The 57,671-nt window shown below is 49.6% G+C and carries 49 protein-coding genes and 1 tRNA gene (1 of these 50 running past the window's edge); 28 read left to right on the top strand and 22 right to left on the bottom strand.

Annotated elements, in window-relative coordinates; all coding sequences use genetic code 11:
- From BWI97_RS03665 to BWI97_RS03650, 4 genes are all read right to left on the bottom strand, one after another.
- On the bottom strand, window positions 1-42 hold the beginning of the coding sequence (locus BWI97_RS03665; protein ID WP_102200074.1) for an HD domain-containing protein. The gene continues 498 nt to the left of window position 1, outside the view; the window shows 42 of its 540 coding nt (coding positions 1-42); the start codon lies at window positions 40-42; its stop codon lies beyond the left edge, outside the window.
- 313 nt (window positions 43-355) lie between these two features.
- Window positions 356-937 (bottom strand): helix-turn-helix domain-containing protein, encoded by a 582-nt coding sequence (locus BWI97_RS03660; protein ID WP_094808211.1) that lies wholly within the window; start codon window positions 935-937, stop codon window positions 356-358.
- A gap of 50 nt (window positions 938-987) precedes the next feature.
- Window positions 988-2,169 (bottom strand): DUF5690 family protein, encoded by a 1,182-nt coding sequence (locus BWI97_RS03655; protein ID WP_146010864.1) that lies wholly within the window; start codon window positions 2,167-2,169, stop codon window positions 988-990.
- A gap of 421 nt (window positions 2,170-2,590) precedes the next feature.
- Window positions 2,591-3,817, bottom strand: coding sequence for an FtsX-like permease family protein (locus tag BWI97_RS03650; protein ID WP_102200072.1), 1,227 nt, complete (start codon window positions 3,815-3,817; stop codon window positions 2,591-2,593).
- A gap of 176 nt (window positions 3,818-3,993) precedes the next feature.
- Between BWI97_RS03650 and BWI97_RS03645 the strand changes: the two genes are divergently transcribed.
- The 5 genes from BWI97_RS03645 (at window position 3,994) to BWI97_RS03625 (ending at window position 12,517) form a co-directional block, all read left to right on the top strand.
- Window positions 3,994-5,178 (top strand): exo-beta-N-acetylmuramidase NamZ domain-containing protein, encoded by a 1,185-nt coding sequence (locus BWI97_RS03645; protein ID WP_102200071.1) that lies wholly within the window; start codon window positions 3,994-3,996, stop codon window positions 5,176-5,178.
- Window positions 5,179-5,336: 158 nt separating this feature from the next.
- A complete protein-coding gene (gene guaA, locus BWI97_RS03640; protein ID WP_102200070.1) occupies window positions 5,337-6,869 on the top strand; it encodes a glutamine-hydrolyzing GMP synthase in 1,533 nt (510 codons plus the stop codon).
- A 182-nt stretch (window positions 6,870-7,051) separates the two neighbouring features.
- Window positions 7,052-7,732, top strand: coding sequence for a hypothetical protein (locus BWI97_RS03635; protein ID WP_102200069.1), 681 nt, complete (start codon window positions 7,052-7,054; stop codon window positions 7,730-7,732).
- Window positions 7,719-9,410: a S8 family serine peptidase gene (locus tag BWI97_RS03630; protein WP_102200068.1), complete on the top strand. Its 1,692-nt coding sequence runs from the start codon at window positions 7,719-7,721 to the stop codon at window positions 9,408-9,410. Before BWI97_RS03635 ends, BWI97_RS03630 begins: the two co-directional genes overlap by 14 nt.
- Before the next feature lie 263 nt (window positions 9,411-9,673).
- Window positions 9,674-12,517 (top strand): prolyl oligopeptidase family serine peptidase, encoded by a 2,844-nt coding sequence (locus tag BWI97_RS03625; protein ID WP_102200067.1) that lies wholly within the window; start codon window positions 9,674-9,676, stop codon window positions 12,515-12,517.
- A 63-nt stretch (window positions 12,518-12,580) separates the two neighbouring features.
- Here BWI97_RS03625 and BWI97_RS03620 read toward each other — a convergent pair whose 3' ends face one another.
- Window positions 12,581-13,024, bottom strand: a complete 444-nt coding sequence (locus tag BWI97_RS03620) for a peptidylprolyl isomerase (protein WP_094808220.1) — start codon at window positions 13,022-13,024, stop codon at window positions 12,581-12,583.
- Window positions 13,025-13,497: 473 nt separating this feature from the next.
- Here BWI97_RS03620 and BWI97_RS03615 point away from each other — a divergent pair, with 473 nt between their 5' ends.
- Together BWI97_RS03615 and BWI97_RS03610 are read left to right on the top strand one after the other, a co-directional pair.
- Window positions 13,498-13,908: a hypothetical protein gene (locus tag BWI97_RS03615; protein WP_146010863.1), complete on the top strand. Its 411-nt coding sequence runs from the start codon at window positions 13,498-13,500 to the stop codon at window positions 13,906-13,908.
- A gap of 203 nt (window positions 13,909-14,111) precedes the next feature.
- A complete protein-coding gene (locus tag BWI97_RS03610; protein WP_094808222.1) occupies window positions 14,112-14,387 on the top strand; it encodes a hypothetical protein in 276 nt (91 codons plus the stop codon).
- Between the two features lie 125 nt (window positions 14,388-14,512).
- Here BWI97_RS03610 and BWI97_RS03605 read toward each other — a convergent pair whose 3' ends face one another.
- The 6 genes from BWI97_RS03605 to galE form a co-directional block, all read right to left on the bottom strand.
- Window positions 14,513-15,676 carry an acyltransferase family protein gene (locus tag BWI97_RS03605; RefSeq protein ID WP_102200065.1) on the bottom strand — a complete coding sequence of 388 codons (1,164 nt, stop codon included), beginning with the start codon at window positions 15,674-15,676 and terminating at the stop codon, window positions 14,513-14,515.
- A 637-nt stretch (window positions 15,677-16,313) separates the two neighbouring features.
- The gene (locus BWI97_RS03600; protein WP_233207746.1) at window positions 16,314-17,480 is read right to left on the bottom strand and encodes an acyltransferase family protein; all 1,167 of its coding nucleotides are present in this window, start codon (window positions 17,478-17,480) and stop codon (window positions 16,314-16,316) included.
- A gap of 61 nt (window positions 17,481-17,541) precedes the next feature.
- Window positions 17,542-18,726: a helix-turn-helix domain-containing protein gene (locus tag BWI97_RS03595; protein WP_233207745.1), complete on the bottom strand. Its 1,185-nt coding sequence runs from the start codon at window positions 18,724-18,726 to the stop codon at window positions 17,542-17,544.
- Window positions 18,727-18,776: 50 nt separating this feature from the next.
- Entirely contained in the window at window positions 18,777-19,637 is an 861-nt protein-coding gene (gene rfbA, locus BWI97_RS03590; RefSeq protein ID WP_102200063.1) for a glucose-1-phosphate thymidylyltransferase RfbA, read from the bottom strand.
- A 158-nt stretch (window positions 19,638-19,795) separates the two neighbouring features.
- Window positions 19,796-20,854: a dTDP-glucose 4,6-dehydratase gene (rfbB, locus tag BWI97_RS03585; protein WP_094808225.1), complete on the bottom strand. Its 1,059-nt coding sequence runs from the start codon at window positions 20,852-20,854 to the stop codon at window positions 19,796-19,798.
- A gap of 34 nt (window positions 20,855-20,888) precedes the next feature.
- Window positions 20,889-21,899 carry a UDP-glucose 4-epimerase GalE gene (gene galE / locus BWI97_RS03580; protein ID WP_102200062.1) on the bottom strand — a complete coding sequence of 337 codons (1,011 nt, stop codon included), beginning with the start codon at window positions 21,897-21,899 and terminating at the stop codon, window positions 20,889-20,891.
- 256 nt (window positions 21,900-22,155) lie between these two features.
- Here galE and BWI97_RS03575 point away from each other — a divergent pair, with 256 nt between their 5' ends.
- Window positions 22,156-23,019: a transglutaminase-like domain-containing protein gene (locus tag BWI97_RS03575; protein WP_094808227.1), complete on the top strand. Its 864-nt coding sequence runs from the start codon at window positions 22,156-22,158 to the stop codon at window positions 23,017-23,019.
- Window positions 23,020-23,568: 549 nt separating this feature from the next.
- Here BWI97_RS03575 and BWI97_RS03570 read toward each other — a convergent pair.
- Window positions 23,569-24,162, bottom strand: a complete 594-nt coding sequence (locus BWI97_RS03570) for a 4'-phosphopantetheinyl transferase superfamily protein (protein ID WP_102200061.1) — start codon at window positions 24,160-24,162, stop codon at window positions 23,569-23,571.
- A 106-nt stretch (window positions 24,163-24,268) separates the two neighbouring features.
- Here BWI97_RS03570 and BWI97_RS29170 point away from each other — a divergent pair, with 106 nt between their 5' ends.
- The 7 genes from BWI97_RS29170 to BWI97_RS03540 all read left to right on the top strand — a co-directional run bounded on the left by BWI97_RS29170 (window position 24,269) and on the right by BWI97_RS03540 (window position 27,867).
- Complete coding sequence (locus tag BWI97_RS29170; protein ID WP_369826532.1) at window positions 24,269-24,457, top strand: hypothetical protein; 189 nt, start codon at window positions 24,269-24,271, stop codon at window positions 24,455-24,457.
- 2 nt (window positions 24,458-24,459) lie between these two features.
- Window positions 24,460-25,182 carry a WD40 repeat domain-containing protein gene (locus tag BWI97_RS03565; RefSeq protein WP_369826531.1) on the top strand — a complete coding sequence of 241 codons (723 nt, stop codon included), beginning with the start codon at window positions 24,460-24,462 and terminating at the stop codon, window positions 25,180-25,182.
- A gap of 130 nt (window positions 25,183-25,312) precedes the next feature.
- Complete coding sequence (locus BWI97_RS03560; RefSeq protein WP_094816875.1) at window positions 25,313-26,053, top strand: DivIVA domain-containing protein; 741 nt, start codon at window positions 25,313-25,315, stop codon at window positions 26,051-26,053.
- 35 nt (window positions 26,054-26,088) lie between these two features.
- A complete protein-coding gene (gene folB / locus BWI97_RS03555) occupies window positions 26,089-26,439 on the top strand; it encodes a dihydroneopterin aldolase (RefSeq protein ID WP_094816880.1) in 351 nt (116 codons plus the stop codon).
- 52 nt (window positions 26,440-26,491) lie between these two features.
- Complete coding sequence (locus tag BWI97_RS03550) at window positions 26,492-26,695, top strand: hypothetical protein (protein WP_094816874.1); 204 nt, start codon at window positions 26,492-26,494, stop codon at window positions 26,693-26,695.
- Between the two features lie 94 nt (window positions 26,696-26,789).
- Window positions 26,790-27,152, top strand: a complete 363-nt coding sequence (locus tag BWI97_RS03545; RefSeq protein ID WP_102200060.1) for a hypothetical protein — start codon at window positions 26,790-26,792, stop codon at window positions 27,150-27,152.
- A 130-nt stretch (window positions 27,153-27,282) separates the two neighbouring features.
- The gene (locus BWI97_RS03540; protein ID WP_102200059.1) at window positions 27,283-27,867 is read left to right on the top strand and encodes an N-(5'-phosphoribosyl)anthranilate isomerase; all 585 of its coding nucleotides are present in this window, start codon (window positions 27,283-27,285) and stop codon (window positions 27,865-27,867) included.
- Window positions 27,868-27,911: 44 nt separating this feature from the next.
- Here the strand turns inward: BWI97_RS03540 and BWI97_RS03535 are convergent, their stop codons facing one another.
- Entirely contained in the window at window positions 27,912-29,147 is a 1,236-nt protein-coding gene (locus tag BWI97_RS03535) for a nucleoside recognition domain-containing protein (protein ID WP_094816879.1), read from the bottom strand.
- Between the two features lie 133 nt (window positions 29,148-29,280).
- On the opposite strand from BWI97_RS03535, the gene BWI97_RS03530 reads away from it, so the two are divergent.
- The gene (locus BWI97_RS03530; RefSeq protein ID WP_102200129.1) at window positions 29,281-29,967 is read left to right on the top strand and encodes a M15 family metallopeptidase; all 687 of its coding nucleotides are present in this window, start codon (window positions 29,281-29,283) and stop codon (window positions 29,965-29,967) included.
- A gap of 128 nt (window positions 29,968-30,095) precedes the next feature.
- Window positions 30,096-30,170 (top strand) — tRNA-Val (locus tag BWI97_RS03525).
- 40 nt (window positions 30,171-30,210) lie between these two features.
- Here BWI97_RS03525 and BWI97_RS03520 read toward each other — a convergent pair.
- Genes BWI97_RS03520 through BWI97_RS03510 form a run of 3 tightly spaced genes read right to left on the bottom strand, consistent with a single transcriptional unit; the run spans window position 30,211 to window position 33,168 of the window.
- Window positions 30,211-31,092 (bottom strand): glycosyltransferase family 2 protein, encoded by an 882-nt coding sequence (locus BWI97_RS03520; protein WP_102200058.1) that lies wholly within the window; start codon window positions 31,090-31,092, stop codon window positions 30,211-30,213.
- Between the two features lie 12 nt (window positions 31,093-31,104).
- Window positions 31,105-32,049 (bottom strand): glycosyltransferase, encoded by a 945-nt coding sequence (locus BWI97_RS03515; RefSeq protein ID WP_102200057.1) that lies wholly within the window; start codon window positions 32,047-32,049, stop codon window positions 31,105-31,107.
- 45 nt (window positions 32,050-32,094) lie between these two features.
- On the bottom strand, window positions 32,095-33,168 hold the full coding sequence (locus tag BWI97_RS03510; protein WP_102200056.1) for an AI-2E family transporter: 1,074 nt from the start codon (window positions 33,166-33,168) through the stop codon (window positions 32,095-32,097).
- A gap of 209 nt (window positions 33,169-33,377) precedes the next feature.
- On the opposite strand from BWI97_RS03510, the gene BWI97_RS03505 reads away from it, so the two are divergent.
- Entirely contained in the window at window positions 33,378-34,460 is a 1,083-nt protein-coding gene (locus tag BWI97_RS03505) for a catalase family protein (RefSeq protein WP_102200055.1), read from the top strand.
- Between the two features lie 2 nt (window positions 34,461-34,462).
- Here BWI97_RS03505 and BWI97_RS03500 read toward each other — a convergent pair whose 3' ends face one another.
- Window positions 34,463-35,053 (bottom strand): alpha-ketoglutarate-dependent dioxygenase AlkB, encoded by a 591-nt coding sequence (locus BWI97_RS03500; RefSeq protein WP_102200054.1) that lies wholly within the window; start codon window positions 35,051-35,053, stop codon window positions 34,463-34,465.
- An 82-nt stretch (window positions 35,054-35,135) separates the two neighbouring features.
- Here BWI97_RS03500 and BWI97_RS03495 point away from each other — a divergent pair, with 82 nt between their 5' ends.
- The 7 genes from BWI97_RS03495 (at window position 35,136) to BWI97_RS03465 (ending at window position 42,523) form a co-directional block, all read left to right on the top strand.
- On the top strand, window positions 35,136-36,131 hold the full coding sequence (locus BWI97_RS03495; protein ID WP_094816866.1) for an SMP-30/gluconolactonase/LRE family protein: 996 nt from the start codon (window positions 35,136-35,138) through the stop codon (window positions 36,129-36,131).
- 426 nt (window positions 36,132-36,557) lie between these two features.
- On the top strand, window positions 36,558-37,169 hold the full coding sequence (locus BWI97_RS03490) for a trans-aconitate 2-methyltransferase (protein WP_094816865.1): 612 nt from the start codon (window positions 36,558-36,560) through the stop codon (window positions 37,167-37,169).
- Window positions 37,170-37,624: 455 nt separating this feature from the next.
- Entirely contained in the window at window positions 37,625-37,993 is a 369-nt protein-coding gene (locus BWI97_RS03485; protein ID WP_094816864.1) for an FdtA/QdtA family cupin domain-containing protein, read from the top strand.
- Window positions 37,990-39,099: a DegT/DnrJ/EryC1/StrS aminotransferase family protein gene (locus BWI97_RS03480; protein ID WP_102200053.1), complete on the top strand. Its 1,110-nt coding sequence runs from the start codon at window positions 37,990-37,992 to the stop codon at window positions 39,097-39,099. The genes BWI97_RS03485 and BWI97_RS03480 overlap by 4 nt, the downstream gene beginning before the upstream one ends.
- Window positions 39,100-39,253: 154 nt before the next feature.
- Window positions 39,254-40,183: a glycosyltransferase family 2 protein gene (locus tag BWI97_RS03475; protein WP_102200052.1), complete on the top strand. Its 930-nt coding sequence runs from the start codon at window positions 39,254-39,256 to the stop codon at window positions 40,181-40,183.
- The gene (locus BWI97_RS03470; protein ID WP_102200051.1) at window positions 40,180-40,950 is read left to right on the top strand and encodes a class I SAM-dependent methyltransferase; all 771 of its coding nucleotides are present in this window, start codon (window positions 40,180-40,182) and stop codon (window positions 40,948-40,950) included. Before BWI97_RS03475 ends, BWI97_RS03470 begins: the two co-directional genes overlap by 4 nt.
- Window positions 40,943-42,523 carry a hypothetical protein gene (locus BWI97_RS03465; RefSeq protein ID WP_102200050.1) on the top strand — a complete coding sequence of 527 codons (1,581 nt, stop codon included), beginning with the start codon at window positions 40,943-40,945 and terminating at the stop codon, window positions 42,521-42,523. The genes BWI97_RS03470 and BWI97_RS03465 overlap by 8 nt, the downstream gene beginning before the upstream one ends.
- Window positions 42,524-42,725: 202 nt before the next feature.
- Here the strand turns inward: BWI97_RS03465 and BWI97_RS03460 are convergent, their stop codons facing one another.
- The 5 genes from BWI97_RS03460 to BWI97_RS03440 all read right to left on the bottom strand — a co-directional run bounded on the left by BWI97_RS03460 (window position 42,726) and on the right by BWI97_RS03440 (window position 52,661).
- Window positions 42,726-44,399 (bottom strand): RagB/SusD family nutrient uptake outer membrane protein, encoded by a 1,674-nt coding sequence (locus tag BWI97_RS03460; RefSeq protein WP_102200049.1) that lies wholly within the window; start codon window positions 44,397-44,399, stop codon window positions 42,726-42,728.
- 10 nt (window positions 44,400-44,409) lie between these two features.
- A complete protein-coding gene (locus BWI97_RS03455; RefSeq protein ID WP_158242674.1) occupies window positions 44,410-47,745 on the bottom strand; it encodes a TonB-dependent receptor in 3,336 nt (1,111 codons plus the stop codon).
- A gap of 293 nt (window positions 47,746-48,038) precedes the next feature.
- Window positions 48,039-49,097, bottom strand: a complete 1,059-nt coding sequence (locus BWI97_RS03450) for a FecR family protein (protein WP_102200048.1) — start codon at window positions 49,095-49,097, stop codon at window positions 48,039-48,041.
- 85 nt (window positions 49,098-49,182) lie between these two features.
- Window positions 49,183-49,803: an RNA polymerase sigma factor gene (locus BWI97_RS03445; RefSeq protein ID WP_102200047.1), complete on the bottom strand. Its 621-nt coding sequence runs from the start codon at window positions 49,801-49,803 to the stop codon at window positions 49,183-49,185.
- Between the two features lie 398 nt (window positions 49,804-50,201).
- Window positions 50,202-52,661, bottom strand: a complete 2,460-nt coding sequence (locus tag BWI97_RS03440) for a TonB-dependent siderophore receptor (protein ID WP_102200046.1) — start codon at window positions 52,659-52,661, stop codon at window positions 50,202-50,204.
- 186 nt (window positions 52,662-52,847) lie between these two features.
- Between BWI97_RS03440 and BWI97_RS03435 the strand changes: the two genes are divergently transcribed.
- The 3 genes from BWI97_RS03435 (at window position 52,848) to aspS (ending at window position 57,620) form a co-directional block, all read left to right on the top strand.
- Window positions 52,848-53,819, top strand: a complete 972-nt coding sequence (locus tag BWI97_RS03435; RefSeq protein ID WP_102200045.1) for an AraC family transcriptional regulator — start codon at window positions 52,848-52,850, stop codon at window positions 53,817-53,819.
- A 135-nt stretch (window positions 53,820-53,954) separates the two neighbouring features.
- Window positions 53,955-55,574, top strand: a complete 1,620-nt coding sequence (locus tag BWI97_RS03430) for a hypothetical protein (protein WP_102200044.1) — start codon at window positions 53,955-53,957, stop codon at window positions 55,572-55,574.
- Window positions 55,575-55,856: 282 nt separating this feature from the next.
- Window positions 55,857-57,620, top strand: a complete 1,764-nt coding sequence (gene aspS, locus BWI97_RS03425) for an aspartate--tRNA ligase (RefSeq protein WP_102200043.1) — start codon at window positions 55,857-55,859, stop codon at window positions 57,618-57,620.
- The last annotated feature ends 51 nt before the right edge of the window (window positions 57,621-57,671 follow it).

Here is a 57,671-nt window from a genome sequence, read left to right as displayed (position 1 = left end):
TAGCAGAGCATCAACGGTTGCCTGCATTTCAAAATTTTTCATCGGACCAGAGGAGTTAAGCTATCTTTTATCAGGCGTAGCGGCTTATCCAAATACACAAAAAGCGGCAGTACAAGGTTCTGCCGCTTTTCTTCAATCGTTTCATTCACTTAACCATTAATACGTTTCGGGCTGGATAAATCGCTCTTGTCTGGAACAAACTTACACCGCCAGCATTACGTCAGTTTTAAGTAGCCGTGAACAAATTGATAGCTTTCCATTCATTAAGCTCTACTTGTACCCTGAGGCCTGAACCCCTTTGTCCATTCGGGACAACCCTATGCTGAAAATAGTTTTATCCCGAATGATCTCTGACTTATACTTTTTCAACGAAAAAATAGACGATTAAAATCACACTATCGTCCTCAACCAAATTAGACGCTTTGTGCGGGATTCGCCCATCAAAAAACAGGGAATCGCCCTCTTTTAACACGTGCGTTTCTTCGCCAATCACACACTCTATTTCTCCTTTGATAACGTATTTAAATTCGTACGCATCGCTCGTAGTAGTCGTACTTTGCCGGGCCTGGGGTTTTACCTCCGCCAGTACGATATCGACGGCCAAAGCTGCGATCGTTTTTGTTAGAATGCGACGATAGGTAAAATCCGGAGCATCCTCTTTGTAGAAGGTCTGATACTCCTCTTTACGTCGGACAGAAAGCTTTCCGTTTCCTGAACCCTGTACCAATTCTTCAAAAAATACGTTCAAATCTATTCCCAGCGAACGAATCAAATTGATTAATACGAGCAGAGAAGGAATCGTACGATTGTTCTCAATTTGGGAAATTAATGCCTTACTTACCTGAGCCCGATTCGCAAGTTCCTGTAAAGTAATACCCTGACTTTTCCGCTTTCCTTTAAGTTGGCTACTGATTTGAATTAAAATCTCTTCGTTCATGCGGTTGACAACACTTCAAAGCGAGCAGCGTTGTTTTGGTTATTGATAATTTAAAAAATTGAGGATTTTTTGAGCTTTCTGGCAAAATAAATGGCGGATATTACCAGTAAAAGCCCTGCAATTAGCGGAAGAAGGTAGGTAATGCTGAGATAAAACTTTAGCCAGGAGATATCCGTATGACCGAAGTTTTTAATTATTAAAATGCCCACGCTTCCCAGATAACCAGCGAAATCAGCCGAATAAAAGAGAAAGCCTACATTCGCTTTTTCACCACGAATGGCAATGAGGCGTTCAAAAAGCATTCCATTAAAGGGAACGTATACCAGATAAATACCTAGTCCTACGCCAATCATCCATTCCAGCGGCTGAATTCGCCCCTGAAGGTATAACCAGGAAGCAAGCGGAATCAGAATTATACCTAGAGCGATAAAGACCAGATTGGCCCAAAATGCCTTTCGATTGCTGGAAATGATAAACAAAACACCCACCAGTAACGTCACAATTACCCCTACCCAACTTTCGGTTACGGAAAAAATACGGGGCGTGCGGATGCCCAGTTCCTGCCAGATTTCGACGGCAAAATTGTCGCGGATATCCCGCAGCATGGAGATAATAACGTAGATCAGGATCAGTGAAACCAGACCCGGAGCCAGTGCTTTGAAAAAACGTCGCCGGTCCTCAGCAGTCATGGGCAGGCGGGGCTTTCGGGCGGCAATGTCGGCTGCTGTAGGGGGCGGAGCAACCTGTAACATCCAGACAAAGAGGAGCAACAGAGGCGAAAAAGCCAACCCTACTACCGCGGGCATCCAGTACTCGGATACCCCCCAGTTGAGCACCCAAACGCCCACGGATTTTACTACACCGGAGGCAACAATAAAACTTAAACAGAGGCCTGCTCCAAGCAGATCGGTCAGTCGGCGGCCTTCCAGAAAGCCAAAGACCAGTCCGTATACCAATCCCAACGCGAGACCGTTAAAAAACAGTAAAAACCAGTTGTACGGAGGGGGTAGCAAGCCAAATAGGACGAGAGCTAGTTCGGCCACTCCGATTACCAGCAGAATTCGGAGCGATCGCTGCTCCGGGCGGGTTTCGGAGATGATTTTTATACCAATCCCTTTGGCGGCGGCGTAACCCAGAATTTGAGTAACGACGAGGATGATTTTATAATCAATCCCTCCCAGTTGCATCGATTCGAAAGTGCCTGCTGTAAATGGTTTCCGAAAAGCAAACATGCAGAAGTACGTACCAAAAGCACCAATGGTTAACCAAAGGGTTAATAAAAAAGGATTGGTAATTTTTAATGGCACTGTGAAAAAATCTCTAATACCCATAAATCAATCCCCATGATTAGCGAACATAGCTTCGCACTATTGTTTCAGTATAACTAAAACAATTTAAGTAAAACTGAATATTAAGGTGTTCGTTGGGACTTAAATAATTCCGGCGGGGTAATGGAGCAGGACTTTTATAGCTCTTTTTCAAAGCTAATTAACTTAACTCAATAATAAATCAACTTGTTTTTTAAAACAGATCAATTTATTCATGAAAACTGGTTTCATTTTATCCATAAAATCAGCTCTACTCGAGAAAATTCTCTTCAAATGCCTGACCAGATAGCGTATATTTCCAATGAGTAGTTTTAGAAGACTACCTCTATTTCGAGAAACGGATGGCTTCCACGGGTCGCATTCGGGTAATAATGAAGGTAGGTAACAGCAGTACAAGGGTGACCAGGCCGAGTACAGCCAGGTTGAGAGCCAGTACTACGCCCCAATTCATTTCAATGGGGACGTAACTCATGTAGTAGTTTTCCGGGTCAAGGGGGAAGAGACGGTAACGTTGCTGAATCAGACACAAGCCGATACCCAAGCCATTGCCAATCAGAAGACCTTTCAGAATCATCGAGATTCCCTGCCACAGAAAAACCTTGCGAATCTGCCAGCTAGGGCTACCCAGGGCTTTTAGCAAGCCAATCATGGGAATCCGCTCCATGATGAGGACCAACAGTACCGATACCATATTAAAGCTGGCCACGAAAAGAATCAGGGTCAGAAATACACTGAGGTTACGATCCAGCAGGCTCAGCCAGTCGAACAGGGGCCGGTATTCATCGACTACACTCCGCAGATCCTGTTCGGGTTCGAGTAACTTGGCAATTTGGGCTTCCGCCGTCGGTAACTGCGTAAAATCCTTTACAAACACTTCATACCCCCCTACCGTATCGGGCCCCCAGCGATTGAGCTTCTGTACCAGACGTATGTCACCCAGAATGAGTTGTTTATCCAATTCCTCCAGCCCCGTTTCATAGATTCCCGTAACCGTAAGTTTACGGGGCCGGGGCGGATTTTGAAGGAAATAAATGATTACGCCATCACCGGGTTTGAGTTGTAACTGTTTGGCAATCGTCCGGCTGATCATCACCTGTTTCGAATCAGAAGTATCTTTCTGAAATGCAGGTAAGGCACCTTCCACCAGATTCTGCCGAAAAACATTCCAGTCATAATCAGACCCTACACCTTTAAACAGTACCCCCTGAAGATCATCCGGCGTTTTCAGTATCCCCGCTTTGTGAGCCACCATTTGCAGGTGGCGTACGGCCGACAGGCTTTTGTACTGTTCACTGATCCGGGAGTTACGGGGCATCGCCGTTTCTTCGTACGACTGATTTAGCGTATACCGGGTAACTTTCAGGTGAGCCGACAGACTAAAGAGTTTTTCCTGAATGGTGCCTTTAAAACCAAACAGTACCGCAAAAGCCAGAATCATCACCGCCAGCCCAATCGCGATACTGGCAATGCCAATACGGGTTACCGTCGCCGAAAACAAGCGTTGTTCGGTACGGCGGCGTAAACGGGCAGCGAGAAAACGTGGAAAGTTCAACGAAAAATAGTATTAGTTACCGGATGCCTATCCGGGTTTGTTCAAAACCAATGAAAACCGGGTTTACGATTCTGATTTGATCGTTTTTCCCTTTTTTCCTAATTACAAAAGTAGCGGTTCCCGTGCTTTTCCAAAGTTAGCGTTGGTTTTTCCGCTCTTTCCCCCGAAATTTGCACATGGTTTCTTTCCGTACCCCCTGTTTACTGGCTCTTTTCCTGCTTGTGGTCGCCTGTTCGCGGCCCGTTTTACACGCCCAGTCTGCTTCCAAGGTGACGCTCGGCATCGAGCGAACGAACGAGTACCTGCCCTTGCTGAAAGGAAAAAAGGTAGGACTGGTGGTCAATCATACGTCCATATTTCCTGATCAAACGCATCTGGCTGATTCTTTACTGAATCTGGGCGTACAGATTAAGACCATTTTTGGTCCCGAACACGGCTTTCGCGGCAAGGCCGATGCGGGCGAGCACGTCTCGAGCGGCGTAGACCAGAAAACCGGCTTACCCGTCGTATCCCTCTATGGCTCGAATAAGAAACCCACACCCGAGCAAATCAAAGATCTCGATATTCTTCTGTTTGACATTCAGGATGTAGGAGCCCGTTTTTATACGTATACGTCTACCATGCACTATATCATGGAAGCGGCGGCGGAACAGGGCAAAACGGTACTGATTCTGGACCGGCCGAATCCCAACGGTCACGTAGTGGATGGCCCCGTGCTGGACCGCAAGTTTGCTTCTTTCGTCGGACTTAATCCCGTACCTATTTCCCATGGTTGTACAGTCGTTGAACTGGCCGAGATGATCAATCAGGAAGGCTGGCTGAAAAACGGAGCAAAATGCAAGCTTGTGACAGTTCTCTGTCAGAATTACACCCATCAAACGCCCTATACCCTACCCGTCGCTCCTTCGCCCAATTTGCCCAACCAGCAAAGCATTCTGTTATACCCTTCCATCTGTTTGTTTGAGGGTACGGAGATCAGTTTAGGTCGGGGGACGGATACGCAATTTCAGGTCATTGGCGGTCCTTCGCCGAAGTATGGTACATACGAATTCACCCCGGTAGATAAACCCGGAGCCATGAACCCACCCAACGAAGGCGTGCGTTGCTACGGCCTGGACCTGCGGAAAATCGATGCCTGGAAAGAAGGGTTTACGCTAAAATACGTACTGGACTTTTACGCAAAAGCTCCGGATAAAAGCAAATTCATCAACCGTCCGAAAGCCTTTGATCAGTTGGCGGGTACCGACCAGTTGCGAAAACAAATGGAAGCGGGCCTGAGCGAATCCGACATCCGGAAGAGCTGGGAGCCAGCGTTAAGTCAATACAAAACCCTTCGAAAGAAGTATTTACGATACCCTTGATAGTCGTTTGAGGAAGGTTTGAGGTTTAATGTTTGATAGGGTTTGCAGGTTGAGCTAAACTTTAAACCTCAAACCTGAAACTTCCAACCTATAAACCTCCCTCAAACGCAGAACTCTTTTTTTTATCGATTCCTTACTGACCAATTGTCGGTACACACATGACTGAAAAAATTCTTATTCTCGATTTTGGCTCGCAGTATACGCAGCTCATCGCCCGCCGGGTTCGCGAGTTAAACGTGTATTGTGAAATTCATCCGTATAATCATTTTCCCGAACTCGACGCTTCTGTGAAAGGGGTCATCCTTTCCGGTAGTCCCTGTTCGGTACGCGACGCCGACTCTCCACATCCGGACTTGTCGCAATTCCGGGGTCAGTTGCCTTTGCTGGGGGTTTGCTACGGAGCCCAGTTGCTGGCTCAAACTTCAGGCGGCGAAGTAGCCCCTTCTAAAATCCGGGAATACGGACGTGCCATGCTGCATTCGGATGATGCCAACCGTTCGGTACTGTTGCAAAACCTGACGCCCGAGTCGCAGGTATGGATGTCCCACGGGGATACCATCGTAACGATTCCCGACAACTTTACGATCATTGGCTCCACGGAAACCGTACGCGTAGCCGCTTTTAAAATTGAAGGCGAAGAAACCTACGGCATTCAGTTTCACCCCGAAGTGACCCACTCGCTGGAAGGCAAGGAAGTACTGAAAAACTTCCTGGTGGACATCTGCGGTTGCAAGCAGGAATGGACGCCCGCCAACTTCGTCGATGAAGTAGTTGAGCAACTTAAGGAAAAACTGGGCGATGACAAAGTAGTTATGGCTCTTTCCGGTGGGGTCGATTCTACAGTAGCCGCCATGCTGATTCACCGGGCCATCGGACCGAACCTGTACTGTATTTTCGTAGATAACGGTCTGCTGCGGAAAGACGAATTCGAGCAGGTACTGCACTCCTACCAGGATATGGGCCTGAACATCAAAGGCGTAAACGCCAAAGATCAGTTCTACTCGGCTCTGTCTGGTTTGACGGATCCCGAAGATAAACGCAAAGCCATTGGCCGGTCTTTCATCGAAGTATTCGATCAGGAAGCTCACCTGCTAACCGACGTTAGCTGGTTGGGACAGGGTACAATATATCCCGACGTGATTGAATCGGTATCCGTGAAAGGTCCTTCCGCAACGATCAAATCGCACCACAACGTAGGTGGTCTGCCCGATTTCATGAAACTTCAGGTCATCGAACCGTTACGTACCTTGTTCAAAGATGAAGTACGTCGCGTGGGCCGTGAATTGGGTATTGTGGAATCCATTCTGGGTCGCCACCCCTTCCCCGGACCGGGTCTGGCCATTCGGATTTTAGGCGATATTACGGCTGAAAAAGTAGCCATTCTTCAGGAAGTAGACGCCATTTTCATTGGTAAACTCCGCGAAAAAGGCCTCTACAATCAGGTATGGCAGGCCGGAGCGATTCTGCTTCCCATCCAGTCCGTTGGCGTCATGGGCGATGAGCGTACTTACGAACGCGTCGTGGCTCTGCGGGCCGTGGCCTCCGTAGACGGGATGACTGCCGACTGGGTACACCTACCTTACGAGTTTCTGGCGGAAGTTTCCAACGAAATCATCAACCGGGTGAAAGGCGTAAACCGCGTCGTCTACGACATTTCGTCGAAACCCCCGGCCACCATCGAGTGGGAATAATCATAGCACGAAAGCCGGAGGCTTTACTCCGGCTTTTCGTTTTTGTTAAAAAGTTTGAAAGGTGTAATTCGTATACATACTTTCAAACTTTTTTAACGTTACAAGAAAACAGTACCTTTAATCTTCATTTTAACGATCGTTCAATACCCACCTAATTACTTTATCTCCATCCCTCTGTTTGTATGAAAAAGGTATACGCTGTTTTGTTCCTTGCGTTGAGTGTGTGGTCCTGTAAGCCCGCTGATACCGAACCGGCATCGGATTACGATTACTTCCCGCTCGAAAAAGGCAATTTTGTTATTTACGATGTCACCCAAACCCAGTATGCTCTGGCTCAGGATTCTGTCCAGTCACAGTATCAGATTAAAGAACTGGTAGCGGACGCCTTTACGGGACTGGATGGCGAATCCTCCTTCCGGCTCGAACGCTACCGCCGCAATAGTCAGCAGCAGGCCTGGGCCATTGACTCGGTCTGGACGGCTCGTCGGACGCTGAATCAGGCCATCCGTACGGAGAATAATGTACCCTACGTGAAACTCTGGTTTCCGGTCTACCCTAAACAAACCTGGAATGGTAACGTTTTGAATAGTAATGATCCGGATGAATACGAGGTAACCCAAAAGGACCAGCCGCTGAAAATCGGATCAAACGATTTTTCTAAAACGTTGACGGTCGTACAGGAAAACAAAGTATCAGCCATTGATTTAGTCAATCGCAAAGAAATATACGCCAAAGGAGTCGGACTGATTTACCGGGAACGCACAGAGCTGTATTACTGTCAGTCAGCCGCCTGTTTTGGTCAGAATAAAATTGATTTTGGAACTCGCTTCATTCAGCAAATATCTAGTTATGGTAAAGAATAGAGGGCTTCGGGCTGGTTTGTCGGCACTGTTAGCGTGTGCATTTTTCTCGGTTCAGGCCCAAACGACGGCCAAGTATCTGGTCGTATTCAAGGACAAAACCAATTCACCCTACGACGTCAATCGCCCGCAAGAGTTTCTCTCCAAACGTTCCATTGAACGTCGCTTCAAACAAAACCTGGTCGTCTCTGAACGCGACCTGCCCCCTAACCCAACCTACATCCAGGCCGTTCGGGAAAAAGGAGCGAAAGTCTGGTACAAAACCCGCTGGGCCAATGGCGTACTCGTGGAGTGTACCCCTCAGCAACTGGAAGAGATCAAAACCCTGCCTTTCGTGGCCGGTAATGATGGTAACGTTCCTTTGAGTGCAGTACCCGTCACCACGACGCCGGGTATTCGTAGCGGTAGCAAAGCCTGGTCGGGTGACCTGCAACCGCTGGAGGCGTCGCCAGCTACTTCTACCCCAAAAAATCCTAAAGCCCTGGATTATGGGTATTCCCAAACGCAGATTGGTCAGATGCGAGTGGACTCAATGCACGCCCGAGGTTTCCACGGCGAAGGCATGTGGGTGGGTGTGATCGATAATGGCTTTCTGAGCGTCAATACGCAGGCGGCGTTCAAACACCTGTTTGACGAAAACCGGATTCTGGGCACCTACGATTTTGTAGCGAATAATGCCAACGTATACGATCAGGGTACGCACGGCAACAGTGTACTTTCGCTCATGGCGGCTTACCTGCCGGGTCAGTTGATTGGTACCGCCTATAAAGCCTCGTATCTGTTGCTTCACACGGAAGACAATTCGGGCGAAAAACGGCAGGAAGAAGCTTTTTGGCTAGCCGCTGCCGAGTACGCTGATAGCGTGGGGGTAGATGTGATCAACTCTTCTTTAGGCTATTCGACGTTCGACAATCCGGCTACCAGCTATACCTATCAGGATCTGAACGGCCAGAAGGCTCTTTCGACCCGGGCCGCTAAATGGGCCGCTGAGACGGGCATTTTGGTGGTGGTTGCGGCGGGTAACGAAGGCAGCGATGCCTGGCGTTACATCACCGTACCCGCGGATGCGGATTCCATCATTACCGTAGGAGCCGTTGACTCACGTATGGCTCGGGCCAACTTTAGTTCCATCGGACCAACGGCGGATGGACGCATGAAACCCGATTTATCGGCCATGGGCTCTGGTAACGTAGTGATCAATGCCCTCAACGGACAGTTGGCTTCGGGTGGTGGAACTTCGTATGCCTCGCCCCTGCTGGCGGGTATGGCGACCAGTTTCTGGCAGGCGTATCCGTACCTGACCAACATGGAAGTGATTTCCTTACTGAAGCAATCGGCTCACAAGAACGAGGAACCGGACAACTTTCTGGGCTACGGCGTACCCAACTACCTGCGAGCAGAACAGGCTATACAGGCATTTCGTAAAAAGGAAGGCGTACGCATTGTACCTAATCCCACGAGTGGTTCCCGCAATCCGATCGCTGAGTTGCCATTTAACGAGCAAAACCGTACGTACGCCGTAACGCTACTCGATACGCAGGGACGCATTTTCTGGGAAGGACAAGTTTCGGGTCGCCGGGCTGAACTCGCCATTGGATCGCTTCCGATGCCTTCGGGTATGTATATGTTGCGATTCTCGCGGGATGCGGAAAACTACACGGCCCGCTGGCTGAAATGGTAGGACATCCAGCATCTATCTCTCGTACACCCAGAAGCCGTAAAAGCATGACTTTTACGGCTTCTTTCATGAATAAGCAACTGGCAATGATTATACATCGATTATTCGACTTACTTCATTATTCAAGTATAAAGTAGTACCCTTTCCAGATTGAGAAACGCCCCCTACAGCTTTGGTCTTGAGATTTGCCTGAAAAGTCGCTGACTTGAACGTTCACGGCGGGCTTTGGTGTATCTTCATTGCAAAGAAATCGTTTCATTCTCACTATGAAAAAACTCTTACTCTTCCCTTTGCTGGTGCTTACCAGCATGGCCTACGGCCAGAAAAAAGGGAAGAAACCGACTCCTCCGCCCCTACCTAAAAAAGCCCTCACGCATAGCGTGTACGACGGCTGGAAATCGATTACGTACCGTACGCTCTCCAACGATGGCGACTGGGCCATCTACACCGCCAACCCCCAGGAAGGCGATGGTAACGCGATTTTTTACGGGCTGAAAAAAAGCAAAATTGACTCCGTTCAGCGAGCCGCCGACATTCGGGTCAGCTACGACTCGGAAGTAGCTGTCTTCAAGATTAAGCCCCAAGCGGCAGTCGTACGCGATGCCAAGCGGAAGAAGAAAAAGCGGGAAGACATGCCCAAAGATTCGCTGGGTATCTATTCGCTGAAAACGAGTCAACTTACCAAAATCCCGAAGGTCTCTTCCTTTGCTCTCCCCGAAAAAGCGGGTGGATTCGTAGCCTATCAACTGGAAACACCCGCCGCAAAACGCGATACGACGGCCCGCCGTACCAATCGGAAACCCGCTAAAAAGGAATCCGAAGAAAACGGGTATCAGCTTGTCCTGAAAAATCTGAAATCAGGCACGCAGACTTCCTATTCCTTTGTGACGGATTATGCCTTTAGCAAAAACGGCAAACGGCTGGCTTACGTCACTACGGGTAACGACAGCACGGTAAAACTACCCGGTGTTTACGTCGTGGATCTGGCCAACGGTTCTTCGCAGAAAGTATTCGAAGCGAAGGGTAAAACCAAGAAACTCAGTTTCGACGAAGCCGGCGACCAACTGGCCTTCGTAACCGATCCCGATACCAACGCCAAATCGCTGGTGCATTACCATCAGTTGTACTACTGGAAATCCGGTCAGGCTCAGGCTCTCAAAGTAGCGGATCAGGCCAATCAACCCGGTCCGAAAGGCTGGCTGGTGAGTGGTGATGCTCCGCTGGCTTTCGCCAAAAACGGCTCAAAACTATTTTTCGGTACGGCTCCTGTTCCTGCGGTAGCTGATACAACGATGTTACCCGAAGAAGTGGTAAACGTAGAAGTATGGGGACCGAAAGACCGTACCCTGCAACCGCAGCAGAAAGTAACCGCCGAACGCGATAAGAAACGTTCGTACACGGCGGTATACGATCCGGCTACGAACGCCTTACGGCAACTGGCTACGACGGAAATGGACGAAATTCTGCCCGTCGCTGATGGCAATGCTGATTATGTAGTGGCCCTTTCGGATTTGAAATACTCGCACGAACACTGGGACTGGAATAGTCGTAACGATGCGTACGTAGTTTCCACGAAAGATGGTTCAAAGAAACTGATCGGTGAAAACATTCGGGGTAACATCCGCATGTCACCCGAGGGTAAATATGCGTACTGGTTCTCGCTGTCGGATACGGCCTGGTTTGCTCACGGAATTGCCACGGGCAAGACCGTTCAGTTGACCAAAGACCGGAAGTTCGCGGACGAAGACGACGATCATCCGGATTTCCCCCGGGGATACGGCTCGACGGGCTGGACGAAAGGCGATGCCCTGCTGTATATCTACGACAAATACGACGTCTGGACGGTAGATCCGGCGAATCCCGCTAGTCTGACGCGACTGACCAAGGGTCGGGAAGTAAAGAAAACCTACCGTTTCATTAACCTTGATCCCGAAGATCGCGGTCTGGTTGATCCTTCCAAACCGCAATTGGTTCACCTTTTCGATCACACGACGAAAGCGAGTGGTTATGCTCAATGGTCGGGTTCAACGCTGACGGTACTGCATCAAGGCGATTTCGCGGCCAGTCCGATGGTAACGAAGGCCAAGAATACAAATGATCTGCTTTTCACGAAAACCACGTTCCGCGAGTATCCGGATCTGATGGCAACGGATCTGTCCTTCAAAAATATTCGGAAGATCTCCAACCTGGGCGAGCAGACGAAATCGTATCGCTGGGGTACGGTGGAAATGGTGAGCTGGGTATCAGGCGATGGTGTAACGCTACAGGGATTGCTCTACAAACCCGATGATTTCGATTCGACGAAGAAGTACCCCATGATTACGTATTTCTACGAAAAGGAATCGGATAACATCCACAACTTCGTAACGCCCGCTCCGACCGCGAGTGCCCGTAACAACTACGCGTACTCGGTTTCCAACGGGTATATCGTATTCGTACCAGACATCGTGTATCAGGATGGTTATCCCGGTCCAAGTGCTTACAGCTGTATCATTCCGGGGGTACTGAAGTTACTGGAAAATCCCTGGGTGGATCGTACGCGGCTGGGCATTGTAGGCCATAGCTGGGGCGGCTACCAGACGGCGTATCTGATTACGAAAACGAATCTGTTCAAGACGGCCGTACCGGGTGCTCCCGTCGCCAACATGACGAGTGCTTACGGAGGTATTCGCTGGGGAACGGGCTTAAGTCGTCAGGCTCAGTACGAACATACGCAGAGCCGCATTGGCGGTACGCTTTGGGAAAAACCGCAGCAGTACTTCGATAACTCGCCGCTGTTCTATTTACCCAACGTACAAACGCCGGCTCTGATCCTGCACAACGATGAAGACGACGCAGTACCCTGGTACCAGGGCATTGAGCTGTACGTGGGCCTGAAACGTCTGGGTAAACCCGCCTGGATGCTCAACTACAACACCGAGAAGCACGGCCTTCGCGTGCGTAAAAACCAGAAAGACTGGACCATCCGCATGTGGCAATACCTGGATCACTACCTGAAGGATGCTCCAGCTCCGCAATGGATGACCGAAGGGTTACCCATGATTGAAAAAGGGGTCAATCAGCGACTGGAACCCGCAGCGGCTCTGCCTTCCGGAAAGGCGATGCGTTAAAAAAGAAAAGACCGAATGGCTTCACACCATTCGGTCTTTTGCTTTTAGGTAGTGTGCTACGCCTTACGCGTCGTCACGAACGATTTTTACGGACTGAATCGTATCTCCCTGACGGATGTCATCCACGATGTCCAATCCTTCAATCACCTGACCAAAAGCCGTGTGTACGCCATCGAGGTGAGCCGTATTTGAACGGTTGTGGCAGATGAAGAACTGGCTACCACCCGTATTGGGGCCCCGGTGAGCCATCGACAAAACGCCACGATCGTGACGCTGACGTTCGGCTTTCGTTTCGCAGGGAATCGTATAACCCGGACCACCCGCACCGGTACCGGTAGGATCGCCACCCTGAACCATGAAATTAGGGATTACGCGGTGGAATTTTACACCGTTGTAGAATCCTTTTTCTGATAAATCGATAAAGTTTTTTACCGTAATGGGCGTTTCTTTTTCGAAGAGTTCAATCACCATTGTACCCTTATCGGTAAGCATTTCGGCTTTTACCATTGCTTCGTACTGATTAGTTGAGGCTGCGAAGTTAGGCAATTAAGTTTTCCAAAACTTCGCAAACCTTGCTGCAAATCGTAGAATTTTCAGCCCGCCTTCCGGGACATATTTCCTCATTATCAGCTCGTTACAGATTAGAAAGTGGTTAGAATTGTATTAGAATTCACTAAAACTTAAATCAGAATTAAATTTTTTAAATCTCTTTGCAAAAGGATTTGTGAAACTTGGTTTTTACGAAAATTTCATTTTTCGCGTAAAATCAGTTCAAAATTGAAGTTCCAACGAACAAAATCCAAAGTAAATCCTTGTAATGCGTACAAAAACGAACGTTTCTTTTTCATGGTATAATCCTATATTTTCTGGAAATTACTGTGAAAAATCTAATTAATTTACTATCTTTGTTTAGAGGCCATCCTCGAAAATGGTACATCTTTTTTTCAGTACCATTGAATTAGTATTAACTGCAACAAGTCATGAAACGCTATATAATGACCGCTATTCTGGCCGGACTGGTCAGCGTAGCTTTTGCCCAGACCAAACCCCGCTTAGACCACGGATATTCCACGCATAACTACAAGCACGCCAATAAAGCAGCCGTAGCCAGGCAAATACAGAATGCCGAGTCAGGGGTAACCATCCAACGGGATGGTTCAGTACGTGAGAACATCGGATTACAATCGACGGCAAACTATAAAGTTCAGCGTCCTTATAATACCAACGGTAAACTGAATATTCCGGCTCCGCCGGTTACAGGATATGCTACTACAGATCCCAGTCAGTCACCAAGGAACTACAAAATGGGACGCCCCTCGATTGTTAATCCGAACGATCAGCTTAGTCGAAGTAAGAAAGATACCAACGATATCAACGTTGGAAATGAATAATCAGAGGCCGGGGATAAACCCCGGCCTTTTTTCTGTGGGATTTATAGCAATTCTTCGTACGCCTTGAGGTTACTTCTCTACAGGTCTATCTTTTCTCAACTACACAATCCAGATAACTATTTGTTTATCAATGACTTACTAACTTCTCTATTCTCTGGCACGATGGTTTAACCTACTATAGCTCATACTAACGAAAATGCCTTATGGACAAACTGGCAAAGTTTGAATTAATGGAGAAGATCGTTCGTGAGTTAGACGACCTTCGCAATAGCCAAACGGCTGTACTCAAAAAGATCGGTCAAATTGAAGTTGAAAATATAGAGTTGAACGATAAAACGCTGGAAAACGGCGTGTCGGATCTGTTTACGAAAATGTCCGAAACATTGGACTCTGTAACGGCCGTTCATACTGAGTTTTCAGATCGAACGGATCAGTTCAGAAAAGACAATAATCTGGTACCCGCAGAGGATGCTGTATAATCGGGTAATTTAGAATAAACAAAAAGGAGAGCTTTCACAGGCTCTCCTTTTTGTTTATGGTCGTTGCCCTAGTCCAGGCCTCAATTTTCTCTTCAAAAAGACAGGCTTCCAGCATTCAGACCCCGTTACGGCGTAAGACTCTCCAGCGGTGAAGCCACACGGACAGCTTTTGGTTTTAATCCGAACAACAGTCGAGTCCAGGCCAGGTGCCGAATCAGGAAGTGATATAAAACCCAGCAAGTCAGAAAAGTACTGACTACCAGCAGGATAAACTTCATCGGCCAGTTCATTTGAAGGGGAGCCAGCCAATAGCCTACCACCACGATAATGAGCTGGTGAAGAATGTAAAAAGGACATACAGCCTCGTTGGCATAGGAAAGGAAGCGGCTATTGAAGTTTAGATAGTAATGGGCATTTCCGAATAAAGTCAATAAGCAAACCCAGGTATGGAAGGTTCGCAGCAATGTATATACTGCCAAAACCCAGCCCGTCAGTTCAGGCCGATCAACCCAGAAAAACGTATAAAGTAGCGTCGTGGAGACGACCATCAGGGCCAGTGTCAGGAAGCGGTAGTGTACGACCGTGTCCCAGAACTTTCGCTGGGCACAGACGAAATAGCCCATCAGGAAGAAACTCAAGTAATACCAATGCCGCTGCCCGTAACTGCATAAAGCATTGAGGTTCAGAAATTCTTCCTGCCATAAAAAATCGGCTAATGCATACCAAACGGTTGGTACCAGTATCAACCAGCCAGGATGGGCACAAAACCTGGCCCATGCTGCCGTGAATCGCTCGTTTACAGGCTTACGTACGGCCCCCAGTAGTGGGATACTCACCAGATTATAGCTGAATAAATACGCCAGAAACCATAGATGATGCCAACCAAAGTTTCCCTTCGGATAGCTCTGAAAGTGAAACACGGTTCTGTAAAATTCGAGGTAGGAGAACGTAGCTCCATCGGTGAGCCGTTCGACGTAGATCTGCGGGGGTACAATGACAAACATCCCAAAAATCAGCGGCAGCAGAATGCGTCGCGTTCGTTCACTCAGGAATTCCAGAACCGAACGCTGGCCCAGCGACAACCATACGCCCATGCCTGCAATCATAAATAGTAAGGCCATTCGCCAGGCACCGACAAACTGCATGGGATACTCGATCAGGTAGTTTTGAACATTGTTTTTGACGTGCCAATCCCAATAGTTAAAGAACATTCCCGTGTGAAAAAGAATCAGTAAGCCAAAGGCGAGTACGCGAAGCCAATCCAAATCGTAACGGCGGAGGATTTTCATAAAGTATACGTTTAAAGACGGTGGGGGTAATCAACTTTTAGCTACAGACTGACCAGAAAGGCCCCTGTGTAGCCGGTAAGCAACGGAGGTTTAGCTAGAATGACACTAGGAACTACGCCTGACTGGACAGGAATAGGGTTGTAGTTGCTGCAATCTATTGGCGAATAGATGCAAAGGAATGGATTCCGGGCTGATCCTGGGGGATTGCTGTTTGGTCAGAAGTGACCCAAAGCTATATCCTGGCCAATAGCCATGCATGCTACCGAGCGGAAGCATGGAGCAATTCTTACACGAGTTAAGGTGGGGCATACAAGAGCCCGCCTGGCGGGGCGGGCTGCTAAAATACGAAAAGCTGTGTCACTTCATGACGTTGAGGAGCCACTTGCAGTAACTATTCTCCAGGAACAGCTGATTCAACGAAGCTTCTGAAAACGAAACCTATTCTTCAATTCTGGTTTTCAATGAGTTATTCGAATAAAACACTACAAACTTTTCGTCTCTTCGAGAAGAATTTTCGCTTGATTCCAACGCCTCGCCTGTACGGATCCGGAAAGCAATTTCTTTAGGCTAAAGGTTGCTGTTTCCTACTGGTTTTCAACTCCCTTCTGAACGAATCTACTCGCAGAGATCGCTCCATTTATGGAATGAGACTCGCACGCGGCGATGGTACACGGGCAGCTTTCGGTTTTAGCCCAAACACCAGTCGGGTAAAGCTAAAATGTCGAATAACGAAGTGGTATAAAATCCAGCAACCGAAGAATGTAATCGCGGCCAGCAGTATAAACTTAACGGGCCAGTCTATAGGCAGTGGAGCCAGGTAATAACCAGCGGCAATCGTGATGGTCTGATGCAAAATGTAGAAGGGATAAACCGCTTCATTGGCGTAGGTCAGAAAGCGATTGTTGAAGTTGAGGTAGCGATAGCCATTGCCAAAAATGGTCAACAGGCACGTCCAGGCATTAAAGGTTCTGAAAAGGGCATAAGCTTCGTAATTCCAGCCTTCCAGCTCAGGCTGATCAATCCAGAAAAAGGCGTATAACGTAGTTGTACACCCCAGCATTAACCCCAGCGTTAGGAAACGGTACCGAGCCAGCGTATCCCAGAATTGCTGCTGCGTACAAAATACATAACCTGTCAGAAAAAGCGTGAAGTAGTGCCAGTGTTGCCGCCAGTCGTCCACCAGTGCATTCGTCGTGGGAAAACGTGCTTCCAGTAAAAAATCCGCCAGCCAGTGCCAGACGGCAGGCAGTACCAACAACCAGACCGGATTACTGAAAAACGAAGCCAGCCTAGCCGTTACCCGTTGTCCCGCAGGTTTACGCAGGTATAGCAGAATGGGCAGCCCAATGATCGAGTACGCGAACAGATAGATCAGATACCAGAGGTGATGCCAGCTCAGGCTACCCCCTTCCGGATAGGGCTTAAAATTGAAAACGGTTTTATAAAATTCCCAATATGAAAAGCTGGCTCCCTGCTGAAGTCGCTCAAAGAAAATCTGCGGAGGTACGATGACGAACATGCCAAAGACCAGCGGCAGAAAGATACGTTTGGTTCGTTCACCCAGGAACTCCCCGGCGGACCGCCTTCCCAGAGCCCAGTACACACCCATACCGGAGATCATGAATAATAAGGCCATCCTCCAGGAACTTGTAAATCGCATGGGATACTCAATGAGGTGCGTCTGGACGTTATTTTTCACGTGCCAACCCCAGTAATTGAAGAACATTCCCGCATGAAAAAAAAGAAGCAGACCGAAGGCCAGTACGCGGAGCCAGTCGAGATCGTAACGACGTGTGGATTTCATGAGCATTTGATTTGAATGCCCAAAAGTGCTCGTTTTCAGCACGGTTCGACGACCGTACGCATCAGGACGACGTGCCCGCCGATAAGGACGCACTCCGAAACACGGAAGGAGTTTGCCCGGTTTCGCGTTTAAAAGCGGCGTTGAAGGCTGACTTTGAGTTGTATCCTACCCGTTCGGCGATTTCCTCGATTTTCAGGTGAGCATTTTCCGGAGCAGCCAGTAATTGCCGGGCTTCTTCGATCCGGTATTTGGCCAGCAGTTCAAAAAAGCTAAGTTCCAGCGTGTCGTTGAGTACCTGGGAAAGATGATGCGTCGATACGCCTAGCCGCTGAGCCAGTCCGGGTAAGGAGCAGGTCGATGCTAACTGAGGTTTCTCTTCGCGTAAGACGTGCTGTAGTCTTTCCAGCGTACGATTTTCCAGTTCGGGCGTTAGAGAAGATTTCTCGTACTTCCGAACCTGCCCGGTTGGCGTGGCGGGTTCCACCCGGAAAAAACCAGACTGGCGAATGATACTGAAGCTCGTCACGTAGATGATAAACGCCAGGTGAGCCACCACCAGGTGATCGCCCAGGTCGCTCTCAAAGGTCGCACGCGTAATCAGGTATACAATCGTGATAAAGGTCAGGTGAATCTGTAAATTCCGGAACCAGATCAAATCCGTCGGCTGGCTTCCCCAGAAACGGGCCTGGATGCGTTGAAAGGCCAGCAATACTTCTCTCCAGGTAAGTGCCAGGTAAATCAGCATACTGATTCCCGTAAATTCATTGATGTGCCATTTAGGCCAGAACATCCAGCGTTCGCCATACGACTCAAAAGGTGGCGATGGAATTTCAGGATGGAACGCTCCTAGAAAAGCTTCGTACTTCAGGCTTAGTGGTTGCGGGTAGTACAGAACGGTCATGTACAGGAAATACAGGACTGCCGGCAGAAAATGCCAGATATTCCGAGCGTTCCAGCTTTTCCGTAGACTGACTCTAAAGTATAGGTACAAGCAGGGAAATAAGGCCAGATTGGCCGGTTCGGTTGAATCCACCAGCCATAACACCTGCACCATGTAATTGGTATAGCCCAGCCACACGTCGCTCATGAGCAGCGTCATGCAAACCAGAGAAAAGCCTAAAAAACGGTTGGGGAACTGTTTTCCTTTACTGTGCGTAAGAAAGAAATACGTCAGGAAACACCCCTGAATGATGCCAAGCAAAATCAGGATTGCAAACCAATCGATACGGGGACTAAGCTGGGGCATAGAAAAAGCCCGCCTAAATGAGGCGGGCTACTAAAATACGAAAAGCTGAATTACTTAATCAAGTTAAGGAGGTACTTCCCGTAGCCACTCTTGACGAGCGGTTTAGCCACGGCCTCCAGTTGCTGCTTGTCGATGAAGCCCATGCGGTAGGCCACCTCTTCAATACATCCGATTTTCAGGCCCTGCCGCTCTTCAATCACTTCAACAAATTGCCCCGCCTGCATCAGCGACTGGAAGGTGCCCGTATCCAGCCAGGCCGTACCCCGGTCCAGCACGCCTACTTTCAACTGGCCTTTTTCCAGGTACACCCGGTTAATGTCGGTAATCTCCAGCTCGCCCCGTGGACTGGGTTCAATGGCCTTGGCAATGGCCACAACTTCATTATCGTAGAAGTACAGCCCTGGCACGGCGTAGTTGGACTTTGGTACCTCCGGCTTTTCTTCAATGCTCAGTACGTTGAAATCGTCGTCGAATTCAACCACCCCGTATCGCTCGGGATCGTGCACCTGATAGGCATACACCACCCCACCCTCGGGATCGTTGTTGGCTTGCAGAAGCTTGGAAAGGCCCGAACCGTAGAAAATGTTATCTCCCAGAATCAGGGCTACTTTATCATTGCCAATAAACTCTTCACCGATGATGAAGGCCTGAGCCAGTCCATCCGGACTCGGCTGTACGGCGTAGCTAAACTGACAGCCCAATCGGCTCCCATCGCCCAGCAACTTCTCAAAGTGCGGTAAATCGTGCGGCGTGGAAATAATCAGGATTTCGCGAATGCCCGCCAGCATCAGAATCGACAGCGGATAATAGATCATCGGCTTGTCGTAAACCGGCATCAGCTGTTTGGAGACAGCCAGCGTCAGGGGATGCAACCGCGTTCCCGAGCCGCCTGCCAAAATAATTCCTTTCATCTTCGAATGAGGGAATGAGTGAATGAATGATAGAAAGAGGGAATTCAGTAATGGGCGAATGAATCAATAATCGCATGCGTGAATACAGGAAAACCACCGTAGTGTTTACTTATTATTCACGCATGCGATTATTCACGCATTCGATCATTGATTCCGTGTTATCGCTGAGCGTACATGCTGTCGTAGTACTTCTGGTAGCTCCCTGAGGTGACTTCTTCCAGCCACTCCGTGTTCGAGAGATACCACGCCACCGTCTGAGCCAGGCCTTCTTCGAAGGTAACCGAAGGTTGCCAGCCCAGTTCATGCATGATTTTATGGGCGTCGATGGCATAACGAAGGTCATGGCCCGCCCGGTCCGTCACGTAGGTAATGAGTTCCCTGGAAGTACCCGCCGGGCGACCCAGCTGGTCATCCATGATCTCGCACAGCAGGTGCACCAGATCAATGTTTTTCCACTCATTAAAGCCGCCGATGTTGTAGGTTTCACCGGGCTTGCCCTGGTGGAAAACCACATCAATGGCCCGGGCGTGATCTTTAACAAACAGCCAATCCCGTACGTTTTCCCCTTTGCCGTATACGGGCAACGGTTTGTTATGCAGGATGTTGTGAATCATCAGGGGAATCAGCTTCTCGGGGAAGTGATTAGGACCGTAGTTATTGGAGCAGTTGGTAAGTACGAAGGGAATACCGTAGGTGTTACCGTAAGCCCGAACGAAGTGATCCGAGGAAGCCTTGGAAGCCGAATACGGCGAACGTGGATCATAAGGCGTGGTTTCTAGGAAGAACTCTTCGGGATTATGCAATTCACCGTACACTTCGTCAGTGGAGACGTGGTAGAACAGGTGTCGTGAATAGTCGTCTTTCCAAGCTTTCTTAGCCGCGTTCAACAGGTTGACCGTACCAATGACGTTCGTCAATACGAAAGCCATGGGATCGGTAATCGAGCGGTCTACGTGGCTTTCGGCCGCCAGGTGAATGACGCCGTGAAAGTCGTGTTCGGCGAACAGCTGATCCAAAAACTCAGCATCGCGAATGTCACCTTTGACAAAGGTATAATTGGCAGCCGACTCCAGGTCTTTGAGGTTGGCCAGGTTACCGGCGTAGGTCAACGCATCCAGGTTAAACACCTGATAAACGTCCTTGTACTCGGTTACAAACCGACGTACCACGTGTGAGCCGATGAAGCCCGCTCCGCCCGTAATTAATAGTTTCTTCATAGGGATTTCAATGTAGGATGAAGATTGAATTCGATTACTTTAAAGTTAATTGCCAACGCCACGCGTCTGCTAACGCTTCATCCAGTGTTTTTTCGGCTTTCCAGCCCAGTTTTTCGGTCGATTTACTTACGTCGGCGTAAATCTCCATGATATCTCCGGCCCGGCGGGGAGCAAATTCGTAATTGAGCTTCACGCTGGTTACGCGTTCAAACGTATCGATCAACTCCTGAACGCTCGTACCCGTGCCCGTACCGATGTTAAAAAAGTCGTAATAATTCGATTCTGCTTGGTTCACCAGCAATTCCAGGGCCTTCACGTGAGCTTTGGCCAGGTCCACTACGTGAATGAAGTCACGAATACAGGTCCCGTCAGGCGTATCGTAATCCTTACCAAATACCATCAGTTTTTGACGAATGCCCGCAGCGGTCTGCGTTACGTAAGGCACCAGGTTGGCCGGTACGCCGATGGGCAATTCGCCAATCAGGGCCGATTCATGAGCACCTACGGGGTTGAAGTACCGCAAAGCCAGGGCTTTCAGACCCGGTTTCGCAGCTACCGTATCGCGAATGATTTCTTCGCCCACCTGCTTGGTATTTCCGTACGGAGAAGCGGCGGGTAATACGGGCGTTTCTTCCGTTACCGGAATTACCTCGGGCTGACCATATACCGTACAGGAGGAGGAAAATACAAAGTTCGACACCCCATTGGCAATCATTGCTTCCAGCAAGGTAACCAGAGCCGAGATGTTGTTTCGATAGTATAACAGGGGTTTTTCAACGGATTCACCAACGGCCTTACTAGCCGCAAAGTGAATAACTCCCTCAATCTTATCTTCCTTAAAAATCTTAGTCAGCAACGCCGCATCGTTACAATTAGCGTTGTAGTACTTCACTTTTCTTCCCAGAATCGATTCGAGCCGATTCAGTACTTGTTCCTGTGAGTTAGAAAAATCATCGAGAATAATAGGTTCGAATCCGGCCCCGATAAGTTCTACAACAGTATGGGAACCGATGAATCCGGCTCCGCCGGTGACTAGGATATTCATGAAGTAAGGGTTAGAAATCTTTCAATTAAGCCCCAAAAATAGAAAAAATACGCGGGCCGAAGGTACTGGTTCCGGGGATCATTTTTATACGGTCTGTTGTCTTTTTTATGAATAGTTCCCGGCATCCTTCTATTTTTTTATTCTTTCGCACCATTCTCCCGGCTTTAGACGGAATGCTTCCCTTTAATTCATGGTTTACCTATTTGGTAGTTTTCTAAAATTAGTGTAGGTTAAAGCTAAAATCAACTTTTTCTGTATGGATAGCCGTGAACTAAAAGCCTTAGTCTCCCTGCTTGAAGACGATGATCGGGAGGTTTCCTCGCTGATTGAGCAAAAAATTCGCTCGTTAGGGGATACCATTATTCCCTTTCTGGAAGATCACTGGGAAAATTCCGGTTTCAATCCGCTCGTCCAGAAACGCATCGAGGATCTGATTCACGACTTACAGTTTCGTACGCTCACCGAACGCCTGCGAGCCTGGAAAAACAGTGGCGGCACCGATTTGCTGGAAGGCCTCTGGCTGGTAGCGACGTATCAGTACCCGGATCTTTCCCTGGAAAAACTTCAGCAGGAAATTGACCAGATTTATTACGATGCCTGGCTGGAATTTCGGCACGGTATGCATCCCGCGTCGCAGATTGATACGTTGAATTACGTTTTTTTCAAAAAGCTGAAATTTGGGGCGAATACGAAAAACTTTCACTCGGCGGCTAATTCCATGCTGAATGTGGTCCTGGAAACGCACAAGGGAAACCCCATCAGCTTGTGTGTGCTGTATATGCTGGTAGGTCGTCGATTAGGCATGCCCTTGTACGGAGTCAATCTCCCTAACCTGTTTGTGCTCACCTACAAGGTGAATGACGATACGCAGTTTTACATCAACGTATTCAATAAAGGGTTGGTGTTTCAGAAGAAAGACATCGACAACTACATTGCCCAGCTGAACCTGGCCCCCAATCCCATTTTTTACGAGGCCTGTAGTAACACGGATATTGTCAAGCGAGTACTACGCAATCTAACCCTAGCCTTTGAGAAGACGGGTGACGATGATCGGGCTCAGGAAATCAATACACTCCTTAAAATGCTTTTGGAATCCGATTCGCCTTCGTTTGATAACTAAGGTACCTTGGCTATGATCTGTAAATAAAGGCCTTCGGGATTGGTGATGACCAATCCCGAAGGCCTTTAACATGATTAGCTACGTATGCTTTTCCCAAAACCGCTTCTTTAGTCCAGGCCCGCCAACCCCGAAGGGGTTCAATGTGATTAGCCCCGTATGCAATGCGGGGAATAAAACGTCCATGGGTTATACCCATGGCTATGACCATTGAACCCCTCCGGGGTTAAACGGCCCCGTCTCCCCTAGTTTAGTCAAGCTTGTATGCCGACCCCCTAACCCTGAAGGGGTTCAACATCCATAGCCCCGTATGAAATGCGGGGAACCTCCCGCCCGGTAGGCACAGCCTACCCATTTAAAAAGTCCGTAGTACATACTACGGACAACCCCTCCCGCTACCTTTACCAGGTTTATCCTACCTAAACGGAAAACGGAAAACGGAAAACTCAAAACTCAAAACTCAAAACTCAAAACGGCTGCGGCCGCCGCTCAAAACTCCTAAACTCTCCTCCCCTTCCGCCGCCACCGTCAGCATACAATCTTCAACGCGTATCACCGACAACGCGTATCGAATGCTTTGCTCAGGCGTACGAATCCAGCCGTAAATACGTTCGGCTTCGTCGGCGAAGGGCTCGATGGGGATATTCCCTTTAAACTCAGTTTTTTCTCGCCGTAAAGTTTGTACAACGCTTCTTTCGCGGTCCAGTATACGGCCAGCCGTTCTAGCCGATGGTCCGCGTGATTCCATTCGTTTTCACTCAAAAATTTGCGGGCAACTACGGATAATTTCTCGCTGACTGGTTCAATATCCAGCCCCACCCGAGCCGCTGGATGCCACACAACTGCGGCAAATCGCAAGGAGTGCGAAAGGGAAAAATGACTATCTGTATTCTCCAAAAAGGGTTTATCGTATGAATCCTTCCGAATTCCGTGGTACGTTTCACCCACCGATTCAATCAACGTTTGGATCAGAATCCGGCTGGCCAGAAACTCCCTTTGTTTTTGCGGATGATGAATCGTCGCGTACGCTGCTACATCTGCCGGACTTCCCCGGAAAGCTCTTTGCAGATCCTCCAAGTCTTCCGTAATTTCCCAGAGAGCAATCCTCCCCCGCCCCTCAAAAGGCCGTATCCAAACCAATGGCATTCGATTATGCTTAATTTTAGGGCAAAAATAGGAAATCCTCAAGGACTTGGTACACAACCGTTCGTTTCGAGGTTTACCCTTTGGGGTGCGGAGTACCTAACGAGCTATGCGATTACACATTGAAAAAATAGATACGTTTGCGGGTCACCGGGATGCGATTTACGCCCTGGAGGCCGCACCGGAACCGGGCCAGTTCTTTTCCTCCGGTAGTGATGGTCTGGTCATTCGCTGGGATCTGGCCGACCCGATCTGGGCGAACTGGTCGCCCGCATCCCTGCCTCGGTATACGCCTTGAAGATGGATGACCAAACAGGTTTGCTGTGGGTAGGACAAAATTTTAATGGCATTCACCGGATTGATCCGCAGAGTAAAATAGAGCAGGATTCGATTCAACTGACGGCCTCGCCCATTTTCGATATTTGCCTGTTCGAAAACCTGGCTCTGGTGGCTCATGGCGATGGTACAGTGACGATCCTGGACCGGGAGCTTTTTCAGGTACGCAAGCATCTGAAGGCTAGTAATGCCTCCGCCCGAAGCATCGACGTCAATCCGTTTAGTCAGGAATTTGCCGTAGGTTATAGCGATAATACCATCAAAATTTTTGATTTGAACACGCTATCGCTGAAATTTATCATCGCCGCTCACACGCAATCCGTCTTTACAGTTCGTTATTCTCCCGACGGTCGCTGGCTCCATTCGGGTGGTCGCGATGCACACTTGAAAACCTGGGCGGTTGCGGACCCCTACCGGTTACATCAGGATGTGGTGGCTCATTTGTTCGCTATTAATCACCTGACGTACAGTCCCAATCATCAGAAAATCATTACCGCCAGTATGGATAAAACGCTAAAAATCTGGGATGCGGCCAGCCTTCGTCTGCTGAAAGTACTGGATTGGGCCCGCTTTGCCGGTCACCGTACTTCCATCAACCGAGCTTTGTGGCTGCCCGTCGAAGCCGGCCTCATTTCGGCTTCGGATGATCGACTGCTTTCGGTTTGGAAAGTAACCGAACAGCCTTAAAAGCTGTTTTTTGGAAATAAGATCCTATTTCAGGCCGAAATGTGATGGGATTGGATAAATTTGAATGTAGAAACCTTCACAAACCCGACCCGGAAGCTCTTTTCCCGTAGGGTTTCTCCCCGATACCAACATGAAAATTACACCACTTGATATTCGCAAACAATCGTTCGAACGCGTGTTCCGGGGTTATGACAAAGATGCAGTAGACGCGTTTTTGTCCACGCTTTCGCAGGAATGGGAACGTCTGATGGACGAAAATCGCCTGTTACACGAACGTATCGAACGTACCGAAAGTGATTTCAGCAAACTGAAGGCCCTTGAAAACACCCTGTACAAGACCCTTCAGACGGCTCAGACGACCAGTCAGGAAATGGCGGTAAAAGCTCAGGAAGAGTCACAGAAAAAAGTGGTAGAAGCCCATCAGCAGGCCGAAGAAGCCCTCAGCAACGCTCGTAAAGAGGCCAATATGCTTTTGATGAATGCCGAAAACAAAGCCCGGTATATCATCGAAGAGGCTGTTAATGAGCTAAAGGGACTTGAACGCGACATCAAGGCCATCGATAAATACAAACAAACGCTGCTTTCGCAGATTAAAGAATACGCCGGAGAAACACTCGAACGGGCCCAGCGATTTGAAGAACGCTCGCACCAGATTCCGTTTGAAGAAAAAGCCGCCGAACTGAACAACGTACTCGCGAGTATTCCGGCTACGCAACCCCTGGCCGAATTGCCACCGGTAGAGATTCAGGAAGAAATACTACCTACGGTTGCCGAGGTGACAGCCGCTCCGGAACCAACGCCGGCAGAAGTTCCTCAGGAACCCGTTCAGGCGGAACACAAGGAAGAAGGTTCGTTCTTCGATAAAATCTAACAATGCACGGGAGCGGAAACGCTCCCCTTTTTTTCATGGGAACAATTGCCTTAGAAGGTCTGGAATTCTTTTCCTACCACGGTTTTTACGAAGAAGAACAAAAAATTGGAAATCGGTACTCCATCGATGTGATCATTACCGTTGACTTTCAGCAGGCGGCCATTCACGACAAACTGAGTGAGACCGTTAACTACGCCAAGGTCTACGAAATCGTATCCGTTATCATGCGGCATTCGCATAAGTTGCTCGAACATATTGCTTATCAGATCATTCAGGGCATCCGTGAAAAGTACCCGCATGTGGAGAAAATTGCGGTTTCGGTTTCCAAGTACAATCCGCCCGTAGGCGGCGTATGCGAGCGTTCCCGGGTGACGCTGGAAGGTTAAACTGGCATGAATTTAGTACGGGTAGTTGTCCATCAACCAAACGATTACACGAATGGATTACAAACTGGTAGACCCGAAAGAAGAAGCTTTTCACAACGAATATTTTGAAATCAGCTTTGATGAACAACGGCACAAAAGCCTGTATTTTACTTCAAATGCTGAAATTCTGGAAGATGTGGCTGCGGAAATCGTAGCCCGACACGCCGAAAATACGCCCGGCTGGCGAATCATTCCGCACCCGAAAATTCAGCATTAGTAGTTCAGTTCGTCGACGTTTTAGTCTTCATGACCCGCAGTTTTGCGGGTTTCTTTTTGTTGAATAGATTTGGTAAAACAAAACCACTATTCCGATGAAAGCTTTATTTCTTGCTCTAGCACTTGCGTATTCGGCAGAAGCCAGATCTATTCCCCAAGTTGCTCAAATTCAGACTCTTATTCAAGCCGACAGTACGCAATGGAAAGAATACGCGGGGAAATACAAGGGCGTTGAGGGAGTATTTGAATCGTTCATTGTTACCATCGAAGACGGAAAACTGATGGCCGAAGCCATTGGTCAGGGTAAGGGAGAATTGCTCGCTTCACCGAATGTAGCCGACACCTTTACCGTGCCTGGTTACGAAGCCACCATTGTTTTTGTCCGGGATGCGGATAAAAAAGTAATCAAGTACCAGATGTCGGTACAGGGTCAGACTTTCGAAGGAGATAAGCTTTAATCTGCTTTCCTTTGAGTAAGGTACCGTTTACAGCCAGCCACTCCGCTGGCTGTTGGTTTTCGTACCCGGCTTTAGCTGAAAACAGCTAGTTTTGTCAAAAAATAAGACGATACGTCTACTCATTGCACTTATGGCCTTACGTACGCTCGTTAAAATTTCCAATATCACTAACTTATCCGATGCCCGCTATTGTGCGGGGATGTACGTCGAATGGCTGGGGTTTTCCATGGATACCATTGCACTGGAAAAATTCAGCGAAATCAGAGGCTGGCTGGCGGGTGTATCCATTGTGGGTGAAACCGAGGCTACCGATTTGACTACGATTCAGTCGCTGGTAGAGGCGTATAAGCCGGATGTTTTACAAATCAGTCATCCCGAACTGGTAGCCGAAGCGAAAACGCTGGGACTTCCCATTATTCTGAAACTCGATCTGGCGGAAGGCTTACCAACCGAACTCGACGGAGCCGATTATTACCTGATTGAACATTCCGATCCTTTTATTCACCTCGATACTCCTACGCTGGGCTATCTCGATCAGTTTGCGTTCAAGTACCCCACCCTGCTGGGTTTTGGGTTAAATGAAATGAACGTACTCGAAGTACTCGATCAGATTCCCATCACAGGTATTGCCCTTTTCGGCGGCGAAGAAACCCGCCCCGGTTACAAGGAATTTGGCGAAATGATGGACATTCTTGAACGTCTCGACGAAGATTGAGATCGTATCTGCTTCCCGAAGGCGTACCTTCGGGAAGCTTTTTTCTAGCCAAAGAACAAATATCCCACCGCAATCGCCGCTACAATTCCGGCCAGATCGGCTACCAGTCCGGCCCAGAGCGTATAGCGGGTATTCTTCACATTTACCGAGCCGAAATACAGGGCAATCACGTACAGAATGGTATCGGCCGAACCCTGGAAAATACAGGCCAGTCGCCCGACGAACGAATCCGCTCCAAAGGTTTTCATCGTATCAATCATCATCGCCCGCGAACCGCTCCCGCTTAAGGGGTGCATCAGAGCCGTGGGCAGGGCATCCACCCATTCCGTGCGGATCGGCAGGAAGCTGAACCCCCAGCGAAAACCATCCACTACGTACCCCAAGGCTCCGGAATTTCGCAGGACACCAATGGCCACCAGCATGCCCACCAGGTATGGAATGATACGTACGGAGGTTTCAAAGCCCCCTTTGGCTCCTTCGATGAAGCTGGAAAATACGTCTACTTTTTTACGAAAAGCGATTCCCAGAAAAGACAGGACAAAGCCAAACAGCACCACGTTACTGAATACTTTGGAGAACGTTTCAATGCCCTCTTTCGATAAGGTGGTCAGGTACGCCAGCAAAGCCACAATTGCCAGCGTCAGGCCGCCCAGCCAGGTCAGAATGGTACGATCCAGCAGATTGATTTTCTGACGGAACGCCACAAACAGTAATCCCACCAGCGTAGCGACGTAGGTGGCAATGAGACAGGGAATGAAAATGTCCGAGGCATCGGCGGCTCCGTACACGGCCCGCTGGGCCATTACGCTCAGGGGGATCAGCACCGGACCCGCCGAGTGCAGGGTCATGAACATGATCTGAGCATTGGTCGCCACCTCTTTATTCGGATTCAGTTCCTGCAAACTCTGCATGGCTTTCAGTCCAAAGGGCGTCGCCGCATTATCCAGCCCGAGCATATTGGCCGAAAAGTTCATGATCATTTGCCCGTGAGCCGGGTGATCTCTAGGTACTTCGGGAAAGAGCTTATTGAAAAACGGCCCAATCCGTCGGGCCAGAAAGCCAATGACACCCGCCTCTTCACCCACTTTCAGTATCCCCAGAAAAAAGGTCATGACACCCGCCAGCGGTAAGGCAATTTTCATGACGGCCACTTCCGCCGACTCGAACATGCCATCGACCAGCAGCTTAAAAATTTCAGTATCGCCGAAGAAGATTAACTTGAAGAGGGCCACCACAAACGCCACCAGGAAAAAGCCAATCCAGAGGTAATTAAGAGCCATGAGGGAAGTAATGCAGAAACAGTTGAGCCCTGAATTTCGCTCAAAATGGCTAAAAATGGTACCTTCCCGGAAAAAGAAAAACAAAAAGGTCGGCAATTGGGTATACCTTCACGTGTATTCCCAACCGGATTGTATGATTGTACTAAAGTCTTTTGCCCTTTCGCTGACCCTGCTTTTCTGTGCGTCGTATACAGATCGCCCGGCTGCCTGTGACGATGAAATAAGTCTCGAAAAAGCGGGTCTGGTGGATGTGAAGCAGGTCGATCCCAGTTTGTTAGTGGATCTGAAGTATTCAACGACCGATAATTTCGTTCACAAAGACGTGTACGGCTGCATTACGCGATGTTTTCTCCAGAAGGAAACCGCCGAAAAACTCAAAAAAGCCCACGAGTATCTGAAGAAGCATCATCCCGAACTACGCTTGCTGGTCTACGACGGGGTTCGTTCCCGGAAGGTGCAATGGAAACTCTGGGAAGCCCTGCCGCAGTATGCTCCCAAGTATCGCACCAATTACGTCGCTCATCCGACGCGTGGCTCCATTCACAACTACGGCTGTGCGGTGGATCTGACGGTAGCTACCGCCGATGGGAAGGCTCTCGACATGGGTACGCCATTCGATTTCTTCGGCAGTGAAGCCTATCCCCGCAAAGAAGCCGAAATGCTCCAGCAGGGTAAGATTACCAAAACGCACGTGGCGAACCGGGAGATTCTACGACAAGCCATGACCGCTGGCGGTTTCATGGGGATCACCAGCGAGTGGTGGCACTTCAACGCGATGAGTCTGGCCCAGGCCAAAGCCAAATACACGATTGTAGAGTAAAATTTTTGCTTCTGATTTTCAGAGAAGTATACATTTTTTTAAACTTTTTTTGGGCAGATAGTTGCGTAAGGCCGTTTTCATTCCGTATGTTTGCAGCCCCAAACGACAGGGAAATAGAAATAAAAAAAGGGTGATTAGCTCAGCTGGTTCAGAGCATCTGCCTTACAAGCAGAGGGTCGGGGGTTCGAATCCCTCATCACCCACCCTTTTAAAGCCTCGCTTTTCAGCGAGGCTTTTTTGTTGTTACAGCATACACCAGCAGCCTTCTACTTCGGCTTCCGCATAGGCTCCGTATTTTTCAGGATGCAGGGTTTTCAGTAAGGCCGCCCGACTCGACGTTCCGTGCAACAGGGTATGCACTTTTGCTTTCCAATGCGTCATGAAATCCCGCAAGGCCAGGTCTTCCTCCCGAAGCATGCCGTACAGCAACGCCAGCCGCGGAGCGTACTGTTCGTAGATGTGAAGAATTTCCTCCTGCCGGGCCGAACCGCCCGTACCCGTTTTGTGCGACTCATGCAGCCGGTAGACGGACAAACAATCGTCTACGTGTTGAAACCTCAGTCTTTGCTGCTCGGCCCGCAGAAACCATTCCCAGTCAAAGGCAAAGTGTAAATCTTCCCGCAAGGGGCCCGCTTGCTCCCAGGCCGATCGCGTCCAGAAGGCCGAGGGTTGAATGATGTAATCTTCATTGGCCAGCGATACCCGCTGCATTTTTTCAGCCACGTCACTCCGCAACGATTCCGTCTCGCTTTGCTTTTCCTGAAGATGCCAGCAATTGCCGAATACCAGGTCCGCTTCCTGCAAAATGGTATGGATCTGAGCCAGGGTACCCGGCATGTATAGATCGTCGCTGTTGAGCCAGCCCAGAATTGCTCCCGTACTGCGGGCAAAGCCTTTGTTGATGGCGTGACTTTGTCCACGATCGGGCGTGCTTTCCCAAAATGCCAGGTATTTACTGTAGCGACGGATAATCTCCACGCTTTCATCCGTACTACCGCCGTCGATAATCAGGTATTCCAGCTTAGGATACTGCTGGTCGAGTACGGAAACGATGGTTTCTTCAATGAATGCTCCCTGGTTATACGAAGGAGTAACGATGGTGATTGTAGGGAAGAAGGTGGTCATGAACCTGTTGATTTACTTCGTTCGAGTCATTCGAAACGCCCGGACGAGGCACACTAGTATGCCCCAGTGAAAGGTTCGTTGCAGCCGTCGGGCGACGGGCAGTACATAGCTATACGGAATGCCCCGATAGTGATCCCGCATGACGCGTTTGAGATTTCGCCAGGCTTCTTCCGTGATCTGCTCGCGGGAAAGGCCGTAGCAATTGGCGTCCGCTTCGTTGAAGTACCGGGTAATCCATTCGATAAAATCCAGGTGTCCAAAAATGATTTCTTTTGCCTGATGATGGGCCGTGGAAGAAATACTGGAACCGCTGTACCGCCAGCGGATTTTCGGTCCGGGTATACTGTACAATCCTTTCGGATGAGCGAAATGAATGGCCGTTGCCCAGTCCGAAGCCTGGGCGTAAGGAAAATCAACGTAACCACCCAAAGCTTTGTACGTAGCACGCCGCACGATTTGATCGGGCATGACGTTGCCCCGTTCGTCCCGCAAAATGTGCCAGGCCAGCTGCATGGCGTTTTCGACAACCGGGCTGTTTTCATGTTCCCGAATGATCTGATTCTGGTCATTAATTACCCGGGAATTGAAACGGTAAATGTCGTATTGTTCCTGCGTTTGTAGTAAACTTTGGTAGAACACGTCTACGCAGTCCTTCTCCATCAGATCATCATCCGCGAAAAGCCAGATCCATTCTTCATCCTGTACCAACTCTACACAGCGTTTCCAGTGCTGCACCAACTTTTTCGCTCCCAGATTTTCAGGGAAACGATGATACACCAGGTTCAGTTGAGTCGCGTAGGTATCACAAATAGATTTCAGGTCGTGCGGACTGCCATCATCGCCTACGTACAGGGTAAATTTCTGGTTGGTCTGAGCCGCGATACTCGCCAGCGTTTCAGCCAGGTACAACGCTTTGTAGGCGGGAATGACGATTGCTAAGGAAGATAGATGAGACACGGTGGTAGATTGACGGCCTCAAAGTAACGCAATTCGACGCCGAAATCATACCTCCACGGAATCATCCTTCAGCGTATCCTGAATATACAGCATCTTCACCAGTACCAATACTACGGCCATAATCGGTGTAGCCAGGATCATGCCCAGAATACCTGAGAAAACACCCACGATTAACTGAGCGATCAGTACCAGAGCGGGCGGAATGTTTATCATCTTTTTTTGTACCAGTGGTGTCAGCAAACTACTTTCGATCGCCTGAATGCCTACGTAGAGCAGTACCACGTAGAAGGCCTGTTCCGGACTATTCATTAACGCGAACAATACGGCCGGTACCAACGCCATAATCGGACCGATGTTCGGAATAAAGGCCGTTATGGCCGCAAACAGACCCAGGGCCCCCGCTAGCGGCACGCCCATAATCCATAAACCCAGAAAGGTTAAAATTCCCACAAAGGTCATCGAGATTAACTGCCCCATTAGCCAGTGAACCAGCGTATCGGCTACTTTATTGAGTACTTCACTGGCTCGCTTCCGGGACTTCTGTGGAATCATCAAGACAATGCCCTTATGATAGAGCCGGGGTTGTACCGCAATGAAAATGCCCAGGAAAATGATGACGTACAGGTCGGCAATGGTACCGAAGGTGGACGAAAGAACGCCTGAAGCCTGCGACATCCATTTTTCCCGACGCTGCATGAGTTCATCGGTCGTCGGAATACTGGATAGAATCTGCTCTCCCAGTTTACTCCGGGAAACCTGCTTCTGAAAGTTGGCAATGGCCTCAGGAGCATCTTCTTTCAAAGTACTCACCTGATCACCCACGGCCGAGGATAGAATCCAGAAAATGCCGACGATGGCTCCCATTACTGTCAAGGAAACGAGTACCATACAAATCCCCTCTTTCCACTTTGTCTTCTTGCTGACCCAGTGTGCTGCCGCCCGCAAAGGCAGAGCTACTAGCAAGGAAGCAATGATCAGTAATAAAATATCAAAGCTAAATCCGAGCAACAGCGTGCCCAGAACGAAGATAAGCGTGATGCCTACAGCAATGCATACGCGTTGGATAAAGGTGTATTCAGGCTGTTGTACAGCCGTGTTGGAAGTGGTTGTAGGTTGCATACGTACTTTTTTCAGGAAAGTTTCGGGATAAAGGCCAGTGGGACATCCGGAAGCGGGCCTTTATGCTTTGAATTTTCAAAAAAAATGTTCCTTCCCTCTCTACTGTTTAAAAAGATGGGTCAGGCCCAACTGCTTCTGACGCCAGGCCTTCTTGCTGTGATGGGCAGGATTTTTTAGGGTAATTAGTCTTTCACCAGCACTATCCCTGCATGCCTACATACGTACCCTACTCCGACGCAATTGAAGTAATCCAGCCCCGGGAAGAAGAAATTTCCAATGAAATTGTTGAATCAATGGCCCGGATCAATCGCCTGATGTTCGACAAATACCGTCACGCCATCCGCGATGCCCACGCCAAAAGTCATGGCATTCTTAAAGCCGAATTGCACGTCTACCCGAACCTGCCGGAACCGCTGGCTCAGGGCGTCTTTCGGGAGCCGCGAACGTATCCGGTTATCGTCCGGTTTTCGACGGCACCGGGTAGTATTCAACCCGACGGCGTTGGGGCTCCGCAAGGCATGGCTCTCAAGCTTGTGGGGGTGGAAGGTCCGAAATTTCTTCCGGAAGAGGCCGATGCCGTTACACAGGATTTTCTGCTGGTGAATAATCCCGTCATTCCTTTTGGTACGATTTATCAATACCTGGATCAGCAGAAAACGCTGGAACGCGAGGCGAAAAGTCCCGAAGAAATGCAGAAACTGATTGCTCAAGCGGGTCGAACGGCCAATAAAGTACTGGATGCTTTGGGTATTCAGAAGGAGATTGCGGGCGTGCAGGTCAAGCATATTTTGGGCGAAACCTTTTTCAGTATGGCCGCTCTTCGGTACGGGGATTACGTGGCGAAAGTACGGGCAACGCCGTTATCCACTTCGGTCAAACTACTGACCGGCGAAGAGATCGATACGAGCAACCATGATTCAGCCATTCGGGATGCGGTCGTAAAATTTTTCAAAAAGCAGTCGGCGGAGTACGAAATTCAGGTACAGCTCTGTACCGATTTGCAAACGATGCCCGTGGAAGATGGCTCGGTCGAATGGCCCCAGCAGCAGAGCCCCTACCAACCCGTCGCCCGCTTGGTCATTCCTGCTCAGGAAGCTTACAGTCCGGCCCGCCGTGTCTACGCTGACGACGTACTCTCCTTTAATCCGTTTCACTGTCTGCCCGAACATCGGCCGCTGGGCAACATTATGCGAATACGCCGCAAGGCCTACGAAGTATCGTCGCAGTACCGTCACCACATGAATGCCCAGCCCCGTTTGGAACCCCGTAGTATTGAGGATTTACCCGACTGAATCTAGCTGTACAGCGTCCGGAAGGTCAGGTTGATGCGGGGTTCGGTGGCTTGAGTCGTACGCGGAATGCGGTGTTCCCAGTAGTGCTGCGTTTCGCCCTGCATCAGGAGCACACTGCCGTGGGTTAGTTCTATGGAACGAACCAGCTTTTTGTCGGTATAATGCCGAAACTGAAAGAGCCGACTGGCTCCCAGACTTACGGAAGCGACTACTGGATTGGTACCGAGTATTTTTTCATTGTCACGGTGCCAGCCCATGGCGTCCTGTCCGTCGCGGTACAGATTCAGCAGTACATTGGTAAAACGATCATCTGGGTCAATACGATCTTTAATGATCCGCAGGGCTGGCGTCCAGTCGATGGGTTGCATGGTAATGCCCGAGTACGCATAGGCCTTATCCAGATCGCCCGCCCAGGCCGTTAGCCGCGGCTGCATGACTTCTTTGCCAAAGATTCGAATGGGCTCCTGTTTCCAGGGAATTTCTTCGTACAGTTGTTGCAAGAGTACATCGCTTTCTTCGACCGAAAAAAACGATTGATATAAAAATACTTCGCCCTGATAGGGTAACAAATTGGGGACCTGGTTTGTATTCATTCGAAACAAAACTAAAAACGCTTCTGTCCGTAGTCAATCCGAAACTTGCGGAAGATGTTTACCATTCAAAACCTATTTTTTCATGAAACGATTGCTTCTACTCATCAGTACCCTTTGCTGGGCGTATGCATTATCGGCTCAGGTTTACCCAACCCTGGGAAAAGTCGTACGCCTTGACCCAGCTCTGGAGGCCATTCTTCCAGCAAATGCGACCATCGAAGTGCTGGCGTCCGGTTTTCAATGGACTGAAGGCCCCGTCTGGGTAGCGAAAGGTGGGTACCTCCTCTTTTCAGATACGAAGCAAAATACGATTTTTAAGTGGCACCCTACCGAAGGCCTGCGTACGTTTCTGAAACCAGCCGGCTATACGGGAATCGGTACCTACGGCGACGAACCTGGATCCAATGGTCTGATCCTCAACAGTAAAGGCGAACTAGTTGCCTGCGAACACGGGGATCGCCGCCTTTCGGTTATGCCTTTATCGGGTGGCGGAAAGCGTACCCTGGCCGATCAGTGGCAGGGCAAACGCCTGAATTCGCCTAACGATGTTTGTCAGCATTCCTCAGGAGCCTACTATTTTACCGACCCCCCGTATGGGTTGCCTCAAAAAGAGAAAGACAAAACCCGGGAGATCGAAGCTTTCGGCGTTTATCGACTCGATCCCGATGGTACGGTTACGCAGGTCATCAGCGATTTGAAACGGCCCAACGGCGTAGCTTTATCCCCCGATGAAAAAACCTTGTATATCGGTCAGTCCGACGATACGCAACCGTATGTGATGGCCTACCCCATGCAACCTGATGGCTCGCTCGGCAAGGGTCGGATTTTCTACGATCTTACGCCGCTGAATCGCCAGGGCCTCTCCCGTGCCCCGGATGGTCTGTGTACGGATGTACGCGGGAATGTGTACACGACCGGTGGTGGAGGACTAGTAATTCTCAGCCCGCAGGGGAAATTGCTGGGCCGTCTGGAACTGAGTGCCGCTACGTCCAACTGCTCCTTCAGTCCGGATGGATATTTGTATATAACTGCTGAAAACTACTTATGCCGGATCAAAACACTTACGAAAGAAAAATAGGCAGGTTAAGGCTTTTTATCACGTATACAACGAATAGGCATTGGAACACCCTGTCGAATACTCATTTTATTAATTTTCATGAAGATTCCCTTTGTACGTTGCTTTTAACTACTAATTAAACAATCGAATAGCTTACTAAAACTTCATGTAAAATTACCTTTCCTGATAAACTGTTTACCTTAAAGTTCCACCGACCAATTAAGCTTATTCATTCAATATTCATTAGTTAAAAAACATAATATACTGGTAATCAATAAAATTTTATGAGCCCAGGATTGGATTTATACTGCCATCAGGCTTTCTTTGAAGCTGGCTGTTTTTTCTTTTCCCAGGGCCATTCCTTGCTCTCCAGCAGCTCCGCCAGTATCCTTACCCGAGTACCAAAACACGTAATTCTCAACTGATTCAGCGTCAGACCGAACCACTATGAACACGTATCATGAGTATGTTATTCACAACGGAGAATTCATTGGTAAATTTGAAGAGATGTATCAGCGGTTTGAAGACCCCTGGAAGCAGTCTCATCAGCCCAATCCGTACGGACGTCAGTGTGCCATTCTTAATCTGAAACGCTTTGGCATTCAATCCCTCATTGAATTTGGCTGTGGCTTAGGCTATTATAGCAACTGGATTCATCAGGAAACGGGCATTGTTCCGATAGGTTATGACATTAGCGAAACGGCCATCAGCAAAGCCCGGCAGCAATTTCCCCAGCTGGATTTTCGGACGGGGGATATCGTACAGGTGCTTCAGGAACCTTTGCCCGTAGATGCCATCCTGCTGGCTGAAATTGGCTGGTACATTCTTCAGGACCTGGACGAAATTATTGAGCTGCTTTACAAAAATTACGCAGGAAAGTATCTGATTAATAATCAGGTTTTTTACAAAGGTACCCAGCAGTTTGGCAGAGACTATTTCACAACCCTTCAGGAGTACATCAATTACATGCCTTTCAAGCTCATCGGGTATACCGAAGCAACGACAGTGGAAGATTCAACGATTGACACTTCGACGCTTTTCAAAATAGAGATTAAATAGGCATTTGTTCAGAAACCCCTTCTTATTTCCGGCCTGATTTTACTAGAAAACCGCCTTTAAAAGCTGCTCGTCTAAAATAATCGTTCGTAGGCTATTTCGTATCGAACTTACTTCAGCGTCCGGTTCTAACGGGTCGTTTGAGAGGGCTTTTTGCCTCGTTTCATATCCACAAGTCATTTAATCTTTTTAATAGAATTATAATTCCGCTCGACTAAATGACAATTTATTGCTACTTTTCGATTCAAACAAGCGACCAAATAATTAACCCCAGTGAATAACTCATGCCCAACTTCTTCTTCCCCTTCTAAGGGTAGGCCACCATTTTTTATAGTCCAACAAACAAGAATGCTGTTTCATTGTAAAGAATAAATGGCAATTTTGAGAATTGTTAAGGTCCCGCCACCCAGAACATCCCAAGCACTCTATTCACATCTATATAACTTTTAAGTTCGTTCATGGCCACTCTAGTAGAGCTGGATACATTCGGTACCGCTGAGATCGGTTATTTGGGAGTATTTGAGAAAATATTGCCAGGAGATATCAAAAGGGCCTTTTTCGTGTATGGCGTTCCTCAGGATCATCAGCGGGCCAAACACGGTCATTTGCAGTCACATCAGGCGTTGGTTTGTCTAAACGGCAGTTGTCGGATTGAAATTACTAATCAGTCAGGAACCACACAGTACAACTTAAACTCCCCGCAAAAATGCCTAGTCGTTGAACCTGCCGACTGGCTGATGATGGATCAGTTTTCAACCGGTTCGGTTTTACTAGTACTTTCTAATTATTATTACGATTTAGACGATTATTTCTACGAAAAGCCATGATTGCCCACCTGGACTTAGGTCGGGAAAACCGACCTTATGAAACTGAGCTATTAGCCGCTGCTCAACGCGTGCTCACTTCCGGATGGTACATTCTGGGAAAAGAACTGGCGGCCTTTGAAACGGAATGGGCTCGTTACTGTGGTACTTCGCACTGCCTGGGTGTAGGCAATGGCCTGGATGCTCTGACGTTGATTTTCAAAGCCCTGGAGCTTCCCGCGGGTAGTGAAGTAATCGTACCGGCTCATACCTATGTGGCCTCCGTACTGAGCATTACCAATGCCGGGCTCGTTCCTCGCTTTGTGGAACCCGACATGGCCACCTACAATATCGATCCTCAGTTGATTGAAGCCCAGATTACGGACCAGACCCGGGCTATTTTAGTGGTACATCTCTATGGCAAATGCTGTGACATGAAGCCCATCTGGGAATTAGCCCGTCGGTATAACCTAAAGATTGTAGAAGACGCGGCTCAGTCTCACGGAGCCTTGTATCAGGGACAAAAAGCGGGAAATCTGAGTGATGCAGCTGCTTTTAGTTTTTATCCGACCAAAAACCTGGGAGCCCTGGGCGATGCCGGAGCGGTGACTACGAATGACGCTGAACTGGCCCGTCGTATCACGCTGCTCCGCAATTACGGTTCGGAGATAAAATACTACAACGAATTGCAGGGAACCAATAGTCGGCTGGATGAAATTCAGGCGGCCCTCCTGCGGGTAAAATTACCGAACCTGGAGGCCGACAACCAGCGGAGACGGCACATTGCCCATCGGTTTTTAACGGAAATCCAGAATTCCCTTTTGCAACTCCCCGCCGCTCAAACCTACGATCAGGACGTCTGGCACTTGTTTGTAGTTCGGGCTCCGCAACGGGAAGAATTCATGGCGTATCTGGCCGAACAGGGCATTCAAACGGCCATTCACTATCCCGTACCCCCGCACCAGCAGGTGGCCTACGCCGAGTATCATCACCTTTCCCTGCCGCTGACGGAACAATTGCACCGCGAAGTGGTGAGTTTACCCCTCTACCCTACGCTGACGGATCAGGAAGTGGCCCAGATTATTCAGGCGGTGAATGCCTACAGCCTGGTCGTTGCGAATGAGGTATAATGTTTTCGATTTTCTAGTTTACTGTTTTCAGTGGTACCGGCAATCGATAGAGGTCATTTAAATACTGGGGCGTCCGGCGTTTGTATGGGGCGTAACTTTAGGAAAAACTCAAACCAAACTGGAAAAAGAAAACTCAAAATTGAACATTTTACGCATGGACATCAGTGTCATCATTCCGGTTTACAAAAGTGAAAACACGATTGCTCCGCTGGTCGAACGGATTCTGTCAACCCTGCGGACGTACCGGATGGAAATTGTACTGGTGAACGATGGAAGTCCAGACCGTTCAGAAGTCATCTGTACGGAACTGGCTGAACGCTTTCAGCAAGTGAAGTTCATTTCACTTCGCCGCAACTTTGGTGAGTTCAACGCCGTCATGTGCGGCCTGCATTACGCCGAAGGCCGCTACTGCGTGATGGTCGATGATGATTTCCAGAATCCTCCTTCCGAAATTCTCAAGCTCGTTGCCGAAGCCGAACGCGGTCAGTATGACGTCGTGTATTCCTATTATCAGACCAAGCAGCATTCGCTTTTTCGTAATACAGGCAGTTGGGTTGTCAATCAGATGACGACCCGGCTACTCGACAAACCCCATGATCTGTACTTGTCGAGTTTCAAGCTGATCCGGCAGGAGGTGGTACGGGAAATGATTCGCTATACGGGACCGTATCCGTATCTCGATGGACTTATTTTCCGCGTGACCCGTAACGTGGGCAAGGTAGCCGTCGAACACCACAAACGCGAGGGCGGTTCGAGTTACACGTTACGGAAACTGATTTCTCTTTTTCTCAACATTCTTTTCTGCTATTCGCCCCGCCCCATTCGGCTCGTTACCAATACGGGATTCGTATTGATTCTCCTGAGTATCCTGGGTAGTTTGACCGAAATGGCGACTTCGCTTTTAAGCAGACACTTACCCGCAACGGATCATCTAATCTGGCTGACCGTCTTTTTTCTGGGAGGCATTCAGCTCGTTGGGCTAGGTTTGGTGGGGGAATACATCGGGAAAATTTTCATGACGCAAAACGGACTACCTCAGTTCGTCGTCAAAAAAACGATCCTTCCGAAAGAAATTTTTTCATGATTGGTAAACGTCAGGAATACGAACGGATGCACGCTACCGAGCAGTCGCTCTGGTGGTATCGAAGTCTACACCGGCGGGTAGCCCGTACCCTTACCGAACGCTTTGGTGAGCGGAAAGATTTGGCAATTCTGGATGCGGGCTGTGGTACGGGAGGGCTCCTCGAAAGTCTGCGGCAGCAGGGCTACCAGCGGCTGGAAGGTTTTGATGCCTCCGAGGATGCCGTTGCTTTTTCGCGGGAACGCGGCTTCGAAGTCGCCTTTCATAATTTGTTGGCGGTTGAGCGTTATCAGCCAGACCGAACGTACGACGTCATTATCTGCAACGACGTATTCTGCTATCTGAACGATACGCAGATTGTTCAGATTTTAAAGGAATTTCGGCGGCGACTCCGGCCCGGTGGCGTATTCATTACCAACAATAATGCGTTCTCTTGGCTGGGCGGTACGCACGCAGTAGCTCTGAAAATTCCTAAACGATTTGTACTGCCGGAATTAAAAAAATACGCTCAGCAGACAGGCTTTCATGTCTGGAAAGGCGGCTACTGGAGTTTTATGCTGTTCCCACCCATCGCAGTCGTCCGGAGCTGGCAAAACCTGCAACTCAAACGGGGCTGGATCAATGTGGAAACGCTGTCTTCGGACGTGCACCTGCCCGCCACTCCCGTCAATCAGCTGTTGAATGGGTGTATGAAACTGGAGGAAACGCTCTTACCGCTGGCTCCGCTAGGCAGTTCAGTATTTACTGTAATGGAAGTGACCCATGGCTGAACCCGTGTGGATTCGAATACTGCTTCTTCTCGGCTGGTTTCTGATTTTGCTGTACGTCTGGGGCAATCAGAAGCGGACGGAAAATGCTCCCTGGCTTTTCTATGTACTCATCGGCTGGGTATTGCTCAGTCGTAGCTCAAATATCGTACAGTACGAGCCAAACGTAGATACCAGCACCTGGCTGACGGGTACGCTCACCATCCGACGGGCCGCCGATCCGGTCTGGACCTGGCTGAATTATACGGACGGACGGCCCTTCACGGTTGCTCCCCTCTGGCTGGCCAGTCTTCTGGGCCTGCCCCTCACCTACGGCGGAGCCGAGTGGCTCAGTGTGTTCTTGTGGTGTATTACCCTGCTAGCTTTGGCGGGGATACTCAAAGCCCTGGGCTGGAAATCCGGACGGGCTTTTATTTTCGTGGCGGCACTGGCTGCCTTTGTCGGTACGACGGGCTACATGGACCACGTGGCCTACAACTCGGAAGTGGCCAGCATGTGGTTGCTGGCCCTGGCTCTCTGGGGCTTTTTTTACTGGGCTGAACGTCCGGTGGCCTGGGGTGCTCTGGTCGTGGGATTACTGCTGGGATTACTGCCGTACGCCAAATTCCAGAATGCTCCGATGGGCCTGGTCATTGCCGCTTTTGCGGGCTTTACCTGGCTGCGATCCCGCCAGTGGATGGCCGTGGTTCTATTGGGCCTCGGCGGTTTATTGCCCACGCTGGGCTTCGTGGCGTACTACGCAGGCTCAGGTCAGCTGGAAACGTTCTGGAATCACTACTTCCTGTATTATTTCTACTACAGCTACACCGACGAATTTTCGAAACTGACCACCTGGGAACGCTTTACCCCTGTACGCTTTCTGTACCTGACCCTGGCCAGCCCGGATGTACGGTGGTACGCGGCCGGTCTCCTGCTGGCAACGGCCGGGTTGTTCGTTCATTTCCTGCGAAAAACAAAAACTACGTACGACTGGCTGGCTCTGGTATTACTCCTGACTACGTACTATGCGATGTTGCAGTCAGGCAATAATTTTCACCATTACGCCCTGTATGTACCTTTTCTGGTCCCCGTTGCGTTAGGCATCTGGGCTCGCGATTTATCCGTTCGCACGCAGAAAACCGTGCTGGGTATTGTCTTACTCGCCGCTGGATTTCAGGCAGGTTATAACCTCAATCAACGCGGACCGGTACTGCCTACGGCGAATGAAGCCCTTACGCAACGCGTGGCTTCAGTCATTCGGGCCAATAGTAAACCCGAAGAACGGATGGTACTCTGGGGCTGGTTCGATCGCCTGTACGTGTACGCCCAACGGCCCATGGGTTATCGCTATCCGTACACCATTGGTATTTTCTGGCCCAGTCCACTGCACGACGTTCGGGTCAGGGATTTCATTCACGATCTGGAAGAAAACCAGCCGACGATATTTGTAGACGTTTGCGGTACGGCTCTTACCTTTTACGGTACAATTGCCGAACACCACGAAGCTACCCCCGAAGTGGCCCGGTACATTGCTTCGCATTACCGATTGATTCAGGACATCGAAGGGGTCCGGGTTTATAAACGCCTGCTCAGGTAGCTTTTCGTTTTCCTGGAAAAAGAAAACTGCCGGATACTCCACGACCTTATTTCGCACGGATTTCCAGGCATACAACCCGTTCAGAATAAGCCTGTCACAGATTAAAGTCCGTACGAAAACCCTACGCTTTTCCGGAAAAAAACAAGGGCCGATAGCAATACGCTACCGGCCCTTTCGATACATTGAAGGTTAACTCTTTGGCTTACCAGCCTTCGTTCTGCACCAGATTCGGATTTCGCAGGGTTTCGTCGGTGGTAATGGGTAGCACGTACATGGCATTTCGCCAGAGACGATCTTCTACCTTGAATCGTTCGTACCGGAACCCGCCGGGAGCGTTGGCATCCAACACAGGCTTCATGCCGTAAATGGTTTTTTCGGTGTTTTCGGCAATCTTCCAGCGGCGTACGTCCCAGAAGCGGTGATTCTCGAAAGCCAGTTCGATCCGTCGTTCATTCCGGATGCGTTGCCGCATCTGGGCCTGCGTCAGTCCGGCGGGCAATTCCTTCGCTCCTGCCCGTTTCCGAATCAGGTTTACGTATTTGAGAATATCGGCGTTGCCCGGATCGTACTCGTTCAGAGCCTCGGCGTAATTCAGATAAAACTCACCCAATCGGAAAATAACCCCGTGGATGTCCCGGCCTTGCCCCTGCCCGATGGTAATGTTCTCGTCGGCCAGTTTCCGGTTGCTGTACCCCGTTCGGGTACGATCGGTTGCGGTACTCTGCTCATCTTTTCCACCCGCGTAGGTTTCGATTTTGCGGCCTTTCCAGGTCGAGCCGTTGTAGGTGATGTCGGAATAAAAACGAGGTTCACGATTTTCGTAGGGCCGAGCCGGATCGTAGCCAGAAGCCGGATCGCTGATGGGTAATCCGTTGGCCATTTCGTAGTCATCCACCAGGTTTTGCGTGGGCGATGCCCCCGACCAGCCGTTGCTACCGTACGGGAACAGATAGCGGTCGTAATCCTGATTGGATTCCCGCATCCGTACCCAAATCACTTCGTTACTCTGTAGTGTACGGCTTTTGTACATTTCCTGCCGATCCTTCAGCGTGGGTTCGAGCGTGTAATTCAGGTCGATAACGGCCTTGGCGGCATCGGCGGCTTTTTTCCATTTTTCGGGATCAGAAGCGGTTGCATTGCTGCTGATGTCGGGCCGAAAACCCGTTTTTCCGGCAATGGCCCACAGTGGACTCGCGGAATACAGCATCATCCGGGCTTTCAGGGCCAGACAGGTTCCTTTCGTCACCCGACCGACCTGATTGGAAGGATACGAAGCCGCCACGCGTTTATACGCTTCGTCGCAATCGGCGATTACCTGCTGTAAACAGGCATCGTACGAACTACGGGGCTGGTTCAATCCTTCCATATCCGTCTGTTCCAGTACCCGATTGACAATCAGTACGCCCCCAAATTGCCGCATCAGATCGGCCAGGTAATAGGCCCGCAGGAAGTAGACTTCACCGATCCGGTTTTGCAAAAAGCCGGGGTTGTTGGCATCATCCGGCGTTTTGTATTTTTCAATGCCCGCCAGCAGGGTATTGGCCTGCCGAATAGCGACATAGCCTTCCCGCCAGGTATTACCAATCGGATTATTGTTACCCGACCAGGAGCCGTTGTTAAAACTCATGGAGCCCATCCAGGTCGAAGCGTCTTTGGATTCGTCCGTACCCGAAGACATCGAGTACCCACCCAGGTACGTGTACGGTCCGCGAATGCGACGGTAGAGGTTATTGACAACCTGATCGGTCATGACGAAGCTGGTGAAAATGTCTTCGTCCTGCTGCTGGGTTACGGCGGCCCGGTCCAGAAAGTCGCTCTTGCAACCCGTGGCCAGTTGCAAAGCCAGAAATAAAGCGAGAATACGAGTATGTTTCATAGCGGTAGGCTTAGAATCTTAGATCGATACCGAGGTTCCAGATTTTTTGAATGGGGTACATGGCTCCGTTGCCATCACCGATTTCAGGGTCCACCTGGTAATCCTTGAGTTTATCCCAGGTATAGAGGTTCATCCCATTGATGTATACGCGGAAGTACGAAAGGCCAATGGGTGACAGCCATTTTTTAGGCAGACGATACCCCAGTTCCAGGTTTTTGATCCGGAGGTAATCCGCACTTCTGATCCAGAACGTCGAAGCCCGGTGGTTGTTTCCGTTGGTGGAAGCGTGCAGACGTGGATACGTAGCCGTTTCAGCCGTTTCGGGCGTCCAGCGACCCAGGTGGAAGGGTTTTACTTTTCCACTCTGGAAGAATTCATACACGGCTTCGTTATTGAGCATGACGTCGGTGTGAGCAGCTCCCTGCAACAGTACCGACACATCAAAACCCTCGAAATCTACACCGATGGAACTACCGAAGATAATTTCGGGCGTACGGGCGTAACCAATGGCCGTTTCATCGAAGCTGGTCTGAACGCGGTCATACTCGTCGCCCGTCAGTTTGCGGTACTTCAGATCACCGGGACCATAGGCTGAAAAGTTCTGGAACGGACTGCTCTTGACGTCTTCTTCATCCCGGAAAAAGCCCTCGGCAATCAGACCGAACTTTGTACCCACGGGGCGTCCCGTACGTCGCATCCAGGGATACGGGCGGGCCACTTCATCCTGATACACAATTTTGTTGCGGGCGAACGTGACGTTCGGCTTGATGAAGTAATGGACCCGACCAATTTTGTTATCATGGGTCAGCTCAAACTCGAAGCCTTTGTTATCGACGATACCAATGTTCTGAGCCTTGATGTCCTGACCAAACACGTCGGAGAGTGTACTGCGGCTGATGAGGATATTGCTACGCCGCTGGCGGAACAAATCCAGCGTAAAGCCCAGACGACCGCCCCAGAAGCGGCTTTCAAGCCCTACGTTCAGTTGCCGACCGCGTTCCCAGGTTACGCCAGGGTTACCGATGGCTTGCTGGAACCAGCCATTGGCCTGAGCTGCGTTCGTACCAAAGTAATACGGATCGCCACCGCCCCAGGAAGTAAACCACAAGAAGCGTTGAGCCGCCGATGGGTACCGGTCTCCGCTGGAACGGTCATTGCCCACCTCCCCGTACGAAGCCCGGATTTTAAAGAAGTCATCCGCACGCAGGTGTTCTTTGAGGAACCCTTCCTCGGAAATCACCCAGCCTCCCGAAATAGACGGGAACAAACCGTAGCGGCTTTCGCGGGGGAAATTTTCCGAACCCTGATACGACGCACTCACTTCGAGCAGGTACTTCTGCTTGTAATTATACGTTCCCCGGAAGAGTAGCGACTGATAGGCATACGGAATCTGTGAACGATATTCCTGCAAACGGCGATTCCAGAGTAACATGCCCGTCAGATCATGGTCTGTAAACTGACGATTCCAGTTCAGCGTCGCCTCGAAGTACGTATTCCGAATGGCATCCCCACCGCCAAAACTCCCGTTGGGATCAATACTGCTGTTCTGTCCAAACTGTTTGTAGCTGGTTATCTGCCCCTGAGCGTTGCGAAGGGGTTCGAACAGGGCATAACTACGCGTGAAGGAAGAGTTGGGCGTATTGGTATTGTCATACGAGAAAGAAGCCTTGGCACTGAGGTTTTTCGTGATAAAATCGAGCTTACGGGTTAACGCAAAAGTTCCCTGCACCGTGTTGTTATACCAGTGACGGTAACCTTTTTGCGACAGTTCCCCGTAGATGTTCTGGGTAAACGTACCATTGCCAAACATCGATCCGTCGGGGTTGAAGATCGGGTAAATGGGTGGCATCCGGTTGGCCAGGTTCATGATGTCTCCGGCCGAGTTGTTTCCGTCAGTACGGTCGGTAAGGATTCCCGCCAGATCCAGCCGGGCCGACAGCGTGGACGTAATATCCACATCGACGTTGGCCCGCAGGTTGTAGCGTTTCATGACGTTATTGCCGTTGTAGCCATCCTTGTTTTCCTTGGTATGCCGGTAATTTCCCTCCTGAAGGTTGTACCCTGCCGAGATGAAATACCGGGCCGTACTGCCCCCTCCGCTCACGTTCAGGTTGGCCTGAGCCACGCGGGAAGGTTGCATCAGAAACTTGTAGAAATCCGTATTGGGCAACGACCCGTCACGGTACCCTTCCAGCTGCTGATTCGTAAAAGCCGGTTGTTGACCGTCGTTTCGCAGAGCTTCGTTGTACAAAGTCGCGTAATCGTACGAGCCGAGATACTTGGGCAAACGCGTCGCCTCCTGTACCCCAATCGACGAGCGGAAACTTACCTGCGGGGCTCCGGAGCTTCCTCGTTTCGTAGTCACGAGAACCGCTCCGTTAGCACCCCGCATCCCGAGCACGGCGGTAGCTGCGGCATCCTTCAAAATAGTTAAGCTTTCAATGTCGTTCGGATCGAGATAATCCATGCTCCGTTCTACCCCATCCACCATCACAATCGGCGTGGCGTTGTTGAGGGTATTCACGCCCCGGATGTACAGCGTACTGCCATCCACGCCGGGCTCGCCGCTACGCTGGGTCGTAATCAAACCCGGTAAGCGACCCGCCAAAGCGTTGGTCAGGTTGGATACGGGGCTCTGTACCAGTTCTTTCGTACCGATCGAAGCCACGGCACCCGTAACGGTCGCTTTTTTCTGCTGACCGTACGCCACCACGACGACTTCGTTCAGATCGCTGGTATTGGGCTTGAGCTGTACGTTGAGTTTCGTCCGACCGACGATGGGCCATTCCTGCTTTTCGTAGCCGATGTAACTGAAGACGAGTACTGCCTCGCGGTCGGGTACGTTGATGGCGTAATTACCGCTGGCATCGGTCGTGATCCCCCGGTTCGTATTCTTGATGGCAACGTTCACGCCGGGCATGCCGGTGTTGGTTTCGTCAGTTACGGTTCCGGTGATGGTCAGGTCCTGTACGCTATTCGCTGCCAGTAGTACACTGTTTCCTTCCGCAGCCAGAGCTTCCTCCTGAGCCATGTGCAGAATAATCGTCGAGCCTTTCACCTTATACCGAATCTGCGAGGCATTTCCGAACAGTGTTTCCAGAATATGGGAAAGCCGCTCGTTCTGAGCCTGTAAGCTCACCTTTCGGGTGGCTTGAATAACCTGCGGACTGTACATAAATTGTACCGCCGCCTGCCTGCCGATCTGTCGCAGGGCCGTACTGACTTCTTCATTACTGATGTTCAGGGTGATTCGTTTATTTAGTAGTTCCTGTCCGTTGCCATCAAACGCGGCGGCCAATGTCGTACCCAGAATTACTAATAGAAACTGACATATAGATAAACGCATGATTCTGAGTAAAATCTTATTCGGTTTCCTATTGTTTTTCATAGATTTGTGGTTGTACTGGTTTGAAAAAAATTGGTATAGCAAGCCCCGTTTCCGGCCGGTAAGGTCGGAGTAGATCTGAGCAAAGATTTGGGACTTTTCGGGCGGAAGATGGTGGTACATCTTTCGCCTTTTTTTGTAGTTAGAAGGTAAGTGTTGTGGATGTATTACAGTGGCATAGAGTCATGGTTAAGTGCGTGAAAAAGGATGGTACAATGCAGCAGCGGCCTGTATTCTGGTGGGTCATTCAAAGGTTACTGACACTTCTTTCCCTGAATAAAAATCTGGCCGTCCCGTATGGTGTAATGGGCGTTTACGGTTCGGCAGATCATGTCCAGTTTCTCGAAAAGAGGTTCCTGGCCTAACTCAGCCGTCAACTGGCAATCAGAGAAAACGGTACGGTTATACGTTATAGGTATCAGATAGGTTTTCTGGAGTTGATCGAAGACTTGAGGCAAGGGGGTCCGGTCGAATGAAAGCGTCTGGCCAAGAGCCTCTGGCGTGGGTTGCGGAGCCTCCACCAGGGTTCGCTTTAATTCGGGTTTCTTTTCCGTGAATACGACCTGCTGGTTGGGTGTCAGAATCACTGGCTTGGCCTTTTGCTGACTCGTTCGGGTGAATACGGCTACCTTTCCGGTACGTACCATCACCTGTACGTTTTTTTCAAACGAACGGATCGTAAAGCTGGTACCCAATACTTTAGCCACCAGTTGGTGAGCGTACACCACAAACGGCTGCTCAGGATTGCGGGTCACTTCAAAGAAGGCCTCTCCTTCCAGATAGACGTTACGCTGTTTTTCATCAAACGTTTTCGGGAACCGGACCTGACTGCCAGGCTCGAGTTTAACCTGGCTACCGTCCATCAGCGTCAGCAACTGAGGCGACGAAGTGCGATTGGTAATCGTACGCAGCTCCGTCGTCTTGGTGGCTTCAACTTGGTTGTTCTTCAACGCGGGTTGGTAAACGTAATAAAACAGGCTTCCCATACCCGCTACCAGTACAACGGCAGCGGCTACGCGAATTTTTTTCCAAAACTGAGGTTGAGTGGGTAAGTGTTCCGCTTTACGGGAGAGACGAGCTTCGGTAATCCGGTTTACCTGTTGCTCGAAATCGCGATCAGAGAGGTTTTCCTGAGCTTCCTGCATGGCTTCGATCAGTTGCCGGGCCGTCCAGATCCGGTCGGCTCGCTGCGGATGCGTCTGCAGCCAGTTTTCCCAGAAAATAGTATCGGCTACCGTCGGTTTCAGTACCCATCGACGAAAGGCCTCATCTCCGATAAAATCTTCAATCTGATAGTGTACATAATCAACCATAGCGAGCAGCAGGCTAGGTAAAACCCCCTTTTAAAAGGAAATAGTACAATCCTTGCTAACCTTACTCAAAATTGATTAACTTTTTTTAAGAGAAAGAAGTAAAAAGAGGTAACAGTATGATTCTCACCAACATAGGAATCTGATTTTTCAGCTGATACAAGGCCCGGTGTAGGGAATTGGCCGCCGATTGCCGTTCGACACCCATAATCTGAGCAATTTCTTCGTTATCGAGGCCTTCGTAAAATTTCAGAAAGATTACCTCCTGCAAGCGTTTGGGTAAGCGTTCAATAGCCTGCCGAAGATTACGTTCATTTTCCAGGGTCAGCTCGCCCGAAATCCACTCCCGCTCGATATTCAGCCCATCGGAATAGTCCAGCTCCGTTTCGGCGACATCCGTGCGGTCGTCCAGCCGGTTTCGGTTTCTCAAGTCCCGCAACAGGTTGTTTCGTAACGCTTTCAGCAAATAAATCGTCACGCAGGGCGTCTCGACCAGATACGCCCGCCGATCCCATAACTCCAGAAACAAGTCCTGTATACAATCCTGAATCAGCTCTCGATCCTTGGTGAAACGCGTCGCATAATTGTACAAAATGCGGTACCGTTTTTCAACCAGCAGATCAAAGGCTTCACCCTCGCCGTCTTTGAAACGGACCCAAAGCTGAGCCAGCAACGATTCATCCGGTGGTATAGCGGAAGACTTTTTCATAAAAAATAGAAACGTATATTTTGGTTGCTACGAGTGACTCCTCGGGGCAATCAATCCTTTTTCGAAAGAAATACTCAGGCTTAGAGAACTAATATATTGTAAATTTCTACGAAAAATTATTATCAAACCAATTGAACCCCTGCTTTTATTTAAAAAATTGCAAAGCATTCGGTTAAAATACGCATACTATTTGTAAAGATAGAGAAAGTACCTGCCCTTTAAAAGCGGTTCAAACAGATCCAGAATTCGGAATTTAGGAATTTATACGAAGTTTATAGGTTTTTCAAGAGCCTTTTTTAGTGTATGTATGGTTTTTGCGGTGTATAAAAGTGTAGATCAATAGCAATGCCAGCCTTTTGGGCTGGCATTGCTATTGATCAGTATTCGTAAGAAAATAACTAGAAGCGATACGTAAGCACACCCGAGAAATTACGCGGCTGAATCCGGTCAATGAACGAAGTACGGTACGCATCGTAGCCAACCGTTCCGAAAATGTTGTTCGCCAGTACACGCAGGCCCCACTGCTGACTGATCTGGTAGCCTAACTGAGCATTTACCAGCGTATACGCTTTATTGTACCAGGGCTCCTTGCTCGTATCGAGTCCGTGCGTGAGGTAGCCCACCTGCGTCCAGTCGTTGTAGGGACGTTCGCCAAGGTAGTATACACCCAGACCTACGTTCAGGTTTTTCAGTGAACCCCGATTGACGGTGTAGTTCAGCCAACCGTTGAAGGTATGTCTCGGCGTGTTATTGGGAGCTGAGCCTTCTACGTTTACGACGGTGTTCCGATACTGAGCGTCGATCATGGAGTACCCAACAATGGCTTCGAGGTTTTCCAGGACACGGCCCGTCATCTCTACCTCTACCCCCTGACGGCGATCATCGCCACTGGCCCGGTAGACGTTCCGGCCATTCATCTGAATCGGTGCATTGTTGACGTCGTAGAGCTGTTCGATCAGGTTTTTCTGCTCGATCCGATACAGTGTCAGGTTGAAGCGTAAGCGGTTATTCAGCCAGTCGGATTTGATCCCCGCTTCAATCTGGTTGACAAAGCTATTGCCAAACGTATTGCCGTTTTCATCGACCTGGCTTACGTTTTCCGGACGGGTACTGTTGGTGTACGAAGCAAACAGATTCAGTCCTTTTTTCACCGTTACCATGATTCCACCCAGCGGATTCCAGAAGTGCGTGCGGGTAAAGGCGGAATTCAGCGGAGAGGTACTTTGATTGGTACTATAACGAATACCCACGAAGGCTTTCAGCCAGTCGGTTACCGAGATAACGTCCTGAGCCGTCAAACCCATGTTGGTCGTTTTGCTGAGGGTTTCACCCGTTTTCGTAAAATTAGCCGTGCCGTAAGGCAGCGTATTGGAGATCGTTGCGGGGTCGAAAACGTTGATGATACCGGGAATATTGATCGTGTTATAGGCGGACTCGGTCAGATCGGTAAGTTTATAATCGGCTCCGATCATGAAGGTATGACGAATCGCTCCCGTCTCGATTTGATCCCCCACCAGATCAAACTGAATCACCGTGTTTTTGTCCAGACGCGGCTGGTTGTGGCTGATCGAGCGGCGGTACAGGTTCACCTGCACATCGTTTGTATCTTTTTTCCTGGCCAGAGCAGTCAGTGAAGTACGAATGGCGTCGGCATCGAAAACCGAGCGGTACACGGCTCCGCGAACGTATAGCTTATTGTCCGTATCCAGATACCGTTTGAAGCTGGCCGTGTAGGTGCTATGTTTCACCGTCGAAATGTCGGATTTAAAGCCTAGCATCCGGTTGTTGGGAATGTCGTAAATTTCATTGGCGACGTTACCAACCGAGAGATTCACCGTACCCGCATCGATGGTCTGATTCACGTTGTAGAAATCCATTTCCAGCGTGATCTGGGTTTTATCATCGGGACGAATCGCCAGCGAGGGATTGATATAGAAGGATTCGTACTCCATGCCCTTGCGGAATTTTCCGCCCGTCTGGTAGGCCCCATCAATCCGGAACGCTACTTTCTTTGAATCACCCAGTAAGCCCTGTACGTCGAACGTAGGGCGGAACAAGCCCCAGCTTCCGCCGCGAAGCGATACCGAACCTTCATTGACGAACTTCGGCGTTTTCGTCACCACGTTTACGATTCCACCGGGAGCCCCCAGATCCGTAGCCTGGCCAGAGGCCTGACCCAGTCCCTGCGTCAGAGCCGCCGAACCTTTCATCACCTGAATGTTCTCGACGCCCTGCATATCGGTTGGATAGCCCATTCCGCGGAAATCCGTCATAACCCGAACGCCGTTTTTCAGCGTAGGAATGCCTCGGAAGCCCCGCGAAGAAATACTTTCCTTCACGCCCCCGTAGGTCGAATACGTATAAACGCCGGGTACGTTGCGGACGCCTTCGATAACCGTCAAGGCTCCCTGCTGTTCGATGAGTTTATCAGAAATCACCGAAATACTCTGAATCTGATCGCTGGGTTTGAGCGGTAAACGTGTAATGGCTTCGAGTTTTTCGGGTTGCTTACCCCGAGCACCGAATACTTCCACTACTTCCAGCTCGCCCGTAGTGGATACCAGGGTCAGATTCAGTTTCTGGGTGTGGTTTTCGCGGATCGTGATTTTTCGGTATACCGTCTTGTAACCGATGCTGGAAACTTTTAACTGATAGGAACCCGTCGGAATTTGCAGGATTCGGAAATTCCCGGATTCGTCGCTGGACACCCCGTAGCGGGTACCTTCCAGCATGAGGTTGGCGGCGAGCAGTGGTTCACCGGTTTCGGAAGTTACTTTTCCTTCCAGACTTCCTACCTGAGCCCAAACAAGCTGAGCCATCAGCAGGAAAAAGACAAGCGAAATAAAACGTTTCATCATGGGAAATTAGGTATGCTTGAAAAGACAGGGGAACGTTGACAACGTATAGACTACTGATCAAAAACTTGTGAAAGTCAGTATTCTTATTATTTAGATTAATTAAAAATTAATGCAAATTTGTGGGCAGATTCGCGGCGGCAGTTATCGCAAACGGGATAAAAAATATCGCAAAACGGATTTTTTGATATGGAAGTGGATGTACGCATTCAGGGAACCGAACAGTGGCTTTGCCACCAGACTTTTGCAGCAGCAGACTCCGGTCAGCTTTCCGAAAAACACGTGAACGTCCATTCGCCCACCCTGGGTACGATTCAGGAAAAACAAACTCTTGCAGGAAGCTATTTCATTTGTGATATTGATTTCCAGGTTGCTACGCCGACGGTGCTGGATAAGCAGGTACACGGCGAGGCTTTGCAGATGCATTTTTTGCTGGAAGCCAACAGCACCCTTACCATCAAAGGGCTGGGAGAGTCGCGGGTATTTTCGGCCTATGAACACACGCTGGGCTATTTGCCCGAATCAGAAAGTCTTTATCGTCTTACGCCCGGAGCGGTACCGCTGGAGTATTTTACGGTGGTCATTCCAACCGAAACGTATTTCCGGTTATTGCCACCGGACAGTCCGCTTCACCCCGATTTTTTTGGACACTGCCCACATTACTACATGGCTCCGCGAAACGGTACCGTTAGCCCGGAGATGGCCCGGATCATCCGTTCCATGCAAAGCTGTCAGCGGACAGGCGACCTGAAACGGCTCTTTCTGGAAGCCCGCATTCTGGAATTGCTCATGCTACAGATCGAGCAATTGCATACGCAACCCCTCGACTGGCAGCGGGCCGACGAACGCAAGCTGCTGGAAGCCCGGGAGATTCTTCAGGCCCGTTACCAGCATCCACCTACCATTCAGGAGCTTTCCCGACTGGTGGGACTGAATGAATTCAAGCTCAAAAAGGGATTCAAAACCAGTTTCGACACGACGATTTATCACTACGTAAGTGAATTACGGATGCAACAGGCCCGGCAGTGGCTACTGGATCGGGAGAAAACCATTGGTGAAATTGCCCATAGCGTAGGATATAAAAATCACGCCCATTTTACGGCGGCCTACAAGCGTCATTTCGGCGAACTGCCCAGTCAGTATTTTAGGGAAAAAGAATAAAGCTTGGTTACTTTAGAGAAAATTAAGTCCTGTTTCTGTACGCTCCTATCGCAACGCTCGCGTACCTTCGTTTCCAGTTCATACCATCATCCCTGGTTACGCTTTTCGATACACAGGATTTAGCTTTTGGCGTACATGTCTTCGCTTTTTACGTTTAATCAGTTTCCTTTTCTTTTCTTTTTGCTGGGCTACGGACTGGCCGCCGTACTAGGTCTGGTTACGTTCAAGCCCAAGCCTTCCTATGCCCTGTTTTTAAGTCTGGCCCTGCTTTTGCTGGCGTATATGCGGCTGCCGGTGATTTTCTATAACCGCGAACTCAACGTCGATGAAGGCCAGATGCTTACGCAAGCGATGACGCTGATGAAAGATCCGGTCTACTGGCGATCCGTGGATGGTACGACGGGTGGGCCATTAGGCAGTTACTTCCTGTTGATTGCGGCCCTGTTGACGGGTAATTTCAGCTATATGACGGGTCACCTTGGGGCGGTGCTGTTACTGGGGATGACCTTTGTTTTTCTCTCCCTAGCCCTGAAAAACTGGTTCGGAACGCGAGTTTCACAACTGATTTCGTATCCGGTTTTACTCTTCTACGCCTTTACGCAACTCGGCGATTTTGTGCATTATTCCAGTGAGCTGGTACCCGTCACGCTGCTTTCCAGTATTGTTTATCTGTTTTCAACGCCCGGCTTTTTAGCCAGGGGCACGTACCGCACTTCCATCCTGTTGGGCGTATTGTTTCTGGCGATGCCTTTCGGAAAAATCCAGAGTCTACCCCTGCTGGCCGCGTGTCTGGGTTATTACCTCTACAGCGTTTATATCCGAAATGATTTCAGACCCTTTGTGGCCTGTGTCGTTTCGGGTTTATCGGCTCTGCTCGTGCTCGTCTTGGTGCTATGGGTAAACGACGTCCTCGACGATTTTCTTTTCTATTATATTCACGCCAACTTCAACTACGGCGAAGGCGGCAGCTGGGGGCAGAATTTATTGAATCTCCCCGCCCAGTTCAGCGTTGCTCTGGATTACACACTCATTCTTTTACCACTCATTCTCAGTGCAGTAATGGCGGCGTTCCGCTGGGGTACTTTGAAGAAAGACGTTTTCTTTTTTTCGCTGGCCTTACTGATCATGGGGATTCTGGCCGTGTCCAGAACGGGTACGGGATACACGCATTATCTGTTCTTTCTGGTCATTCCTTTTACTTTGCTGAGTGCCTCCCTGCTGGGAGCCGTTTCTTCCTTATCGTGGGTATCTTCACTGACCCTGACGGGAGCTTCGCTGGCTTGTCTGGTGGGGCTGATGCTGGTGCATTACAAGAAAGATCATACCCTAAATTACTACGTTTCTACGCCCACGTACAATCGTACCTTTCCCATCTCACCCGTGGGTGCTGCCATTGATCAGTACAAACAGGCGGGGGATTATCTGGTCGTCTGGGGTTGGAATTGTCAGTACTATATCGAAACGCAATTGCCGCAGGGGGTGGCCGAAAACCATACCATTCGCTCCTCGTTTGAGCACCCTTTACGCGAGACGTACCGGAAGCGGTTTATGGAAAACATGCAGCGAAATCGTCCGGCGGTGGTTGTGGATGCCGTCGGTAAAAACAGCTACTGGATGCAGGACCCTGCCACGCAGAGTTACGAGAGTTTCCCCGAGCTGAAAGCTTATCTGGAACGGCAGTATGTATGGGTGGGAACCGTAGATGGCGTCCGCATTTTCGTACGGGCCGACCGCTCACCGAAGCAGTTGGGTTAGTTTGAAGGGAGTGATCTGGGTTTAAGGTTTGAAAGGGTTTGATGTTTAAACAAGTTTAAAGTTTGAGGCTAGTGGCCCGGTGAATTCATTCAAACCTTAGACATTCAAACTATTTCAAACGTTAGATCTTCCTTAAACCATCTCAAACGTCAATCCTCCTTAAACCATCTCAAACTTTAAATCCCCTCAAACCAACCTCAAACTTTCTTCAAACCTCCAACCCTGACCGAATTTCCCTATTTTTGCGGCACAAAATAGGATTGCTTTGATCCTGACTTGTTTATGCTACGTACACATACTTGCGGCGAAGGCCGCCTTACCCAGGTTGGCCAGGAAGTAACCCTGTGCGGCTGGGTGCAACGCATCCGCGATAAAGGAGGAATGATCTGGATCGACCTGCGGGATCGATACGGCATTACTCAGCTGATTTTTGAAGAAGGTTCTACCGATGCTTCCGTTACGGAAACGGCCCGTTCCCTGGGTCGTGAATACGTGGTGGCGGCTACGGGGACCATCGTCGAGCGGGTTGCTAAAAATCCAAATTTGCCTACGGGTGATATTGAAGTGAAGGTTACGAAGCTGGAAGTATTGAATCCGGCCAAATTACCTCCCTTCCTCATCGAAGACGAAACCGACGGTGGCGACGACATCCGGATGAAGTACCGCTACCTGGATCTTCGTCGGGGTATCGTACGCAAGAACCTGGAGCTTCGCCATCAGGTGGCTCGCCGGGCTCGTCAGTACCTGGATGATCTGAATTTCATCGAAGTAGAAACGCCCGTTCTGATTAAATCGACGCCCGAAGGGGCCCGCGATTTCGTCGTACCGAGTCGCATGAATCCGGGTGAATTTTACGCCCTGCCCCAATCGCCGCAAACGTTCAAGCAATTGCTGATGGTATCGGGTTTTGACCGGTATTACCAGATTGTGAAGTGTTTCCGGGATGAAGATTTGCGGGCGGACCGTCAGCCGGAATTTACGCAGATCGACTGTGAAATGTCGTTCGTTACGCAGGAAGACGTCCTGAACACCTTTGAAGGACTCGTTCGTCACCTGTTCCGTACCGTAAAAAATATTGAATTGCCCGAAACGCTCGTTCGGATGCCGTACTCCGAAGCCATGCGTCGCTTTGGTTCGGACAAACCCGACATTCGTTTTGGTATGGAGTTCGTGGAGCTAAAAGGTGAAGATGCGGACCTGACTTCGGGTAAGAACTTCGTGGTCTTTGATTCCGCTGAACTCGTGGTAGGTATCGCCGCTCCGGGTTGTGCCGAGTATACCCGCAAGCAGATTGACGAGCTGACCGAGTGGGTAAAACGCCCACAGGTAGGTGCCAAAGGCCTGGTGTACGCCCGCGTGAATGCGGACGGTTCGGTCAAATCGTCGGTGGACAAGTTTTATACGGAAGAAGAACTCAAAGGCTGGGCCGAGAAATTCGGTGCCAAACCCGGTGACCTGATCCTGATTCTGGCGGGTGCCGCGGATAAAACCCGGAAGCAACTCAACGAACTGCGTCTGGAACTGGGCAACCGCCTGGGTCTGCGTAACCCCGATGTATATTCGGTTCACTGGGTGGTTGACTTTCCCCTGCTGGAATGGAGTGAAGAAGAAAACCGCTACTTCGCCATGCACCACCCCTTTACGAGTCCGAAACCCGAAGATATGGACCTCATCGCCACGGATCCCGGCAAAGTACGGGCCAATGCCTACGATATGGTCATCAACGGCGTGGAAGTGGGCGGTGGTTCCGTTCGTATTTTCCAGAAGGATATTCAATCCCGGATGTTCGACCTGTTAGGCTTTACGCCCGAAGAAGCCCAGCATCAGTTTGGCTTCCTGCTGAATGCCTTTGAATTTGGTGCCCCTCCGCACGCAGGGATTGCTTTTGGTTTCGACCGTTTGTGTTCGCTCTTCGGTGGAGCCGATACGATTCGTGATTTCATCGCGTTCCCGAAAAATAACGCGGGCCGTGACATCATGATTGATAGTCCTTCCACGATTGCTCAGAAGCAACTGGACGAACTGAAGATCAAGACGGCTCTTTAAGGGCATTTTGATTTTTTTAGCTATTCATAGACAGGGTTWTACAATTAGAAA

The organism is Siphonobacter sp. BAB-5405 (assembly GCF_002872335.1).
GTDB lineage: Bacteria > Bacteroidota > Bacteroidia > Cytophagales > Spirosomataceae > Siphonobacter.
The sequence above is the reverse complement of the archived record's forward strand: the minus strand, read 5'-3'. Positions and strand labels throughout refer to the sequence as shown.

Bases quoted from the DNA above. Each gene is read 5' to 3' on its own strand.
- BWI97_RS03530 (WP_102200129.1), top strand. From the start codon at position 29,281: ATGATTGTACTAAAGTCTTTTGCCCTTTCGCTGACCCTGCTTTTCTGT.
- BWI97_RS03645 (WP_102200071.1), top strand. From the start codon at position 3,994: ATGGTTTCTTTCCGTACCCCCTGTTTACTGGCTCTTTTCCTGCTTGTG.
- BWI97_RS03460 (WP_102200049.1), bottom strand. From the start codon at position 44,399: ATGAAACATACTCGTATTCTCGCTTTATTTCTGGCTTTGCAACTGGCC.
- BWI97_RS03575 (WP_094808227.1), top strand. From the start codon at position 22,156: ATGGATAGCCGTGAACTAAAAGCCTTAGTCTCCCTGCTTGAAGACGAT.
- BWI97_RS03435 (WP_102200045.1), top strand. From the start codon at position 52,848: ATGGAAGTGGATGTACGCATTCAGGGAACCGAACAGTGGCTTTGCCAC.
- BWI97_RS03445 (WP_102200047.1), bottom strand. From the start codon at position 49,803: ATGAAAAAGTCTTCCGCTATACCACCGGATGAATCGTTGCTGGCTCAG.
- BWI97_RS03565 (WP_369826531.1), top strand. From the start codon at position 24,460: ATGGATGACCAAACAGGTTTGCTGTGGGTAGGACAAAATTTTAATGGC.
- BWI97_RS03440 (WP_102200046.1), bottom strand. From the start codon at position 52,661: ATGATGAAACGTTTTATTTCGCTTGTCTTTTTCCTGCTGATGGCTCAG.
- BWI97_RS03500 (WP_102200054.1), bottom strand. From the start codon at position 35,053: ATGAATACAAACCAGGTCCCCAATTTGTTACCCTATCAGGGCGAAGTA.
- guaA (WP_102200070.1), top strand. From the start codon at position 5,337: ATGACTGAAAAAATTCTTATTCTCGATTTTGGCTCGCAGTATACGCAG.
- BWI97_RS03490 (WP_094816865.1), top strand. From the start codon at position 36,558: ATGAACACGTATCATGAGTATGTTATTCACAACGGAGAATTCATTGGT.
- BWI97_RS03660 (WP_094808211.1), bottom strand. From the start codon at position 937: ATGAACGAAGAGATTTTAATTCAAATCAGTAGCCAACTTAAAGGAAAG.
- BWI97_RS03610 (WP_094808222.1), top strand. From the start codon at position 14,112: ATGGACAAACTGGCAAAGTTTGAATTAATGGAGAAGATCGTTCGTGAG.
- BWI97_RS03595 (WP_233207745.1), bottom strand. From the start codon at position 18,726: ATGCCCCAGCTTAGTCCCCGTATCGATTGGTTTGCAATCCTGATTTTG.
- BWI97_RS03620 (WP_094808220.1), bottom strand. From the start codon at position 13,024: ATGGTAAAAGCCGAAATGCTTACCGATAAGGGTACAATGGTGATTGAA.
- BWI97_RS03495 (WP_094816866.1), top strand. From the start codon at position 35,136: ATGAAACGATTGCTTCTACTCATCAGTACCCTTTGCTGGGCGTATGCA.
- rfbA (WP_102200063.1), bottom strand. From the start codon at position 19,637: ATGAAAGGAATTATTTTGGCAGGCGGCTCGGGAACGCGGTTGCATCCC.
- BWI97_RS03545 (WP_102200060.1), top strand. From the start codon at position 26,790: ATGAAAGCTTTATTTCTTGCTCTAGCACTTGCGTATTCGGCAGAAGCC.
- aspS (WP_102200043.1), top strand. From the start codon at position 55,857: ATGCTACGTACACATACTTGCGGCGAAGGCCGCCTTACCCAGGTTGGC.
- BWI97_RS03570 (WP_102200061.1), bottom strand. From the start codon at position 24,162: ATGCCATTGGTTTGGATACGGCCTTTTGAGGGGCGGGGGAGGATTGCT.
- BWI97_RS03635 (WP_102200069.1), top strand. From the start codon at position 7,052: ATGAAAAAGGTATACGCTGTTTTGTTCCTTGCGTTGAGTGTGTGGTCC.
- BWI97_RS03600 (WP_233207746.1), bottom strand. From the start codon at position 17,480: ATGAAATCCACACGTCGTTACGATCTCGACTGGCTCCGCGTACTGGCC.
- BWI97_RS03655 (WP_146010864.1), bottom strand. From the start codon at position 2,169: ATGTTTGCTTTTCGGAAACCATTTACAGCAGGCACTTTCGAATCGATG.
- BWI97_RS03455 (WP_158242674.1), bottom strand. From the start codon at position 47,745: ATGCGTTTATCTATATGTCAGTTTCTATTAGTAATTCTGGGTACGACA.
- BWI97_RS03625 (WP_102200067.1), top strand. From the start codon at position 9,674: ATGAAAAAACTCTTACTCTTCCCTTTGCTGGTGCTTACCAGCATGGCC.
- BWI97_RS03540 (WP_102200059.1), top strand. From the start codon at position 27,283: ATGGCCTTACGTACGCTCGTTAAAATTTCCAATATCACTAACTTATCC.
- BWI97_RS03470 (WP_102200051.1), top strand. From the start codon at position 40,180: ATGATTGGTAAACGTCAGGAATACGAACGGATGCACGCTACCGAGCAG.
- BWI97_RS03430 (WP_102200044.1), top strand. From the start codon at position 53,955: ATGTCTTCGCTTTTTACGTTTAATCAGTTTCCTTTTCTTTTCTTTTTG.
- BWI97_RS29170 (WP_369826532.1), top strand. From the start codon at position 24,269: ATGCGATTACACATTGAAAAAATAGATACGTTTGCGGGTCACCGGGAT.
- BWI97_RS03480 (WP_102200053.1), top strand. From the start codon at position 37,990: ATGATTGCCCACCTGGACTTAGGTCGGGAAAACCGACCTTATGAAACT.
- BWI97_RS03615 (WP_146010863.1), top strand. From the start codon at position 13,498: ATGAAACGCTATATAATGACCGCTATTCTGGCCGGACTGGTCAGCGTA.
- BWI97_RS03505 (WP_102200055.1), top strand. From the start codon at position 33,378: ATGCCTACATACGTACCCTACTCCGACGCAATTGAAGTAATCCAGCCC.
- BWI97_RS03510 (WP_102200056.1), bottom strand. From the start codon at position 33,168: ATGCAACCTACAACCACTTCCAACACGGCTGTACAACAGCCTGAATAC.
- BWI97_RS03535 (WP_094816879.1), bottom strand. From the start codon at position 29,147: ATGGCTCTTAATTACCTCTGGATTGGCTTTTTCCTGGTGGCGTTTGTG.
- BWI97_RS03465 (WP_102200050.1), top strand. From the start codon at position 40,943: ATGGCTGAACCCGTGTGGATTCGAATACTGCTTCTTCTCGGCTGGTTT.
- BWI97_RS03550 (WP_094816874.1), top strand. From the start codon at position 26,492: ATGGATTACAAACTGGTAGACCCGAAAGAAGAAGCTTTTCACAACGAA.
- galE (WP_102200062.1), bottom strand. From the start codon at position 21,899: ATGAATATCCTAGTCACCGGCGGAGCCGGATTCATCGGTTCCCATACT.
- BWI97_RS03485 (WP_094816864.1), top strand. From the start codon at position 37,625: ATGGCCACTCTAGTAGAGCTGGATACATTCGGTACCGCTGAGATCGGT.
- BWI97_RS03630 (WP_102200068.1), top strand. From the start codon at position 7,719: ATGGTAAAGAATAGAGGGCTTCGGGCTGGTTTGTCGGCACTGTTAGCG.
- BWI97_RS03560 (WP_094816875.1), top strand. From the start codon at position 25,313: ATGAAAATTACACCACTTGATATTCGCAAACAATCGTTCGAACGCGTG.
- rfbB (WP_094808225.1), bottom strand. From the start codon at position 20,854: ATGAAGAAACTATTAATTACGGGCGGAGCGGGCTTCATCGGCTCACAC.
- BWI97_RS03520 (WP_102200058.1), bottom strand. From the start codon at position 31,092: ATGACCACCTTCTTCCCTACAATCACCATCGTTACTCCTTCGTATAAC.
- BWI97_RS03605 (WP_102200065.1), bottom strand. From the start codon at position 15,676: ATGAAAATCCTCCGCCGTTACGATTTGGATTGGCTTCGCGTACTCGCC.
- BWI97_RS03450 (WP_102200048.1), bottom strand. From the start codon at position 49,097: ATGGTTGATTATGTACACTATCAGATTGAAGATTTTATCGGAGATGAG.
- BWI97_RS03475 (WP_102200052.1), top strand. From the start codon at position 39,254: ATGGACATCAGTGTCATCATTCCGGTTTACAAAAGTGAAAACACGATT.
- folB (WP_094816880.1), top strand. From the start codon at position 26,089: ATGGGAACAATTGCCTTAGAAGGTCTGGAATTCTTTTCCTACCACGGT.